Source organism: Sphingobacterium siyangense (assembly GCF_007830445.1).
Taxonomy (GTDB): Bacteria; Bacteroidota; Bacteroidia; order Sphingobacteriales; family Sphingobacteriaceae; genus Sphingobacterium; species Sphingobacterium siyangense.
Window position 1 is genome coordinate 115,344 of the sequence record NZ_VLKR01000009.1, and the last position, 57,671, is coordinate 173,014.

The window sequence follows — 57,671 nt, forward strand, 5'->3', positions numbered from 1 at the left end:
ACTTTTTTTATTACCGACTCTACAACAAAATGCTCCTGTAGAAAACAACGCGCTAACGATATACTCTTTTGCCGGGTTCCTTTTACCCCTTCAAATAGATAACCAATATCCTGGAAATAAGCGGCACAATTTACGACGAATTTATCTTCGGCCGTCAGGATATATTTTTCACTTATGGTCGTTACTGCATCTACAATATCACGAACCCTATCAATGGTGTGAAAACACAGCTGTGGATTGTGGTTATCGCGATAACTCTGCACTAAAAAAAGGTCTGCCTGCTGAAGTAAATTTGTGTAATCCATTTAAGCAAAACTAAAATTCCGTAAAAAATAGATTTAACATATTATACCAAAGGGTCTATTTTTTATACCAAAAGGCCCTTTAAACAAAAAGGCCAGGTAATCACACCTAGCCTTTATTCTTAATTTTTCCTTTTTCTATCAATTATCCTAAGCGCAAAATCGCTTTAGATGGTTAATTGCTGTTATTTATGACATTATTTGATCGTTACAGCAAAAGCATATTCATCTGGAGGAAGACATTGTGATGCGTCACAAGCTTGCCATTCCACTGTCCCTTTTACTGTTGCAGTTCCTTTGTTGAGCGAAACCTTTTGCTGAAAGATCACTTCATTTGTGAAGTATCCCACATCCATTTTGAAAACCTCTTCGTGTTTAATCTTTGGTTTTGGTTCAGCAGTCTTACCTACTAACGCATAATCTGCGGCTTTACCAAAATTGAAGGATGTTGGAATTGGTCCTCCGTCTTTTACATTTTGAGAGTAAATGTGCCAACCATCTTGAATGGTAGCCTTCACGTAAACCATAGCTTCCTTGTTGTTCAATTTTTTGCTGGCTACAGTCCATTTTACAGGTTTATGAATCTGAGCGAATGCGTCCGTAACGGCGAACATAACCACAGTCACTAACAATAAAATCTTTTTCATGTTTGTATCAATTTTTCAGTTTATTATTTCATCGGCAGCACATTTCATACAGTATTTTTTCCTTGAAAAACACCACTTAAATGCTTACAACAATATTCGCTATAAACAGAATAAAACACAACATGATCACAATAAAACAATAAATTTTATCAAAAAAAACTACTTAAACCATATTTTTTACACTTTTAAAGGCTTAGTTTTTTCAATTCCAGTAATATATTCAAAAAAGCTATCAGACTAAAACAAAGGGCATTGTCAAACATTGTCTATTGCGAGCTTCTGAACGCGTTCTGCTCTACAACTCCATCCCGAGCGATTCAATTTTACATAATAATCTGTATCTTATGCATGATTCACATTATGCCATGGCTATACCAACCACAAAAGACGAACTCCTTCAAGCTATACGTACAAATTACAGCAAGCTTGTCTGTGAACTTTCCGATATTCCAATCGGTCAAACTAATCTTCTTATACTCCAGGGTCATGCTAAAGGAACAGTAATGAGTATAAATAACCTAATTTCCTATTTAATTGGCTGGGGTGAGCTGGTTCTCAAATGGAATAAAAAAAGTGAAGATGACAAAGAGGTTGATTTTCCGGAGACTGGTTTTAAATGGAATGAGCTAGGCAAACTTGCTCAAAAATTTTACCAGGATTATGCCGACCTCGATTTTACGACTTTGTGCGCAAAACTAGATCAAACTGTTTTAACAATTATGGAACTCCTTGAGCAAAAGACAAACATGCAGCTTTATGGTGTAAATTGGTATGAAAAATGGACCTTAGGCAGAATGATTCAATTTAACACCGCTTCGCCTTATCAAAATGCCGTCGGGAGAATCCGTAAGTGGAAAAAAGAAAAAAAATAGTAAACCATCGCTGGATAAATATTGTTATTCAATAAACACATATAATCATTACTATGGGAAATCTATTATATACTATCGCTGTTATTTTGGTCCTGATATGGGCAATCAGTTTTTTTGGCGGATTTGTTGGCGGAGGGCTAATTCATATTCTTTTGGTTATCGCTATCATTGCAGTGCTTCTGCGTGTAATTAAAGGAAACGCGTAAAGACTGTAAGCGGTTTATTGATTACGATAAAAAGCTCCTCATTTTAACGCTGAGGAGCTTGTATTTGCTGTAAATTCTTCAGTTAATAAACTTAAATATTCAGATCTCCTTCTTTACCTATATCTTCCGTTTCACCTGTTAGTCTAACTTTTAGCATCTTAAACAGGTTGACAATCATATTGGAGTCTGAATCCCAATAATGAGCATCTTTAGGCGTAATACGCAACAATCGGATATTGGGATCCTCCTTACCTTTCTCAAACCATCCTTCCATCATTTTGTTCCAGTAACGATCTATCCTTTCCTGATCTCGCGAAAGACTCGCTTTACCATTTATACTTAGAAAGGTGTAGTGTTTTGGGTCCGCATAAAATAAGGAAGCTTTTGGGTTCTGTGCAATATTCTTAAAGGTATCACTCTCAGCAGAACAAATAAACCAAATATCTCCATCTTCGTCTACTTCTTGTCTACTCATTGGAACCCCATGCGGGTACTCCGATTCAGCTGGGAATGAACAGACTGTTCCCACATCGATTTGATCTACAATTGCTTTAAGCTTATCTAAAGCTTCTTTGTTATTTAAATTATTCTCTGCCATAATATGTCGTTTATTAAGGAACAGTATCCTGTAGAAAATCGTTTATTTTTTCAGCAAATTCAGGCTATCTTGGGTAGTGAAAGGGGAAAAGTACGAATAAAAAAAGGCAAATCAAGTAATTTTACGCATCCTTAACACTAATAATATTAGTAATTTTACATCAAAATAGTAGAAAATAAATCATGTTTGGTTTTGATGATAAATTGCAAATATTAGCTGATGCCGCTAAGTATGACGTAAGTTGCAGCTCAAGCGGAAGTAAACGAAAAAATAGTGGTGGTATAGGTGATTCATCGACTAGTGGCATTTGTCATACCTACACCGAAGATGGTCGCTGCGTCTCCCTGCTAAAAATTTTAATGACCAATTATTGCATCTACGACTGTTCATTTTGTGTGAGCCGACGAAGCAATGACGTACAACGGGCAGCATTTTCGGTAAAGGAAATTGTCGAATTGACCATGAACTTCTACCGTCGTAATTATATTGAGGGTCTTTTTTTAAGTTCGGGTATTTTCAAATCTGCCGACTATACCATGGAACGCTTAATGTTGGTCGTCAAGAAACTTCGGACGGAAGAACGGTTTAATGGTTATATCCATCTCAAGGCCATTCCGGGTGCGAGTGAATCGTTATTAAAAGAAGCAGGTCTATATGTTGACCGGATGAGTGTGAACCTCGAAATTCCCACTGAGGAGGGACTCAAGCTAGTTGCTCCCGAAAAGGATCATCAATCCGTTCGCGAGCCTCTAGCGATTATTAAAAATGAAATCCTCAACCTTCGGCAGGATCGAAAAAAAGAGAAGAAAACACCCTTGTTTGTACCAGCAGGCCAAAGTACACAGCTGGTTATTGGAGCAACTCCAGAGAGCGACCTACAGATTATGCAGGCCGCCAATACATTCTATAAAGATTACGATCTCAAACGGGTTTATTATTCGGGTTATATTCCCATCAACGCGACCGATTCCAACCTTCCCCAAATTGGGACATCACCACCTCTTGTACGTGAAAACAGACTTTATCAGACGGATTGGCTACTTCGGTTTTATGGTTTTTCGCTTCATGAAATACTCAACAGCACGCATCAACATCTCGATCTAGAAATAGACCCTAAGCTTGCTTGGGCGCTACGCAACCCACAATTCTTTCCCATCGACATCAACAGCGCTACGTATGAGTGGATTATCCGAATCCCCGGTATTGGCAGGCAATCCGCAAACAAAATTGTACAGTCGCGCAAATATGGAAAATTAAAGGAATATCAACTTCGAAAAATAGGAATTGCCTATAATCGCGCCAAATATTTTATGGTTTGCCAAGATACATGCATAGCAGGAGGCTTCCATTATCCCGAAAAAATCAGAAAGTCTATTCTTGAAAGTAACCCGCGTACACTGGTCACGGCTTCCAATACACAGCTAACACTTTTCTAATGGACTATATTTTTGACGGAAGTTATTCCGGATACCTCTGTTGTGTATTTGAAGCCTTTGAACGGAAAGAATTTGATAGCATTCCCACAACAGAAAAGTCTATGGAAATTAATATTTTTTCGGAGAAGCGACAGGTTCATACTGATGTAAAAAAAGCCATGCGCATTTTAGTGGGAATGGAAAAGATACTCGGAGCACAAGAAACAAAAATTTTTTATCATAACTTTTTGTCCGATAATCAATCTGAATGGCTCAATGGATTTCGGTTGATCATCGAACTTTTTCGAAGGGGAAAATTGGATATACGCAATTATGGATACCCACCTGTACTCCGTATCCATCAGACGATCAAAAAGATCAGCCGCGAACGACACCGCATGAAGGCTTTTATCCGATTTGTCAAGTCTAACGATAATCTCTACACAGCCATCGTTGAACCCGATTTCAATGTGATTCCCCTGGTTGTAGACTTCTTTAAAAACCGATTTGCCGACCAGTGCTGGTTAATTTATGATATACGGCGAAACTATGGCTTCCATTATGATCGCAAAAATATCTTGGAGGTATCCAACAACAATACACATGAGGTTCAAGATCCATATCAGCTAGAAGTGGATCTCGATCCTCAAGAAAAAGATTATCAGCATCTCTGGAAGACTTATTTTAAGAATACCTCTATTGAATCACGCAAAAACCTGAAGCTTCACTTAAGACATGTTCCCAAACGTTACTGGAAATATCTCGTCGAAAAACAATAAGTCCCTAATTAGTGAAAATCCTATTTCATATCATTATTTTGATCCGCCAAACAGCTTGCTCACCAACCAAATGACAATAGCGACTACGACAACAACCAATAAGATGCCCGACCATACACCAGCTTTAAATATACCTTCAATTGCTGCACAGCTCGACACGAGCACCAATAAACTCGACATGAGCGCAAATGGAATTATCTTTTTCATAAATACCTGTTTTAATTATTAATTGGAAGTATGACAATACTGGCCTTGAAAATGTTTTACAGCAATGACGTTCATGTACTTTTTACATCTCACTGCGGATACGTCCGATACGTTCACTGCATTAAATACTTGAGCAGTCCGTATTTTTTTTTCACAAAGTGAATGCGCTACGTTATTTACACCCTAAAAATACGGTTAACTGGCCAAGGGAAGCTTTTGGGTACAGCATTTGATTCTGTTTACCCAAATAGCAAAATAGAATTTAAACAATAATTGACTAAAGATATGGACACTATACACCAAAAAGCACAAAAAATAGGATTGGAAAAAGGTTATTATCTATTATTAATGGCTATATTGGATTTACCTGTTGATGGTAAGAAAAAATCAGAAAAGAAAAAATAAACATAAAGCCTTTTTCAACTACATGAAAAAGGCTTTTAGTGATATTTACATTAACAATTTTTCCTAAACTCCTCAGGACTCATTCCTTTATTTGCTTTAAAAAATGTACTGAAATATGGTACATTTTCAAAACCAAGTTCAAAGGCAATTTCTTTTACCGTTTTAAAAGTATGATAAAGCAATCGCTCGGCCTCCAATAGTATGCGTCCACGGATAATAGTACCGCAGCTCGTCGATCTTTTTTTTCGACAAATCCGATTAAGATAGTTGATCGATATATTCAATTGCTCTGCATAAAATGACGGATAACGCTGCTGCGCATAATGACTATCAACCAAAGATTCGAAACTTCGGATTTTATCGTCATCATCCTGCTTTACAACTACATGATCGACCACGATTTGCCGTCCCAAAATCTGGAGCAACATAATTAAATAGCGGCTCAATACACCGTGAGCACTCAATTTAACTGAATTATAAGCAGTTTCCATCAAACTTACTATATGTAGACAACTGATCATATCTTCTTTCGAGAGCACAAAAGCGTGCTTACATCTACTCCTTAAAAAATGAAAGAAGTTTCTTACGGCAGTGTTCTGCCTTTCCATGAAAAAAGATTCTGTAAATAAGACACTGTATCCTTCTACAGACGAACCTGCCTGAAAACTACACACACAATTTGAATTTATGCTGATTATATCATGGGCAGCTATAATCTGTACGCTCTGATCCGCTACCATAGACAGTTCACCACTCTTGATAAACAAAAGGGTATAAAAAGATCTTAGATGGAGCGTATTTTGATTTGCTTTAGCTTGTAAAAAAGCTGCTATAGGCATAATAACGATTCCCTTCGAAGTGGAATCAATATCTTCTAATTTTAGAAAATCTAGTTTCTCTTTTCGTATTACCATTTCTTTATGATTATTCTGTAAAAAAATATTTGTAGAATAATCAAATGATAGGCGGTCTAAAAATTTTAGGTAGTATACCTCCGAAGGTATCAGAGACAAAGTCTTTCGGATAGACAGTCTTCACAGCAGGTACTATTGGATAGCACAGCAAGATTTCCTTCACATACTGCACAAAGACCAATATTTCCACCCCCTTCATTTTGGCAAGCACATTGTTCACATCCTTTTGTTCAACCGTCTTTTCGCTGAGGAAACAGAAACCTTTGCAGCTCACTGCCGGTTCAAAACGATTGACGCAGAGATTTTGCTCGATATACGTGCGATTGCACTCAAATTCAATAAATGCCCACAATAGATTGGTTGCCTGCACACATATTGCCCAAGCCATTGTCATACAAAACCACCATCTACAGCGCTGAAACTTCATTGATCCGATCTATTTTGTTGTGCTATTACGTTCACGCAAATATTCTAAAATGGCACGTGCCTCTTCTTGCTTCAAGCCCAAACTAATCATTGGTGAACCATATTCCTTGCTAAGTACTTTTGCGTCGGCATCTTTCTCCAGCATGGTTGCCGGATCTAACATCATGTTCATAATCCACTCCGGGGTACGACGTTTGATGACAGCATCCAATGATGGCCCTACTAATGTGCGGTCAAAACTATGGCACATTGCACATTTCGACACAAATAGTTCTACACCCCTATTTGCAAGCTGCGCATCAAAGGGTTTGTGTTCAAAGGACGTAATGGTTCCTACACCTTTGGATCCCGCTGTTTTATAATCGAGCATGGCCGCAGGCTCAGCTACGGAAGGTTGCTCGGCACGATCTTCTTTCTTGACTTTTGTACCCTCATTTCCGCTACACGCCAGTATAGCTACAAAACCGAAACAGCCTAGAATTACGTTGATTTTCTTTTTCACTTTTATTGTTTAAGTATATTGGTAAAATAAATTCTGTTTGTATTAAATGACCTGCACTAGATATTTTATATCATCCTGATTTGATTTTTTGCCCGCTTTCCATAGTTCGACAATGACTTCCCAACGACCAGGCATAGAAAAATTAACAGTGCCTTCATAGTAACCATTACCTGTACTTTCAGCAGCAAAATTTTCCGAAGCCCCCGTTTCCGTAGTAGACCTATTGGTCTTTAGTTTAATGACATAATGATCTAATACCGGAAAATGATGACCATCGATTTTATTCATTAAAAATCGGATCGGGTGCTTTCCCTGCTTTACGCTATCAGGCAATAGGCAGGAAATAAATACGCGACTATCGTCTCTGGTTCCTGAGCTCATTGTTCGCATGGTTGCTGCTGCAGTAACCGGAATCTTGATGGCAAGTGTATCTTTTATGCGATTGTGACTACGTATCGTATGTAATTGCCAACCCTTTCCCATCTGCGGGATATCTGCCATAATAAAAACCATTGGGCCTCTATACCAGCCGTCGCCGAGCGCGACGGGATGCTCAAAGGGGCCACCATGCTTCATACGTCCCATACTCATTTCTGGATAAAAATCAAGGGATTTGTCATTGATCGGAATTCCCGAGGTATCTCTTAAACGCAGATAAATGGTATGATATTTATTGTTGAGTTTGGCATCCGCATATACGGTATAATTGGTAACATCCCAAACAGTATCCGCTATACGGACCAGATCGGACTCCTTAGGCAGGATAAAATCCGTAGCATTCTTACCGTTCTTTTTTGAATGATCGCCAGTACAGGATGAAGCTGAAAAAGCAACTGAAAACGCGAGTAGCAGTAAGATTACGCCCCCGACAGTCCCGACACGGGAATATAAATTCATATGTATTGATTTAAATCTTTTGAAAATAGACAGTACCGGCCGTCAGTCAACATGCCGACAGCCCGTACAAAAAGCAAAATGACTTAAACCAAAGGTGGGTGAAAAATAGTGAAAATTGGTCTATAGCTATAGTTTGCCTGATATGCTGGAAGTAAGGTCTCCGCAGCCGCTTCTTCAAAAAAAGCGATATCAAGGTTAAAACATTGCTGATTATTGATAAATACAACGTCGATTATACGAGATTCCAGGTTCTTTTGTTCCTTATCCTCATGTTCACGCATTTTCTTCATCAAGATACATTGTCCTCTACAGGAAAGTGCCTTTTCGTTGAATCGATTTATACACTCATTCTTAGCGATATAATCTCTGTTAAATTCAAAAACAGTCCATAGCCATACCGACGAGAAGCTCTGCAGGAGCATCAGCGGCAGTAGAATCCATATCAATTGTTTCGCTTTCATGTATCGCTAGTGCAGCAAATATACTAATTATTGACATACCAGCAACGAACTGCCTCTTTTCAAAACGCTCAAACGTTTTCTAAAACATCAAGAAGTTTTAGTACATTTAGCTAAAAATCACGCGCTTTGAGCAAATGAAGTTTAACCCTCTTTTAGTCATTAAATTATTACTTGGGCTGTTTATCTGCATCGGAATAGCTTTAATCATATTGATGATGGTTCATAACAGCAAAGTTGTGGGAGCTTATGTCGTTTCCGGACTTTTCATACTATTTCCAGGTATTATCCTGTACGGTATGACCGTTGGATTTCGAGTATCCGAAAAAACCATAACACGACAGATTGCCCAACAGGAAAGTGTAACATCCGATCATAAAGGCCTATACTATCAAATCCCCTTGCTAAAAACAACCCAATTTATCTCCTGGGAAATTATCGAGACCATTAGCTACAGCAACTACCACAGCGACGACCAGGCGCAGTTCAACTTTTATCTGACACAACCGGCATTTCAAATCGCGTCAGAGAAACCGGGATGGATAGCCAAAGCACTCCTACCCCTGATAAAAAAAAGTAAAAAGGTCGTTATAGATGAGAATTGCATCAATTTTCCCGAAATACCAAAAATGTTAGAAAAATACTTTTCTCCTATCCATCCAGTTGACATGTGCGAATCTCATAAAAAAGGAACTCTCCTAAGCTCAAAAACCATCGTAATGGAAAATACAATTCAGATCGAAGAATATTGGAAACCAAATCCAAATTTTGAATCTGAAAAAGTCATTTATGACCGATACAACCGGACAATTGATGAACTGAAACAATCAAAAAACAGCTAAAATTTGTTTTCCTGAGCAAAATCACCCGCGTCATCGTGCAACATTCAACAGGTATTGCTTATTATTTATTACTACGTTGGTACATTGGCTGAGTGATATTTATGTCTGCAGCTGTGGCAAGCAGAATAAAAATCCAAAATAAGCTGATGGGAGATATGACATAAATTCCAGCAATTGTTGCTGATAAAATGGATAAATTTGTCCCTACTAAAATTATTGCGATGATTGATAGGATAACAGCATACTGGAATGACCGTAGTACTTCCTGGCGCAAGGAACGGGATGAAGCCTGGTCCCGACCAGAAACTGAACGCTGGCTTGCGTTTTTCAAGTCCATCCGCAGCCAGACTGCGGGCAATAAAGTACTTGAAGTTGGTACTGCTACGGGATATTTTGCCAACATTATGACCCTTGCGGGTTTTGAGGTTACTGCCGTTGACCTCTCCCCACAGATGATTGAATATGCAAAACTCGTCAGCCAAGAACTAGAGCTTCGCGTAGACTATCGGGTCATGGATGCACAGGTCTTACAATTTGAAGCCAATACCTTTGATCTCGTTTTCACGAGATTGATGACATGGATCATCCCCGATCTTGAGCAATGTTACCGTGAAATGGAACGCGTGCTTAAGCCGGGTGGAAAACTGATCAACCTGGATGCCGATTTCGGGAAAACGGTCTTTAGTACCGACAGGCATGATGAATGCCCATCGGGCGCTATCGATCAGATCAATGACATCAAATCGGCATTGGACATCAGTGCACATCCACGTCCTGCTAAAGACGTCGAACTATTGGAAGCAGTTGGATTTGGTTCTATTGAAGTCGATATGGATGCACAAAATCGTATTCTTGAACTCCCTTTCGAGACTGAAGGACTTTTTATGCTAGAGGCTATCAAAAAGTAAAATTTGTTCAACACCCTTGATGTGTGTTTCGTTTGGAAAAGTCGCAAAATAATTGGTTTTCGGATCTTTCATACCAACCGATCTTTCATGAAAAACTAAGTTTGTCATTTAAATTTTCATCAAAAAAAGCCCGATCTATATCGGGCTTTTACAATAGATAGATTGTTATTAAGAGACAGCCTGATAAGCCTTCCGCGGAAACGAGATCCGAACAGAAACACCTGTACCATGCTGATTCTCGAACTGCATTTTTCCATCAATCCTTTTGATCAAATCCTTACAGAGGGAGATCCCCAACCCTGCACCATTTTTGCTCTCAGATTTTTTACGATCCCAGCTATTGACAAAATTTAGATTATGGAGGACTTCCGACGTAAGTTCTTCCCCTTCGTTGCTGACGATGAGTTCCCACCGATCGCTCGGATCATCTATCAGTTGCAACACAATGCTACCGCCGACTCGTCCATATTTAATGGCGTTGCTAATCACATTTCTTAGCACAAAAGCGAGAATTCCTTTATGTGTATCCGCGCAAAAATCCGGATTCACCGAATTTATGATCTGTATATTGAAACGTTGGATTTCTAGCGCATAGATCCCCAATACCGCATCAATTTGATCGCGAATATTACAGTTCTCGGTATTTTCAAGTTTATCCCGGAGTTGTGACTCTGTCCATAGTAAGACCTCTTCCAACATCGTACGCGATCTGACCACCTGTCCTTTTAGATTTAAAAAGATGAGTTTAAGCTCCTCCTTATCAACTAGAGAAATATCATCAATCGCCAACAAAATTTCGACCGATGCAAATGGTGCTCTGAGATCATGTGAGGCAATCGATAAAACTTTAGTCTTGAAACTCTCGGCAATTTTTAATTCCTCATTATAATGGTGAATACGAATTGCCTGTTCACTGAGGATACTGTTTGCGGTCGTCAATTTGAGCTGCTCGACCTTTAACAACCGATTTTTTCGGATTAAAAAGTAGATCAGTACGCCTATCAGCGTTTTACTGATGACTATTCCAACAATAAGTAGAGTAATAATAGTTTGGCTTTGCACAATTTTTAGGTAATAAATTAACAATAATGACTAATGGAATACCAAAGCTAAACAATCACATGCTAATTAAAAAATTTACCTTAAAAAAAACTACACTTACCTCGATTCTTTCTTAACTCATTCAAAAAAAAGGCTAGATCAATATTGACCTAGCCTTTACAAAAAACTATCCTCTAATAGACGTATACCTTATATACCTTTGGTTTAATGAACAATAGCTCAGTAAAATAGTTTTAAGTATTTTATTTTTGTTTATTCGCCAAATAAACTTAGCTATTTTTAAATCCATTTCGGCGATGCTGCACTCTCAGCAAAGATTTCCTAAATTTCCAAAGCCTGTCTAAAGTTTATTGAATATGCTCAAAATTATTTGCAATTGGGTATGGCTGTCATCTCATCCAGTGACATATCCATCGCTTTCTTGGCCCACTTTTTTAGATTGTCCAAATCAGCTGTTTTTAACGCCTTATTTCCAAAGATTACCGCATTAAGTGCGTAATTTTTGGCATTCGCACAATTGCAATCTGGAATTATACTGTAAGCAGAAGCTTCTTTTGCTTTGCCTACAGCATCCTTAAGCAAAACTTTGGCATCATCCAGTGATCCAGCCTGATAGGCTTTTTTAAAGCTCATAATCCTTAAAGATGACAAAAAGTGCGGGGTCATTGCTCAACGAGTCGAGATCCAACTGATAATTTGTGAGCCTATCCTGATAACGGTCCATATCGCGTTTTAAACTCCTTACCTCTATGGAAAGTGCGTTCAAGATGTTGAAGGTCACTGTAAGGTTGCGCGATGATTGCGCAGAACCCTTGTTTTCAAAGACACCATCTTTTGCAATATCATGTAAGACGATCAGCTCCTTCAGCTCCTGGTCCACGTTCAACGAATCGAAACCTTTGCGCAGAAAGGAACGCGATTGGCTCGCCAATAACTTAATATCCTCCAATACCCGATTTTGGCGGATGGCTGCACGGTCCATTACCAAATCCCGGACACTCCTTTTAGCCGATTCTTTAAAAAATCGTTCCGTCTTGTCTACAAATCCCTGCTGAACAGAATCTTGGGGATTACCAAACAGCCCCCGTGAAAACAATATGATGAAGAAACATGCTAAAAATTTCCTGCGCATTGCCATTGAAGTTTATTTTTTTCCTTTAGGTATTTAAATTGTACTATGAACACCTAAATGTACATATATTGCTTTAATATTGTTTCATCATCCTTCATTTAACAGCAAGATATTTTATAGTTACCCTCCCCTCAATTCGATCTTTCACAAAACCAAAGCCGCTTCGGTCAAAACGCGATCAGTAGCCTAAAAACACGTCCGGGATCATTCAACCATGATTCCAAGGCCAATTGTGCATCCTCCGCCCGATAAATAGCCGTTATCAGTTCTTCGATCGGGCAGGTTTTCATTTTCAAGTAATTCATTACCGCAGCAAAATCCTTTGCCGTTGCATTGCGCGACCCGCTGATATCCAGTTCCTTTTTGACAAAAAACTGTGTATCAAAAGGAATCGCTTCCTTTGCATACCCGATATACAGCACTCTGCCTGTATATGCAGCGGCAGCAATGGCCGCCAGGTATGTTTCCTTTCGGCCAACGGCTTCTATAACAACATCAGCTCCCATGGACTGAGTCAACACATCCAACCTCGCAAGCAGATCTTCCGTAGCGCTATTAATCGTATACTTTGCACCTAGTTTTTTCGCTAGTTCGAGCTTTTCAGTACTCACATCGACAGCAATGACTGTAGCTCCCCGTAATGCTGACCGAATGATCGCCCCCACTCCGATCATACCACATCCAAATACCAATACAATATCGCTGTCTGTTACCGATGCTCGGTCAACGGCGTGGAAGCCCACACTCATAGGTTCCACAAGAGCCAATTCTTTGGATGAAAGCTGTCCCCCAGCGATGATCTTTTCAACAGGTAAGACAAGATATTCGGTCATGGCGCCATCGCGCTGTACACCCATAGTCTCGTTGTAACGGCAAGCGTTGGGCCTATTATTCTTACATGCGGTACAAACACCACAGTTGGAATACGGATTTACGGTAACTTTTGTACCAACCTTAAGATCAGTTGTCACATTAGTCCCCAATTCCACGACCGTTGCCCCAATTTCATGCCCTGGTATGACCGGCAAATTGACCAATGGATTCAACCCCCGAAAGGTATTCAGATCTGAACCGCAGAATCCAACATAGTCTACCTTTACGAGGACATGTCCATCCTTAACAGTCGGTTGCGGAATATCCATGATTTCCACACGTCCCTCTTTCACTATTTTTATTGCTTTCATTTATAAATGGCATCAAGATTTAAATAACAATTGCGTTGATTATGAATTGTACCAAAGCTCATATCGGAATTGATGAGATTTCCTGTTTTGGAATCTTTACTATTATCGTATAGTCAAAAATAATTATATAGAATGGAGAAAGGAACTACATTAGCGATAAAAACTAACACGATATCGATCCATCCCCATATATATCACAAAACCTCTCTTTCAAAAGTACCAAATAAAGGAAGGTTATTAACGATCAGACAAATTGCTTGATGCTAAAAAAATATTGCTCAGATAAGTTCAGCTACTAGTAAAGCTGTTATGAAACCATAGCCTTCACAAAAAACAAAACGCTCGGAATAATCCTAAAAAAAAACATAAAACGATCTCAGAGATGCGTTGATTGCGCAAAAAAAACACATTATCGACAACTGTAGGTAAAAAGTGCTATTTTTTTTAGAGAAAACGAGTATTATTGTATCTGAGATTAATATAGTATGTAACTATTTTTCCGCTTCGCATAATGATAAATAACGAAAAGAATAAACTCGATTTTACACTATTGAATATTGGCTATGCGGAACATCTGGCAGATTGGAACTTTCAAAATATTAAGAGTCCCTTTGCAAGAATACATTATGTATGTGAAGGTGAGGCATCTATTATTTTAAAGGATGAAATCATTAAACTTCGACCCGGCCATCTCTATCTTACACCAGCCTATATCCATCATAGCTATGCCTGTTCTGCTAAACTCTCGCTCTATTACATCCATATCTATGAAAATCCCGAAATTAGGTCAAGTATTTTTGATCGTTACACTTTTCCAAAGGAGATCAAATCTGATCAGCTATTGGAGACTGTCATCCAGCATCTCTATGCCTCGAATCCAGGTCGTGAGTTAAAAATTTACGATCCAAAGGGCTACGATAATTCATCAGAATTAATGAAAAACATGGCACTTCAGACGGCTTCGCCTTTCGCCAGAGCCTCCGAAAACCAAGCGATCATTCATTTGTTGATGAGCCGATTTCTAGCAGAAGCGACCAACAAAATACCGCAAGTAGAAAAACGACTTCTGCGTGTACTCGATTACATAGACGAAAATATCAATCATACGATTTCAATCGAACAACTTGCCAATCTGATTTTTATCTCCAAAGATCATCTGATCCGACTTTTCAAAAAACACATGAATGCCACACCGGTACATTACATCAATCAAAAAAAAATAGAAAAAGCACAGTTGATGATGTTAATCGATGAAGACAATATCCAACAGCTGTGCTTTAAATTGGGCTTTGAAAATATATCTTATTTCAACAGACTCTTTAAAAAAATAACGGGCGAAACACCTACGATTTATAAACGTCGAATAAGCAGATAAAGCAACCCATTATGAATAAGATCTTGAAGACGTTGCTTTTTTTGCTAATTATGATGCCCCATCGGCAGCTTAATTTTCTTTAACTCCTCCAAATTATGTATTGGTCGCTCCAACTCGTAAGGAATCGGCTGACGCGAAAAACACTGAAAGTACTGTAGACAAGCATCTTTCCACCAAACTGCATCTCTAGCTTGGATTCTCAGTTTAGCTTGAACAGCCAAAAAACGTGGTCGATCAATATATTTTTCCATACGATCCCAAACTTTTTGAAACTCCCTCACTTTTTGGACACCGTGGTCATAACGGAAACATAATTCGGTCCAAAGCGTATTGCCGCTATTCATTCGATAATTCCAGGAAACATGATGAAACCACAATAAAAGATTTTCCGGACAGGTGGATATATTCCCATAAATCTTGTCCAATGGTGGATTATATTGTGTTACAGCACGACTTCCATTAACCGTTCGGTCAAAGCCCAATCCCACGCTATCCGCATTATGGTAATACCATGGCATCCAGTCTGGACGTCCCCCCGGAATATCTCCCCAAGGTTCTGGGCCGTAATGATGCTCAAAAGCAAAAAGGTGATGCAGGCCTAAAGGCATCATATAATCGACTGCTGCCTCCCGTGATTCAAGCATCAGCTTCTTTATAGGTTCTACAAACTCCTGGACTCCCGTAAAAGTCATTCTTATCCACTCATCCGCTATCTGAACCGACGACAGGTTATTGTTCCAAGCCAAACGACCAAAGGCATACCAGTTGGCTTGGGCAAAATGATGCCCCGTCCAATTGGTATCCAAACCAATATTGGCGACAGCAGCGATTGCAGTTTTACGTCCCAAATGCCCCCTACTGTCGGTCAATTTTGACACCGTTTGCCCTTTCCCATTGGCATAGGTATCACTATCCAATACTTCCTTAAACAAAGGAGCCAAATAGACCAAATGATTAGAAAAGCCTAGATATTCCTGTGTCAATTGAAATTCGAGCATCTTTGCTGTATTTGGCATCGCACCCAACAGTGGATTGAATGGCTCTCGGGGCTGAAAATCTATAGGCCCATTTTTTACTTGAAGAATAACATTGTCCCGAAACTGGCCATCAAGAGGAACAAACTCTTGATAAGCCTGTTTGGCACGGTCATCTTTAGTCGGATGATAGACAAAAGCCCGCCAAAACACTGTACCACCATAAGGACTTAATGCATCGGCAAGCATATTAGCCCCATCCGCATGGGTTCTTCCGTAATCTTGCGGTCCAGGTTGTCCTTCAGAATTTGCTTTAACCAAAAATCCACCGAAATCCGGAACTAATGCATAAATTTCTTTGACTTTGGATTTCCACCAGCGCTTAACTTCCTGATTTAAGGGATCTGAATTGGTTAAACCGCCTATATTTTGGGGTGAGGAAAAATTGATTGACACATATACTTTAATGCCATATTTACGAAAGACATCCGCCAATGCTTTAACCTTTTTCAGATAATCCGTCTTCAAGAGATCCGACGAAGCATTCACGTTATTCAATACCGTCGCATTAATTCCTATTGAAGCATTGGCTCGTCCATATTGTTCATATCGGGGTGAAAGTTTATTCGGCAACTCCTCCCAGTTCCATAATGAATGCCCGGCATAGCCGCGTTCTATTGTCCCGTCGAGATTATCCCAGTGGTTTAAAACCCTGATATCATAGACAGGTATTTCAACGAATCCCGAGCGGGGTATCCCTGCTCCCGTTTCCTGAAGACGTAATAAATGATAAACAGCATATAATATACCCACAGATTGGCCTGCAATCATATAAACCTGATTTTCGTGTTGGCTAATTTGATAGCCGTCTTTTAAATCCTTTCGGCTAGGATCTAATTTTAAGATGACATCCCCTCCCTTCCAGTAACATTCCAGTTCCTGTTTTGCCAGTGCCAAGGTTACATCGGTTGATTTTCCTTTGATAACCTGGATGGTGCCTACAGGTTTTACCTGTTTTGAAAACCGCAGCCACAATTGGCTACCATCCTCCGACCTTAAAGTAGCGGGGAAAATAAAAAGCAACGCCAACAATAAGAAATGGAAATACATAGTATACCTCATCCGTAAAAAAACTAATACATCTTTTAAGAAGACAATCCATCTATTGGCTTAATATGACCATTCTCATCATACGTCAACTCAATAACTTTCATGCTTCTGAGCCAGGTCTTTCCTCCAGATGGAACCGAGTCGTGATAAAATAGGTACCACTTGCCCTTGAATTCCACGATGCTGTGGTGTGTGGTCCAACCAACAACAGGCGATAAGATCACCCCTTGATAAGTAAATGGTCCATAAGGATTGTCTCCGATGGCATAACAAATCAAATGGCTGTCGCCTGTAGAATAGGAAAAATAATACTTACCTTGATATTTATGCATCCAGGAAGCTTCAAAAAATCGCTTTTCCGTATCCCCATGCTTTAATGGTTTGCCCTCTTTATCTAAAATAACTAGATCCCGCGGCTGTTCCGAAAACTCCAGCATACCAGCAGACATCTTGACAACCTTAGGCGACAATGCAGTTTCATCAGATTTTGGCAATTCATTAGGCGAAACAATCTTATTATTCCGATAAAATTGGAGCTGTCCACCCCATATACCACCAAAATATAAATAATAGGAACCATCTGTATCTTTAAAAGCACATGGATCAATACTGTAGCTTCCCTTAATTGGATTATCCTGCGGCACAAATGGTCCATAGGGTTGGTCTGCCATAGCGACACCCAGTCTAAAAATATCGTTTTTGTCTTTCATGGAGAAATACATATAGTACTTCCCATCTTTCTCGGCTACATCGGAATCCCAAAGCTGACGACCGGCCCAGGGAATGTTTTTTACATCCAATACCTTTCCATGATCAACAACCTCCGCATTGATATCTTCTAGGGAAAATACATGGTAATCCTGCATATCAAAATGGTCGCCGTTATCATTTTCGGGGATGCCGCTTTCCCTATCGTGAGAGGGATAAATATAAATTTTGTTTTCAAAAACATGTGCTGAAGGATCAGCCATGTAATCTCCGGGATATAAATACTTACTTTTGTTCATTTTTCTTATTTCTTTTTTTTTTGAGTCAACGCAATAATATCCTTTACAAAAGGTTTGGGCTGATAATTCCGGTCAAATAACAACGGATAGTCTGTCCGTCCCGGAATAGGCCAGCCATTCTTCCATGAGTCTCCATCGCCAACACCCCACAATGTCACACGTGATATTTTATCCCGATGTTTGAGATATAAATTAAAAAAAGCTACATATCTCGCTCCCAACTCATTCATTTTCGCTGCAGGAAGTCCTTTTTCGTACGGATTCATCGCTTTACTGTAGGCATGACGCTCCCCTATTTCCGCTCCCATATTGGGACGTACATGCGGTAGGACCGAAATATCCATTTCCGTCACCATTACCTTCGCACCAAGGCCTGCAAATCCGAGTATGGTTTTTTCGACTTCATCGACCGATGGATTGTCCAATGCATTATGTTCCTGCATACCAATTCCAGTGACCTGCCCACCGGCAGCCTTTACCTGTTGCACCATACGCATAATACCCTTTCTTTTTTCGGGGATAGCAGTTGAATAATCGTTATAATATAATTCTGCATTTGGATCTGCCTCATGCGCAAATTTGAAGGCCAACTCAATGAACTGCGGCCCGATGATCTGGTAGAATTTGCTTTTACGCCATTCTCCATTATCCAATATGGCCTCATTCACCACATCCCAACCAAATACCCTTCCTTTATAACGGGAAACAACGGTTTGTATATGCTTCCGCATGCGTTCGATAAGTACCTCTCGGGTGACTTCTTTCCCATTTTTATCGACAAAAAACCAAGCTGGTGTCTGCGAATGCCAAATCAGCGTGTGACCGATAATTTGCATTTTATTTTTTTCTCCAAATGCGACAAAGCGGTCCGCATCTTTAAAATCGAACTCACCTTCCCTTGGTTGCAAAAACATACTTTTCATACAATTCTCGGCAACTATGGAGTTGAACTGCGTTTTGACCACCGCGACCGCTGCCTGATCGCGCTCCCATATCTGATCAAGGTTTAATGCTGTTCCTATAAAAAATTTACCCTCAAATGCATCTTTCAAGGTCAATGAATCAGGAGCCCGCTTCAGGTTCTGCAAAGTGGCTGAAGCAGCAGGACCAAATAGTAAGGCTGCTACCGCCACAACAATAGTTTTTAACATCTTCATGGTTTATTTTTGATTAATAAGTATGTCTTGATTCTATATCTTGGTTGATTTTGTCGATCGTTATATCATCCAGCTCGTATTTGGAGATAACATACATCGCGAGAACCAAAAGAACGGCAGGAATAACAGCCACCAACCATAGAATTCCCTTTTCAGCCAATGCAGATTGTCTTACGGCATTATCTTTATCAAATTCAACATAGGCTAGTACCAAACCCGGCACTACACCTCCTAGTGCCATTCCAGCCTTATAAAAAATACCTGTCAATGCATTGACAATACCCGAAATACGCTTACCGGTTTTATATTCACCATAAGATATGACCTCAGGCACAAGAGCCCACATATACCCCGTAGCGACGATTACACCCGTTGACTTAATAAACTGAGCAGCCAATACCAGTCCAATATTATTCTTGAGTGTCTCGTTGGATGAAATTATGTACAACATGAGCATTCCAAGGATAGCGATACTCAGAAAAACATAAAACATTTGCTTCTTTCCTATTGCACGTTTGATAGCCGGCACCAATGGCATAAAAATAAAAGCAGGCAGGGAGCCCAGAGCCATAAAATAAGGCAGCATATCCGGAGCATGTACATTATAGATCATGTAGTAGGATCCTGCCGAATTACCGATGGCCATCATCGCAAATGCTGTAATGAAAAAAAAGGCCAAAATACGCAAAGGCCGATTGTGCTTAAATTCTCGCCATAGATCAGATACGCGTACATTATCCGTATCCTTTTCATCCATAATAACCCGTTCTTTTGTTTGTGAGAAACAAAAAATCAGAAGGGCCAATCCGACTAAAGCATAGATCAGCATCGTTGTAAACCAGGCTTCGGCCGAATCTTTTGAGTTTATCTTTCCATCCGGAGCGAGATATTGTACGACCAGCGGTACACCATACCCAACAGCCAGCCCGCCCACGTTCGCCATAAACATGCGCGTCGATGTTAGTTTTGTCACCTCGTCCGTATCCCTCGTCAAGGAGGCATTTAAAGCACCATAGGGAACATTCACTAAAGTATAAAGCATTGAAAGGCCAACATATGTAATATAAGCGTAGGCCAAAGAACCCGAAAAGCCATTCCAAAAACACAGAATTGCAAACCCTGTCAATGGAATTCCTCCCAGCACCAAATAGGATCTGTACTTTCCCATCCGGGGATTTCTCTTATCGACAAATGCACCTACAATGGGATCCCACAGCACATCCACAATTCGAACAATGAGAAACATGACTCCTGCCGAAGCAGCAGAAATTCCATAAACATTGGTATAAAAAATCAGGAGGTACATCGAAACAGTCTGGTAAATAAGATTCTGTGCAAGATCACCAGCGCCAAACCCCACCCGTTGTTTCATTGAAAGTTTGTAAAAACCTTTAATAGGCTTTACCTCTGTTATACTTTGATCCATATAATTGGTTATTCGATTAGTTGATTACAAGGGTAAAACTACAAGTAGCTTTCTACCGGGAACCAATACAAATGTTTTATATTCCAATAAAAATGTTTAAAAAAGGCTGTCCATTTCCATTGGACAGCCTTTTTCCACATGTTTGTAAAACCGCTTACCGGCTAACGGTTCAATTCTTTACATACTTTACAAGATAGCTTTTGGTTTGTCCTTTGTAAACACAATCGACCTGTGCGTAACCAGTCACCGAGCTGCCTTGTTTAACTTTGATTTCAACTTCAGGGTTATTTGCCATAGCCTTCACCACAGGAATCTTCTTGTCGTTGGTTTCCATTGGAAAAGTAACTTCATAATGGTTGTAACCAACGATGCCGTTCTCATCGGTAGATCGCACAGGAATCGAAGGCAACATTAGTTTTTTTCCATTCACTGTAATCGTAACCGAAGGCGGTACCGGACGTTCAATTTTTTTGTCTTTCGAACTAAATCCCAATCCTATAAAATCAAAAAGTGGCTTGCCCTCTTCACCCTCAGCGACCAGAAACAAGGCATGTTTGCCATCCAAGTGATCGACATAATTAGAAACATCGACCGTAAATTGCTTTACTGTTGTCGCGGTATTTGCAGGAACTGTTATTTGAGCAATACGCTTTCCTTTCCAGGTTTCGTTATCCCAAGGGCCATCCAGCCACACGTTAACTTTAAATGAAGCTTGTGTTTTTGGTGTAATAAACAGATTGAAGGTCGTACGATTTCCTTTTTTTGTTCCCTCAAACGCCTTTAATCCAAATTTATCCTGTTTTAGGCCTCCAAAACCAAAATATTTAAAACCTGCGATAGTTCCATTTTTCATATTTGTCACAGGCATATGGTTATCCCATACGTCCCATGAATCCTGTTGTAAACTGATATCTGAAAGATAACAGGCATATCCAGCCGAGTAATACCGATAGGGGTCTAATCCATAGAAATGGAATCCTTCCGATGTCACCTCTGCGCCTTTATATTCTTTTCCCTGCTTATCTTTGATGGTTAAATTTTCTTGAAATGGGTCAAAAGCACGGATAGAAACCATCCCACCATCTTTTACGCTTTTTTCATCCCACGAAACTTTGATAGGTTCCACTACCGCCTGCCGTGCAAAGCCAAATCCGCGTGGCGGTCTATGGTAAAATACGTACCATTGTCCATTGATCAGTTCGATACTGCCATGGGTATTATGCCCCGCATTGCTGGTTTCGATAGCCGATCCGTCTTTATTTAATACTGGAGCACGCGAATCGACCAAAACACCACCACTCTTCCAGGGCCCCAATGGTGAATCCGCCACCGCATACCGCAAGGTTGAATTTGAGCTTCCTACCCCATATTCAGGACCCGAATAGCCGCTGTATACCGAAACATACTTGTTGCCGACTTTACGAATTGATGAAGCTTCAAAAAAATTAAAAGTTCCTAAATCCTCCCCCTCAAAAATATTAGGATACGCGGTACCTTTTGGATCACGCAATTCACCATATCGTGCACTTGCTGGCAATAGATAATTAATAATTTCGGTACCTGGTCGTAGCGAATACATCGTTTTCTGATCTAACTGTGCCGCCATCGAGCGTTGAAACCCCCAAAAACCGTATGCCCGGAATCCAATTTCATAATCAGGATCTTTGGGATCCGTCACATATTCAATGTAAACAGCCGGGTCAAACCCTAAGATACTTCCGGGCAAAGTACGTTTGCCGTCTTCCGTGAGGTTTATAGGTTTAAAGGGGCCATTCGGTCGATCGCCTTTGACTACCATTGCTTCACGTTTATCTCCTCTGCTGTGCGGAAACAAGTAGTATTCTTTTTTTCCATCTTTACGTTTGACCTCTACAAGATCTGGGGCATACATCACATCCCATTTTCCATCAATCGGATAGCTAAAAATAGCACCCTCGTCTCGCCAGCTCGTTAAGTTTTCAATCGGCGCTGACCACATCCGAATGTCAGGTCCACAATAACTCGTAAAACGTAAATCATGGGAACCAATGATATATGCGCGATATTTCCCTGGCTGGTCAGGATCTTCAAAAACACGGGGTTCACCATCAGGGAGATGCTCCCAAAGTGGTAGGTATGGATTACCTATAGACTGGTGCACAAACCCCTTACTGAGATCCTTCACCATATTTTGCTGCTGCCCCAACGCCCGTGTTGTTGATAAAATTCCCGTAACGGATAATAACAATACCATTGTCCGTTTTTTTAAGACAATATTTAGTCCCTTCATAAATTGATTATATTAATTACTTAAATTGCTGAATTATATTTTATACTTTTCAATTGATTTTTTTGCTTCGAACTACTCATGCTACCAATTATCGGTACGAAATGGCACAGCTAGCATTCCTTCCTTATTGACTAGATTTGCATCTTCGGGATTATTGCTCCATGCATAGCGGACTGCCTGTGGATTGCTGATCTTTGGATGACTCAATACAACCTCATTCCCACGTATAATTGCATTCGCCCATACAAATTTTCGGTCTGAACCTGCAATCGCAAAATGTTGCAATTTTTTACCATGACGGATAGCCAGTCCCTTTCCAATTTCGTTGAATGAAACGACAACTTGATTTCCATCGGTCCGCATATGTTTAAACCGTGGGCCGGAGGCGACTACCTGTTCACCATACAACATCTTACGCGCGCATAGAAATAATCGCTTTGCCATATCCTTCTTATTTAGCGGATGTATATCATTCCACTCACCAAGATCATAAGTCACGGCGAGCGCTGTTAAAGGAACCTCTTTGCTAACCTCAAATTGAGCCTCCCTGATCCTTGCCCAGTTAGACTCCGCCGGTACCGTATCTTTGGCCATAAAATTGGGCAGCTGCACCATCAAAAAAGGAAGCTGAGGCTGACCAAATTGCGCGCGCCAATTACTGATCAAACCAGTAAGATAGCTTTGATAATAGGATGGATCAACCGCATTTGCTTCCCCTTGATACCAGAGAACACCTTTTATTCCATAGCCGCGCAATGGATAGATCATTCCGTTATACAGGCCCGAACCAACCTGCCCCAAATGCCGCAGGCGGCTTTTATACTTTTCAACTTCTTCCTGGTCGATCGCAATTTGCCAACGCCATTCGCCTGCAAGATCAATACATACATCGTCCAATCTAATCTTATAGGATTTATCGGGTGTAAATCCGCCATCCCCTCCATCCGATCGCAGGCGCACGGTTAAATTATTTCTTCCTGCATGAAGTATCCCTGCAGGAATATCGTAAATCCGTGGCGGGTAACGGTAGGCAGTAGAACCTACAAAATGACCATTGACATACACCGAATCGCTATCGATCAAAGTCCCCAAATACAACTTAGCATGCCGCCCTTCTTTAGCTTCCGGAACAGTGAAATTCTTACGGTAATAACGTACCCCTTTAGTAGTTCGCTGCGCTTTTTCCCAGTATCCAGGCACCAGCACCGTTGGCCAATCCGAATCGTTATATTCTTCTTCCGTCCAATAATCCGCTCCCAGATCTCTTTCGGCCAACCGAAGGCTATCGACAGCATGTTGGTCTAGCAACAATTCAGGAAACTTTTTCAGATATTTCTGATCAATCCAGCGCTCTATTCCTGATCCGCCGAGACTAGATACGATCATTCCGACAGGAATACCATTATGCCGATAGGACTCCATAGCATAAAAATAGGCCAATGCCGTCCAATTCATAACATCAGAGGCGATTCCCGAATGCCATCGTTCACCAGAAGGTATATCTTCCTGCCTATCCACTAGACTATTTTGTGTCGGCACCTTGAAATAACGGATCATATGATTATTCGACTCATTTATTTCAGGAAAACGTTCCACAAGCCGCTTAATCGGTGTCTCCATATTCGACTGCCCCGAACAGAGCCAGACATCGCCAATTAACACATCGCGAATAACAATGTCATTGATCTCCATGAGATAAGGACCACCGTAATGCTGTGGCGGGATATGCACAGACCACTTACCATCCCGCCCTGCTTCTGTATAATAGTATGCACCTCTAAAACGAAGAGTAATCTTTTCGCCTTTCGCTGCCCATCCCCAAATATTGAGATCGATATCCCGCTGTAGAACCATCTGGTCCCCCAGGACTGCTGGCAAGCGTACACTGGCAGCACATGGTAGTAGTCCGAGAAGCCAAACAGTAACCAGCGTTAGACGACTAAAAAAAGATGAAAACCAAAAGACATTTTCTATTCTAAAAAACATATTCTACCACATTACCTTCCAAATTTCCAACAATCGAAAAACAGAATATTCGACGGAGCCTTGCCGTTAAAAACAAAGTATAAATCGTGTATTCCTTTCACTTTATCGGCTAGTACGGTCTCCACTGTAGTCCACCGGTCATCGCCCCCTGTCATAGGAACTTGTATGGTAGCTAATAAAGCCCCGTCGATCGCTCCCGAACGAACCTCCATGCTGACTCCACCGTTATGTGTTGTTCCCACCCGTGCAAAAAAAGTGCGGGCACCTTTCTCACCAAAGTCAACATTTTTCACACAGGTATAAGCTCCATCTTTCCTTGCCTTTATAAAAACACCTACTTTTTCACGCTGATAGGATTTAACATGCTCGGACCAAGCCATCATTTCGGCCTGATGAAGTTCGTAAGGGTTTACGTTTGCTAGCCCCTGAGTAATTCCTGCAGTCATTTTCATCGGCGGGATACTGCCGTCTGGATTAAAGTTTAATTCCTGCACAGCAACAGAGCGCGTGAAACCTCCCCCACCGGGTAAAGCTCCATTGTGATAAAAGAAATAAGTCTTCCCTTTAAAATCGACAACACCAGGATGGTTTGTAAATGCTTTTCCTTCGGCTGACATAACTACACCACCATACTTCCAGGGTCCTTCGGCTTTTTTGCTGGTCGAATACCCAATAAATTCAGGTAAAGGGCCTCCCGGCCAAAAAAGATAATACAAGCTGTTTCTTTTGTACAACCAGGGACCTTCCTCGTAGGTTGTAGGTCGTTTCGGATCTCCCGCTCTTTTTCCAAATGATGCTGCTGTCATCGGAACCTCAACGATATCACCCGCATAAGAGATCATATCTTCATTCAGCCTAACATATTTCAGCTGAGGATTCCCCCAGTACATATGTGCCTCACCATCGTCATCAATAAACACAGTCGGATCGATATCGCCCCATTCACTCTGTAGTAATGGTTTTCCCAAGGGATCATGAAAAGGTCCCAACGGACTATCAGCAACTGCAACACCGATCGCACCACGATTGTTGAGTTTAGAAATAACAGGCACATATAGATAAAATTTACCATTCTTTTCAACACATTGCGCCGCCCAAGCATCCCCTTTTGCCCATTCAAAATCTGTATAAGAGAGAATCGCACCATGGTCGGTCCAGTTCACCATGTCATTGGTTGAATACACCCGCCAATTGTTCATATTAAACCAGGTGGATTCTTCTTCATCCTGCGTGGTATAAAGATAAAGACGGTTATTATACACTAATGGTGCCGGATCCGCCGTATAGGATGTCTGTACGATCGGATTTTGTGCTTTTAACGTATTTATTGAAGGCAAAAACAGGAATTGGAATCCAAACAGAAATAACGTAAAAAATTGTTTCCTCATATCATCTTAATTTATGGTTAAATGGAAGTAATCAAAATCTACGTAACCACCAGCCTCTTTACTCGCATAGTTAAAAAGTCCGAACCGATACCCCATAAAATGAGGGATGGTGTAACTCATTTTTAGCACGTTACCTATCATCTTCCAATGGTGTCCATCGGTACTATAAAAAAATTGGGCCGTATCTTTTTTGTTTGAAAAATCGCAGTTTGCTTTAAGAAATATACGCTGCTGTTTGAGATTGATCTTCGCCAGTTCTTGTGGCGCCCCCGTCATCGCATTAATCATTACCAACGATTTTGTATTTCCTTCCATCCGGACTCCTACTAAACCATAGTCTTTCTGCAATAGCGATAATCCTGCAAAATCACCATCTTTCATGTTAGAAACCTCTACAGCAATAGCGGCGCTGCAGCTCGGGCCGATGGTCCGTTGCGTCAATGTATTTTTAGCTGAAAGAAAGTCATCAGTAAGGTCGCCGGTTCGCAGTCTTAAAAAGCCACTGCGTTCGGTCACTGACCAAAGATCAACAACTGGGTTATGGTTCCATTGCCATGCCAGGGGAAGGGCGGCTTGTCCGGCTTTCCGGTCAAAATCATCCGAGTCAACAATTCCGGGGCTTAAGCTTTTATTTGCGGGAAGATCCAATGTGGCCGGGACTTTTCCGTCAATACCAAGCACTGGCCATCCATCTTCCCATTTGACAGGAACCAAAAACGGAATTCGGCCTACAGCACCATAATCCTGAAAAAGATAAGCATACCATTTTCCGTTGGGCATATCAATCAGACCTCCCTGTGCCACACCCTGATCCTGCAAAACCACTTTCCCCTCATACGGACCTTCCAATTGGCTCGCCCGATGTACAATCACCGTGCGCATTCCTCCCGCTGGCCATGAAATATTAAAAAGATAATACATACCATTGATCTTAAACATTTGGGATCCTTCAGCAGGTAAACCGGCTTTGCCTTCTTTAGGCTTGGAAGGTAAAGAGGCATCGTCTATCAATACGCGTTGTGTTCCGGCTTTAACACCTGAAAAATCAGGCAATAATTCAGCAATATAGATACGTCCCCCACCCCAGATCATATATATTTTCCCTCCGTCAAAGAATAAGCTATGATCGTGCATCATCGGCTGAAATTCTTTCGAAACCCAGGGGCCATGTTCAATATCTGCTGTGTGGTAGACATGCGTTTTTCCTGTATTGGCCGAAAATGTACTGACATAGTACCGCCCCTCATGAAAGCGCAAACTGCTTGCCCAGGAGCCGTGCCCATACGCATTTTTATGGTTTGACAGATTGAGTTCATCCTGATTGCCAAGACGATCGTACGCATAATTAATCAACGTCCAATTGACCAGGTCTTTGGACTTCATAATCGGGACACCGGGGTTCATGTGCATGGTCGTACTGCTCATATAATAGGTATCACCGACGCGTATCATGGACATATCGGGCACGTCAGCAAAGATGATTGGATTATGGGCTTGCTGCGCCAATGCTCCCAAAAACGGGATCATTAAGGAGAAGACAAAAGCGCCGATTTTCATTCTTAACATATTGACAGGATTTATTAGTCGCATTAATTTAGTAAGCCTTAAAAGTATAATGTTTTCCAGGCAAGGTTTGTACATCGTATTCATAATAGCTTGGTAATTCAATTCCTTTCAGCTGTGAATCTGCAGATTGAATACTTACTGGTGTTATTACAGGAGCTAAAAGGGTATTAGTCTGATCGCCTTTTGCGATTTGAAGTTCAGATCCTTTCAATGGCGAAGCTGTCCGTAGCCGCAAATTACCGCCTAAAGGTGAAAAGACCATTACCTCCTTTATCTTCCCTTTTTTCCATTGCATTTCAATTTCAAATCCACCGCGCGCCTTGATACCCTTTACCCAACCCTCTTTCCATTGATCGGGAATCGCTGGCAGCAGATGCACAGCGCCATCGTGGCTTTGGACCAGCATCTCCGCAATACCCGCTGTTAAGCCAAAATTACCGTCAATCTGAAATGGAGGATGTGCCGTAAAAAGATTTGGATAGGTACGTCCATCGGGATGGTTTTCATCGGAAATGCTCAGCATTTTCTTTATAATTTCGTAGGCATGGTTTCCATCCAATAAACGGGCCCATAAATTTATTTTCCATCCAATTGACCATCCCGTCGCAAAATCACCTCGATATATCAATGAATTACGCGCAGCCTCAAACAATTTAGGCGTACGGAACGGTGAAATTTGACTACCTGGAAACAATCCGTATAAATGGGATACATGCCGGTGTTGATTTTGAGGATCATCCACATCTTCCAGCCATTCTTGTAACTGATTAAATCGACCGATATGCATTGGTGGAATCCGCCGTGCCGTTGCCAGCAATGTATCCCTATACATTGTATCAATATCGAGCGCTTCCGCCGCCAAAGCGGTACGGGTAAGCATGTCGTAGCATAGCTGATTATCCATGGTCACGCCTGCCGCAAGTGGCCCTTGCTCGGGCGAAATTGAGGGACTCAGGACGAGCCATTTTTCAGCTGGATAACCACGATGCACGACAAGCGCAGACAAAAGAAAGTCGCAAGCTCCCTTCATAACCGGGTAAAGTTGCCTCAAAAACTCTTTATCTCCCGTAAAAAGATAATGCTCCCAAAGATGTTGGGACAACCACAGCCCCCCACTTGGCCACATTCCGGCAGCCGCAAAATCAATCGGACTCGTCACGCGCCAGATATCGGTATTGTGATGGGCCACCCAGCCACGGGCATGGTACAATGTCTTCGCGGTTTCTTCACCACGTTCACTGAGTTCTTTGATCATGGAAAATAACGGCTGAAGCGTACTGGAAAGGTTGGTGACCTCTGCAGGCCAATAGTTCATTTCGGTATTTATATTGATTGTATATTTACTGTCCCATGCTGGTTGCATGGATCGGTTCCAGATTCCTTGTAGATTAGCAGGCTGGCCACCCGCTTGTGATGAGCAGATGAGCAAATAGCGCCCAAATTGAGCCAACAAGGTCACTAAGGCCGGATCCTGTGTACGGGCAAAGTCTGCAATACGCGCGGACAGCGGCAACTGTTGTTCGCTATTGGCATCCCCCAAATGCAGCTGGAATCGATTAAACTGTCTGCTGTAAGCAAGGGTATGCTGGTGTGAAGCCTGCTGATAGTCTTTGTCCATTGCCTTTTGCAATCTTTCTGCAGCCAGCTTATAGGGATCAGCTCCCAGTTGTTTATAATTTTGAAAATTACTCGCAATTGAAATATAAAGACAAACGGAACTTGCATCTTTTATATCAATCGATTCCTCTTTCACAACAAGCTGTCCATCGGTATGCTTTACTCCCGTATGAATCTGATAAACAACCTGCCCTTTAATACCCTCGTGATCGGATCCTCGTCCTTCTAAAATAAGCTTATCACCGTTTTTGTAAATAGTATGCTTCGACTCATTCTCATAAGTTAATGTGAAATTGAGTTTCCCCTTCTTGCTCGACTTTATTTTCATAACAATGGCATCATCAGCAAACGAAGTGAAAACTTCTCTAGTAAATGTTACCCCATCTACTGTATAACGCGACAACGCAACTGCCCGTTCAATATCCAGTTCGCGATAATAGTGCCGGTACCGTTCATGCCCAGGGAATCGCAGCAGAATATTTCCTGCCGTTTGATAGGGCATGCCATGTGTCTTAGTGAAGAAGGTTTCATTTGCAAGCTTATCGGCTTCAGCTGGTTTCCCATCGAATATATAATTCTGAATAGTTTTTAATGCCGCGCCGCCTTTCTTATTATCGTTGCGATAAGGACCTCCCGCCCAAATTGTTTCCTCATTAAGCTGCATACGCTCACAAGATGGAATTCCATAAACCATCGCGCCCAACCGACCATTTCCAAGCGGTAAAGCTTGTTCCCATACCTTTTCGTCTGCAGGCCGATCATACCATAGGGTCAATGCCGATCGGTTTTGGGCAAACAACAATGTAGTATGCAGTGACAAGATCGCAATGAATAGGCTTATGTACTTCCAAATAAATTTTTCAATCATTTTTCTTGATAGTATTTTTTGCAGTTTCGGAATTAATCATCAGGACTAACAAACTCATTTTAAGAACGGCCAAGGCAAACCGTCGAATTGTTTATTGCTATTATCAAATTAGTAAGGCCCTTATTTCTTATCCTTAAATAGCAATTGCGAAACATTATAGAGATCATTCCTCCATACATTGAAATCATGCCCGCCCGACTCCAGATAGTAAATATGAGGCACCCCATGTTCCGAAAGGTACTCATGTGTGCGCTTACTTATATTGAGCAAACCATCCTGGTCACCACAGGAGATCCACAGCAGTTTTAATTTATCTTTAGCTTCTTTCGGAACAGGCAGTAATTCCTGTGGCATCTTGGTATTGGGCGCGGAGGAAAAGCCCCCCACCCAGGCAAAAGTATCGATATGGCCAAGTCCAAAATTCAGGGCCTGTCCACCGCCCATAGACAATCCAAAAATCGCGCGGTGCTCGCGATCCTTGATAACGGGAAACTGCTTTTCAACAAATGGAATCAGGTCATCGAGCAGATCTTTTTCAAAAGTTGAAAACGCAGCTACCCGATCCGGTGCCATCACATTTCCACCAGCACGGTCATCTTCCATGGCGCGGCCATTGGGCATAATCACCAACATAGGTTCCATTTTTCCTTCTGCATACAGGTTATCGAAAATAACCTGAGGACTTCCATGTCTGAACCATTCCCGTTCATCACCGCCAATTCCGTGCAAGAGATATAATACGGGGTATTTTTTTGCTGCACTGTATCCCGGCGGGGTATATATCAGCGCTTTCCTCTTAACTCCTACAGTTTTTGAAGGATAAACAAGGGAATCTATTTTCCCAGTTGATGTCAATTTTCGTTCAACATCAAATCCCTGTGGGGCAGTCTGCTGCGCCTGGGCCACTAGGCTGGCGGAAAAAACGCACAACATGGTGCAGATCATCTTTTTCATATTATAATTGGTTTAATAGCAAATAGATAGCGAGGCTATCACCCATGACGGGACAACAGCCCAATTTCAACTAAATCACCACTTTCCTTTTGAGTACTCTTAATACCGCAGCTACAATAGCATCGGCGTTTAAGCCATATTTATCCATCAGCGCACTTGGCGGTCCCGATTCACCGAAGCTGTCGTTTACAGCCACATATTCCTGCGGAGTAGGCAATTGTTTTGCCAACAGTTGCGCTACACTATCTCCGAGTCCACCGATACGGTTATGTTCTTCGGCTGTAACAACGCAGCCCGTCTTAGCGACAGAAGTCAGTACCGCTTTCTCGTCTAGGGGCTTGATGGTATGGATATTAATGATTTCGGCATCAATACCTAATGTTTCCAATTCTTCCCCCGCACGTATAGCTTCCCAAACGAGATGCCCTGTTGCCAAAATGGTCACTGCATTACCCGGGTTGAGCATCACGGCTTCACCGATCACAAATTCCTGATCTTCCGGCGTGAAAACCGGTACTACAGGTCGTCCAAACCGCAGATAGACCGGCCCTTTGTGTTTGGCGGCAGCTAGGGTTGCAGCCTTCGTCTGATTATAATCGCAAGGGTTAATAACTGTCATGCCCGGAAGCATTTTCATCAATCCAATATCTTCCAATATCTGATGGGTCGCTCCATCTTCACCCAATGTAAGGCCGGCATGCGAAGCTGCGATTTTCACATTTTTATCTGAATAGGCGATAGACTGTCGGATCTGATCATATACCCGACCCGTTGAAAAATTGGCAAATGTACCTGTAAACGGTATTTTTCCACCAATGGTAAGTCCAGCCGCAATACCCATCATATTTGCTTCGGCAATGCCGATCTGAAAGAAACGCTCCGGAAAGGCCTTGATGAAATCGTTCATTTTGAGGGAACCGATCAGGTCTGCACAGAGTGCAACCACATTTTCGTCTTCCTTTCCCGCTTCCAGCAAACCGGCTCCAAATCCAGAACGTGTGTCTTTCGATTCTGTGTATGTATATTTTTTCATGTTAATCTATTTCAAAATCACCCTACGATTAGGCAATATAATCTCCCAATGTTTCTGCATTCTGGTTTAAGGCCAAACTTAGTTGCTCATCGCTGGGCGCTATGCCATGCCATTTATGCGAGCCCATCATAAAATCGACGCCATTACCCATTTCCGTATGGAGCAACACCATTAAAGGCATTTTAGTTCCGGTCGAAGCTTGCGCCTTTCGAAGTCCTGAAATCACAGAACCAATATCATTACCACGCATAATCTCAATAACCTTCCAGCCAAATGCCATCCATTTGCGGGGTAGGTCACCCAGCGAAAGGACATCATTGGTAGCCCCATCAATCTGCGCACCATTGTAATCTACAATAGCAATCAAATTGTCCATTTCGTTGTGGGCTGCATACATGGCCGCTTCCCATACCTGCCCTTCCTGCAATTCGCCATCGCCCATAAGCACATAAACCATGCGGTTATCTTGATTTAATTTTTTGGCTTGAGCAGCACCAATAGCGACAGAAAGACCTTGCCCCAAGGATCCCGAAGCGACACGGATACCTGGCAGTCCTTCATGCGTAGTCGGATGTCCCTGCAGTCTTGAATTGAGTTTTCTGAAGGTGGCAAGTTCATCGATTGGAAAATAACCTGCTCGCGCCAACACACTATAAAATACCGGAGAGATATGACCATTGGAAAGGAAAAACAGATCTTCCCCCATACCATTCAAGTCAAAATGATCGTTTCGCTGCATCAACTCGAAGTACAAAGAGACCAACAATTCAGTACAACCCAACGATCCTCCCGGATGCCCCGACTGGCAACCATGTACCATGCGGAGTATATCCCTTCGGACTTGCTTAACAATCGCTTCTAAATTATGTATACTATGTTTTGTCATGACCATCTCAATTGTTACTTTGTGCAGCAACGCGTTTATAATCAGCTAAAAATTGAGCGAGCCCACTGTCCGTCAGCGGATGTTTTAAGAGGGAGAAGATCGCCTGCAAAGGTCCCGTCATAACATCCGCACCAATCTTGGCACAACCTAGTATATGCGCACTATGACGTACCGAAGCCGCAAGAATTTGGGTTTCAAAAGCATAATTATCGTAGATCGTCCGAATTTCGCGAATCAGGGCCAGTCCATCGACGGATATATCATCGAGCCTACCGACAAAAGGAGATACATAGGTTGCTCCGGCTTTGGCGGCCAAGAGGGCCTGCCCGGCAGAAAAGACCAGGGTGCAATTGGTTTTAATTTGTTTTGTACTAAAATATTTAATTGCTTTAATGCCGTCTTCAGTCATTGGAACCTTAACAACAATCTTATTGTCTAAGGCCGCTAAGAGCAAACCTTCCTCAATCATCGCGTTAAAATCAGTTGAAATCACTTCAGCACTTACATCACCGTCTACAATATCACAGATAGCTTTGTAGTGCGCATGTACAGGAGCTGTTCCTGTAATACCCTCTTTGGCCATCAGCGAAGGATTGGTCGTTACACCATCTAGGACACCTAAATTTTGAGCCATACGAATCTCACTGAGACTTGCCGTATCGATAAAAAATTTCATTTTTTTAGTTGATTAGTTTTGAATTCGCTAGATCTCCAGCGATTGGTTATAAGACAAAACTATAGCTTTCAACCAGATAGGATTGCAACAAATAAAAAAAAGAAGGGTAAAAATGTTTAAAACAGATTACCCTCCTAAAAAACTGACCTAAAACGACCTTTTAAATAACAATATTATGCTTAGTGCACGGATGTACTTTTATGCGATTGGATATATTCACTTGGCGTCATTTGATATTTTGCTTTAAAGACTTTTGTAAAATAGTTTGGATTGGCAAATCCCGTCTCATAAGCAATTTCAGAAATAGACTTATCGCTTTTTTCCAGCAAACCTGCCGCCTTTTCTAGTTTCACAGAGCGTATAAAATCTACGGGAGACATGCCCGTCAGTTCCAGCAGCTTATTGTAAAGGGAGGCTCGGCTCATTGAGGTGTGGGCACTTAGCGCTTCGACCGATAACTGCGGATTATCGATATTATCGTGTACATAATTGAGTACTTTTTGTAAAAATTTATCTTTTTCGGACCTGATCGTCATTTCGGGCGCTAAAATAGACACCTGTTTACTATAGACTTCCTTGAACGCCTGATTCAGCTGAAGCAAACTGTTAACCTTCGCTACCAGTACATCCATATCAAAAGGTTTGGTCAGATATCCAACCGCACCCGATTCAAGCCCGCAAACAAGACCATTGTCGACCTGTGAGGCCGTCAGCAGTACAACAGGAATATGTTTTGTCCGTTTATCCTGCGCCAGCTTCTGTGAAAATTCCATACCATTCATATATGGCATCTGAACATCGCTCACCACAAGGTCAGGGTGATGAAAAAGTGCTTTTTGCCAGCCATCCTTTCCGTTAGTAGCCTCGATAATCTGATAATACTCCTTTAAAGACTCGCTGAGGTAATATCTAAAATCTTCATCATCTTCAATAATCAACACAAGCGGGCACTGTCTAAGCTCCACAGGTTGTATCTCCGTAACTACTTCTGGTTCAACCCCTCCCTCATATACCGACTCAGCTTGATCCAGCCATAGATCAAATTTAAAGGTACTTCCGCTGTCGGGTTGACTGCTAACCGAAATCTCGCCATGGTACATCTGAACAAATGACTGGGCAATTGACAGTCCAATACCTGAACCCTGACTTGCCACCTTGCCCTCAGTATCATGCTGAAAAAAACTCTCAAATATCGATTGTTGCAATTGCTCGGGAATTCCGATACCAGTATCGCGCACTTCAAGGGAAACATGCAGTTTCTTGTCGACAAGGCTTATAGAGGATATACTTACAGCGATATCCCCACCCTTTTTGGTAAATTTAAAAGCGTTATAGATTAAATTAAATAGAATGCGCTCAACCTTATTTCGGTCAAAACGGCAATACAATTTTTCCTGGCATGGAAAAAAAGAATAATCGATACCTTTTTGCAGCGCCATATCCTGAAATGAACGGTATACTTCCTGTACAAAAGATACCAATTCACCATCTTCATCCTGCACTTTCAATTCATGGTATTCCATTTTACGAAAATCTAGTAATTGGTTGACCAAATTTAAAAGCCGCCGCGCGTTACGGCTTACCAAATTTAGTTGATCGCCCAGTTTGCTATCTTTATTTTTGGCAATCAAAGCATCCACGGGCCCTGTGATTAAAGAGATTGGGGTTCGGAATTCATGACTTAAATTTGTTAAGAATCGGATTTTCATTGCATCTATTTGATGCTTTGTCTCGGCATCTCTCTTTTGCTGTTCAATGAGCTGCTTCGCCTGGATACGCTCTTGTTCAATCGCAAATTTTTGTTTTAACTTTTGAATCCCGCGATGTCTGATCCACAGCAGGCCGCCCAATACTGCTAGCACATAAAATAGATAAGCATAAATGGTGCGCCAAAACGGTGGAGCAACGTGTATCGCAATCGATTTGATTTCCTTGTTCCAAATACCGTCGTTGTTGCTTGCGCGAACCTCAAAAACATAATCTCCCGGATCCAAATTTGTATAATAGGCACTATTTTCCTTTCCATTTCGAATCCAATTTTTGTCAAAGCCGACAAGTCGGTACTCGTATTGGTTATCCTCAGGTACAGTTAGATTTAGCGCAGCGAAAGAAATTGAAAAATTTTGTTTATATTTCAGGTTGATGCGATCGGCAGTCAACAGCGACTGCTGTATTGGCCCCTTCTCCGTGGGCTGAACGATCACATTGTCAATTTTTAAATCCGTCAGTGCGACCTTCGCAGGATTGCCATTTGTTTTTAAATGAGCCGGATAAAAATGGTTAAACCCTTTCTGCCCACCAAAATAAATTTCTCCATCGTCCGTTTTTAATGACGCACCGAGCATAAAAGCACCTTCTTGCAATCCCACAGCATTAGAATAGTTTTTGAACTTATTTTGCACCGGAGAATAACAACTCAATCCTTTGTTTGTTGAAAACCAGATCCTCCCTTTATCGTCCTCGATAATACTCTGAATAGCACCATTCACTAATCCATCTTTCTCAGAAAGTGTCTCAAATAGTGTTTTCCCTTTTCGCAGCAAACCTACTCCATTGCCATTTGTTCCAACCCATAAATTTCCATTTTTATCCGTATGCACGGCTAATATATAATTGCTTGGGAGCTTATTTTTTACTTTATCATACAGTGTAGTCTGTTGTTTTAAAGGATCATACATCACCAGGCCCGAGCCGTAAGTTCCTATCCACATATTATGTTCCTGATCCTCCGCTAGCGCACGTATAAAATTTCCAGGTAGCTCTATTCCATCGTTTGAGTGCTCTTCCCGCTTGTATTTTTTGACGATAGCGCTTCCTTTTTGAATGATGTTCACGCCGCCGCCATTCGTCCCAACCCAGGTATTCCCCCGAAAATCTACTTTTAAACAAAAAATATCGTTATTATTCAAATTATCTTCCCTGTTACCAACAGTATATCTTTTTAGATTTCCATTAAGCAGATCATAGCAGATAACCCCTTGCTGATAGGTACCGATCCAAAGCTGATCGAATTTTCTTTCCAAAGTCAACACCGTAAGATCTTTAGGTAAGTTGGCCGAAAGTTCAACAGACGACAGTCTATCTGTGGTTCGATCATATTTCCAAATACCACCACCATCAACGCCCAAAAAAATCTTATTCTGATAAGCCGCGAAAGAAGTTACTATAGCTGGGTCACCGGTCATACCCTCCAAAAAATCTAAACTTTTTAATCTAAATTGGCTTAAATTGGTATCGAATTTATTTAGCCCTCCCTGAAAGGTACCTATCCAGTAAATTCCGCTATTATCGACAAAAATAGATCGTATCGATTTATGAGAAAGACTATGAACATTACTTGGATCCGGCTTAAAGGTCCGAATTGTTAAATCCTTGGTATTAAGCACATCAAGACCCTTGTCCGTTCCGATCCATAAGTCTTGCTTTTGATTGTAACATAAGGTGTAAATGCGGGGGCTGCTTAAAGCTCCTTTCCCTTCTCCTGCGCTGAATTTATTGAACTGCGAATCGCCCGGATTCAAATATTTAAGGCCGAGCATAGATCCGACCCAGATACGGCCCTGATCATCTTCAACAATGGAACTAATTTCAATTCCATTTCCATATCCTTCCTTTTCCGAAAGAACTTCAAAACGTTTTATGGTCTTTAGGTCTGCTGATATGCGGAATATGCCATTCTCTGATGACACCCACATGTTGTTCTTACGGTCACGAAAAACACTGCCCGTTACTTTACCGGCAAAAGCTTCTACAATACGTCGATAAGTTGGATCCATTCTCTTTTGTAGATCATTGACGTCCAAAATATACAAAGCACCATAGGAAGCGATCCAGATATTTCCACTTGCATCCTTATCGATCGCATTAATAGCGGTACTGAGCCATTTACCATCAGGGGTAAGATTGTACGACCTGATCCGGTCAGCTTCCCGATCATAATAACTTAATCCCCCTCCATTTGTACCGATCCATATTCTTCCCTTCATGTCTTCACATAAAGCCGAAATATGGTTTGCCATTAAACTATTCTCTTTGTTGGCATCATAGCGGTAGACATTGTAATGACGTCCGTCGAAGCGATTAAGCCCATCTTCTGTTCCTAGCCAAAGAAAACCATAACTATCGCGGTAGATACTATAGATTGTATTGGAAGAAAGTCCATCCTTTGAAGAATAGCGTTGAAAAGTTACAGGCTGGCTTTGTCCATAAGAAAAAAACGTCAGCATCATCCAGGTGAATACCACTAAAGTTCGTATCATATATTTAGGTATGTAATCTTCAATACAAAAAAATCTGTATTGAACTGTCAACTAAATTATCAAATTAATCCCTACTAAACTAGTCTCTACAATCATTTGACCCATGTAAGCGGTATTTTTTGACATTCTTATCCTTCATTTAAACATTCTTGCTATCCACCAAATTTTCCAATGGCTAGCTTTGGTATACAATTATAAACTGCTTTGAAAGGCATTTCCAATATAGGGAAAACTATATGCAAACAATGCAACCGGTTGCTATATAGTTATAAAAAATTTAACCAATTATTATACAGCATATGACAGTACCTGATGATCCATGACTGTCCCTTAGATTTTTTATCAAAATGAACTAAGGGAACACCGATACAAACGTATCTAGCCAATTAGAGAAAATTTAACCAAGAATTCTTAAACCTATTTATCAATCCACAAATGCGATGATGATTACATGTACAATCACACGAGTAAGGCATTGGAAAAAGCTATGGGGTATAGCTAAGCCATTCACTTTACTGCTGTTCCTGCTTTATGTTGGACAGACAACACTCTATGCTCAGGCCAAAAGGCAGATAAGGGGCATTGTCGTCGATAGTAACCATAAAAAAGTGAGCGGTGCGTCCATCAGGGTAAAAGGCACCTCGCTAGCCACGGCTACCGATGACAATGGAGCTTTCACGATCCAAGTCCCTGCAGATAATAATTTGTTGACTATCTCCAAGCTAGGATATAGCCAAATCGAAGTGGATATCCACAATAAGAACACGGTAGAAGTACAACTAAGCGATAAGTCTATCGAAATCGAGGAAACCATTGTCGTCGGTTATGGTCGTCAGAAAAAAGAAACTGTCGTTGGCGCCATTGCGCAAACTTCGGGTAAAATCCTTGAGCGCGCAGGTGGTGTTTCTAGTGTAGGCGCCGCATTGACCGGTAACGTCCCCGGAGTGATTACTACTGCAAGTACAGGTATGCCCGGCGAGGAAGATCCCCGTATTGTGATTCGGGGGCGTAGCACCTGGAACAATACCGATCCTTTAGTCATGGTGGACGGCGTAGAGAGGCCACTATCTGCCGTTGATATCAGTTCCATCGAAACTGTTTCCGTCCTCAAAGATGCCTCGGCAACTGCTGTCTATGGTGTTAGAGGGGCCAATGGCGTTATTTTAATCACCACCAAGCGGGGTAAAGAAGGGCAAATGCTGATACGCGGTACCGTCAACAACATTGTAAAAACGGTTTCCCAACTTCCGGGAAAAATGGATTCGTACGATGCTTTGATGCTACGCAACAAGGTTATCGAATATGAGTTAGGGATTTCTCCTTCCAGTTGGGCCAACTATCTTCCACAAGACGTCATCAATAAATACCGTTTTCCCGCTGACCAGACGGAACGCGAACGTTACGTGAATACCGACTGGGCAAAGGAATTATTTAAAAGCCACGCTTTTTCACAAAATAGCAGCGTCAATATTGCTGGTGGCACACCCTTTGTCAAATATTTTGCCAATGCGGACTTTCTTTACGAAGGCGATATGTTCCGCCAGTTCGAAAATGCTCGCGGTTATAAAGCTGGCTACGGTTTTAACCGTCTAAATGTACGGTCCAATTTAGACTTCCAGCTTACTCCCACAACTAAATTTTCAACCAACCTGGCAGGGTCTCGCGGTGTCAAAAAAAGTCCATGGGGCGGCGGCAACGATTATTCCTATTGGATCGCTGCCTATACGGTAGCTCCAGATGTTATTTATCCACGCTATTCAGACGGTACCTGGGGTTACTATGCCTTAAACACACAAGCCGGGATAAACTCTGCCCGTGTGCTGGCACTCAGCGGAACCGAATACATCACCACCAGTCGTATTACAACAGATTTTACGCTCGAACAAGATCTTAAGTTTTTAACGAAGGGGCTTAACGTTCGTGGGACAATCTCACTGGACAACACGTTTGTCGAGGGCGGCCGCGGTATCAATGATGCCAACAACAGTACACAAAGTAAATGGATCGATCCCAATACGGGATTGCCAACCTATCAGATCGCTTTCGATGGTACAAATAGATTTGACTTCGTCGAGGGCATAAACTGGACAACCGGTGCCGGACAGGTTAGAGACTGGTCTACCTATCGAAGATTATTTTATCAATTGCAGTTAAACTACGCAACGACCATCGCTAAGAATCACAACATCACTGCCATGGGGTTATTCAACCGCAATCAGACCGGAACAGGGAGTATGATTCCCTCCTATCGCGAAGACTGGGTATTCCGCACCACCTACAACTACAAAAATAAATATATGCTCGAGTACAATGGAGCCTATACGGGATCAGAAAAATTCGGTCCTGACAATAGATTTGCCTTTTTCAATTCCGGTGGGATAGGCTGGCTAGTTACTGAAGAAGAGTTTATGAGGCCTATCTCGTTTCTCAATATGCTCAAGTTACGTGCGTCCTATGGTGACATCGGCGACGATAGTGGCGGCCGTCAATTTCTGTACCTAACCCAATGGGCATATGGGGGCACCGCTGGCATGGGGGTTGAAGGCCGCTACTCCTACTCCGACGGCAATACCAGTCCTTATATCTGGTATAAGGAAAGTGCGCTTGGCAATCCAAATATCCGCTGGGAAAAAGTTAACAAATTCAATATCGGCCTCGACTTCGGTCTGTTCAATAGCCAGATAACCGGTAAAGTCGACTTTTTTAGAGACCGGCGGACAGATGTTCTGATTAGCGGCGCCAACCGAGCCATTCCTTCCTACTTTGGGATGGAGGCACCTACAGCCAACCTAGGTAAGGTACAGAATAAAGGGTTTGAAGTAGAACTGAAATTTAACAGACAGCTCAATACCGACTGGAGAATATGGGCTGATATCAATTTTACCCATGCCAAGGATAAAGTCATCAATGCCGATGCCCCCGAGTTGCTGCCCGAATATCAGAAACCGGATAACAAACAAGTTAGTCAAACCTATTCTTATGTTAGCTCCGGATATTACAATACTTGGGACGAACTTTATTCGAGTACCGCGCACGAAAGCAATGACCTAGCGAAACTACCCGGCAATTATCATATACTGGATTATAACGGGGATGGTATTATCGATGCTAAGGATAATATTCCCTACGCCTTTCCTTCGGTACCACAGAACACTTATAATTACACCATTGGATTTGATTGGAAGAATTTCAGTGTCATGACCCAGTGGTATGCCGTAAATAATGTCACCCGGCAAGTTGTTTTCAACAGCTTCTCGGGCCAACTTAACCTCGCTTATGACGAAGGTTCCTATTGGTCAAAGGACAATGTCAATGCAGACGTACCACTACCACGCTGGTTATCACAGTCGAGTACTTATACACCCGGTAGCCGGTATATGTTTGATGGTTCCTACATTCGATTGAAAACAGCCGAAATTGCCTACAATTTTAATCGGGAATCCAGCGTAATCAAACGACTTGGGCTTCAAAACCTTCGCATTTTTCTAAATGGCAACAACTTAGTTTTCTGGTCCAAAATGCCAGACGACCGTGAATCCAATTATGCCGGTACGGGCTGGGCATCACAGGGCGCCTACCCTACGGTAAAGCGGTTTAATCTAGGTGCAAACATTACATTTTAATCCTACCACTATGAAAAAGTATTTCAAGGTAATCTTTATATCTACTGTGATCTGGTCTTCAACATCCCTACTCTCGTGTAAAAAATACCTGGATAAAGAAGAACAGTCCAATGTGTCCTCCAAAGAAGCATTTAAAAACTTTATTAACTTTCAAGGTTATACAGAAGAGTTATACAGCTGTGTTGTCAACTTCAGCAACAACTACTGGACCAACTCGTGGAACTGGGGTGAAGATGAAATGACCTCAACGGCTGGCAATTATCATTTTGTTCACAAAATCGACAATGGTAATTTTTGGGGTTGGCAAAGAGAATCCGACGGCTGGGGCTCCGGCTGGATGGATCAGGGTGATTTTACCACCATCAATGGGGATGTATTTGCCAACCGTGCCTTCCGCGATTTATGGAGCGCGGCCTGGTTTGGCCTGCGAAAAGTCAGTCTCGGACTAGAGAATATCGACAAATTAACCGAAGCCACCTCCGAAGAAAAGAACCTGATCAAGGGGCAATTGTTATTTTTCCGAGGTTGGTTTCACCACCGATTGATGGAATATTTTGGCGGGATGCCGTACATCAATTATGTACTTCCAAGTGACGAAAAGCTGCGGTTGCCAAGATTGAGCTACCATGCCTGTGCGGATCTTGCTGCGGCCGATTTTAGAGAAGCGGCCAATCTATTGCCGATCGACTGGGACAATACCACTGCCGGAAAACGTACCCTGGGTAAAAATCAATTGCGCATCAACAAAATCATGGCCCTTGCTTATCTTGGCAAAAATTATCTTTGGGCGGGAAGCCCTTTGATGAATTTTCAGTCTACCGGGAATAAAACCTATCATACTGACTATTGTAAAAAAGCAGCTCAGGCCTTTGGTGAACTACTTTCACTTGTCGAAAGCGGACAGACAAATTACGCCCTTGTTCCTATGGCCAATATTCACTTGAATTTTTACACAACAGGCCAAAATTGGGCCATGCCCGGCAGTACAGAAGCTATATTTAGAGGGCCCTACATTGACGCATGGGTATCGAATTATGGTACCAGTAAACAGTACATTCCGCTGGTCGTCTCCGACGGAGATGCATTGAAGTTTATTCCAACAGCCAATTATGTCGACTACTATGGCATGAAAAACGGTTTACCGATCAAAGACATTACCCAGTCTGACGCAGAATCAGGTTACAATGCCGAATACCCTTGGAAAGATCGCGACCCACGCTTTTATAAGGACATCATTTTCGATGGAACAAAAGTCGTCCAGGGAAATACACAGGACGAAAAAAATCGATACGCTAACCTTTACAGTAATGGAAGCTATCGAGATATCCAGTCTGGCAGCCAGACAGGCTACGTGTTACGTAAATTTGTCCCTATAACAGCCAACAAATATGATCAAGCCTATAATTATGGATCCAATCTTCATATTTACGTGCCCTATATGCGTTTATCTGATGTCTATCTGATGTACGCCGAATCCGCCATGATGGCTTCCAACTCAGCTACAGGCAAAGCCGACAATTACGGTAAAACAGCAGTTGATGCGATCAATATCGTTCGAGATCGGGCTGGCGTGGGTCATGTAGATGCCAAATTTCTAGGTTCGGCGAACGCATTGTTGCCTGAATTACGGCGGGAACGAGCTGTGGAGCTCGCTTTTGAAGGTCATCGTTTTAATGATCTGCGACGCTGGTTGCTGTTGACCGAATCACCTTACACCTTAAAAAAATCGGTTGTTTTTGATCGGGCAGGAACCTTCAACACCGTAGATCCATCCCAAAACCGCGTCGTAAACATGAAAGAAAATGTGCTTTTGGAACGGAAGTTTACAAGCAAGCATTACTGGTTGCCCCTAAAGGTCAGAGATGTCAACATGTATCCCGAGTTCTATCAGAACCCAGGCTGGTAACAAGTTTTTCATTTAATCATTCAAAAAATGAAGTACAAAAAATTAAGAATAGCACTATGTCTTGGATTAAGTTGGATAGCTACCGCTGAAGGAATGGCGAAAGAATCACTTAATCCAACCATTAGACAACATAAAAATATTTTTCCGGAGCGCTCGACATTTGTTGGTCCGGACAGTATTGGCACCGATAGTACGACACTTGTACAGGTCGCTTTCCGAAAAGTTCAGAAGAAGGACCTCATGGGCAATGTACAATCCATCAATGTTCCACAATTGCTCGACAAGAGTTACAACACCTACAGTCTGGAAAATCTAGATGCCTTTATTCCGGGATACAACGGTAATATTTGGGGTATGGGTGGTTATTTGGTATTAGTGGACGGATTTCCGCGTGATGCCAATAACGTTATGCCAACAGAAATCGATCAGGTCAGTGTATTGAAAGGCGCCAATGCCATCGCTCTTTATGGTAGCCGAGCAGCCAAAGGCGTTATTAGCATCACGACAAAACGCGGAAAATCCGGAGGTCAACAGATAAAAATTAGAGCCAATAGCGGTATCAATGCGGCTATGAGCTATCCACAATATCTTGGCTCCGCAGAATATATGACATTGTATAACGAAGCTCGACAAAATGATGGATTATCACCACTCTATAGTACCGAAACAATCTACCAACATGCAGCCGGAACAAATCCTTATCGTTATCCCAACGTGGATTACTATTCATCGGACTATATCAAAGATCACTATAATCGCTACGATGCCACCGCCGAAATCTCAGGCGGAAATCAACGTGCACAATATTATACCAACTTTGGATTTTGGTCTGAAGGGTCCCTCCTCAATTTTGGACAGGCGAAAAAAAATGGTGGCGCCAATAGATTCAATATGCGCGGTAACATCGATGTGAAAGTCAATGATCTGATCTCCCTGAACGTCGATGCGGCAGCCAGTTTTTATATTTCCAAAGGGGTAAATGCGGACTACTGGGGTGCAGCGGCAACCGTGCGGCCACATCGCTTCTCTCCACTCATTCCTATTGATATGATCGAAGAAGGTGACGTCAACTCGATGGTGTATGTCAACAACAGCAATTTTCTCATCGATGGCAAATATCTCCTTGGGGGAAGTCAGCTGGATCAAACCAATGCCTTTGCAAACGTTTATGCCGGCGGCACAAACCGCTATCTAAATCGGCAGTTTCAATTTAATACGGGTTTGAATTTTGACTTGAAAAATATCCTGGAAGGATTGGTTTTCAAAACCAACCTGGCTGTGGATTATCAGTCAAATTATAACCAATCCTATAACAACAATTATGCTGTTTATCAGGCATCGTGGAACAACTATGATGGAAAAGACCTTATCAGTAGCCTCACAAAATATGGTGACGACCGTATTTCAGGCATCCAAAATATCAGTGGCAGTACCTATCGGCAGACCATCGGTCTCAATGGGTCCCTAAACTTTAACCGTACCTACGGTAATGACCACCATGTATCGGCAATCCTATTGGCCAATGCGTTCCAGATCGCTGCCTCTGGCAGCTACCACAAAACCAGCAATGCCAACCTAGGGCTGCAGTTGGGCTACAATTATTCAAGCAAATATTATGTTGACTTTAGCAGTGCTTACAGTCATTCCGCCAAATTACCACAAGGGAATAGAAGAGCCCTATCTCCTACTTTAGCGCTCGCCTGGCGTCTATCTAAAGAAAATTTTTTGGTCGACAGCAAAGTCGTCAATGAGTTAAGATTATCCGCGTCGGCCGGTATATTAAACACGGATCTGGATATTAGCGACTATTACCTCTATCAGGGCTATTATACCTATAACGACGCAGCATGGTATAGCTGGCGCGACGGTGACCTCGTCCATACCTTTGACAGACGCAGGGGTGACAACCCCAACATGAAATTCCCGAAACGCAAGGAATTTAATATCAACCTCGAAGGTGGGCTCTACAACAACCTGATCACCTTTAATACGTCCTACTTTGTTAATCGGATGAGCGGCGGGTTGGTACAGGCGGCAACACAGTACCCAATGTATTTTATGACTTACTGGCCGGTTTATTCAGACCTTCCCTATGTCAATTTTAACGACGACGAACGCCGGGGTGTCGACTTTGGCATCAACCTGAACAAACAGATCAACAAAACCTTCGTATCACTGGGTTTCAACGGGATGTACTATACGACCAAGGCGGTAAAAAGGGACGAACTCTATGAATTTGCTTACCAAAACAGAGCCGGAAAACCACTAGACGCCATCTGGGGCTTACAGCATGATGGTTTTTATAACAGTCAAAGTGAAATTGACCAAGCTGCCTTTTCAACATTTGGAGAAGTCAAGCCTGGGGATATCAAGTATAAAGATCAGAATGGTGATGGTACCATCGATACCCGCGACGAAGTATACTTAGGCAAAGGCGGATGGGCCGGTGCCCCACTGACATTAGGTTGCAACCTGACAGTCAAATGGAATAATTTCACATTATTTGCCGCGGCAACGGGACAGTTCGGAGCCAAAGCGATGAAAAACAGTTCTTACTTTTGGGTAGATGCGGAAGATAAATATTCAGTGGTCGTACGTGACCGCTGGACAGAGTCGACCAAGGAGACCGCAACTTATCCGCGCCTTACCACCTTTAACAGTGACAACAACTTTCGAAGCTCAGACTTTTGGCTTTACAAGACCGATCGCATCAACCTATCCAAAGTGCAGCTGTCTTACGATTTCCCAAAGCGTCTATTCAATGCTAAGTTTATACACGAACTGGGGATTTATGCCACGGGATCCAACCTACTGACCATTGCCAAAGAAAAGGAAACGATGCAATTGAATATTGGACAAGCACCACAAATGCGTTTTTTCAACATCGGACTGAAGGCACTATTTTAATCTTTACTATCTAAGACGAGAATGATGAAAAGAATACTAACCATAGCCATCCTAAGCAGCTTACTATTTTCTTCCTGTGAAGATATGTTTGAGCCGGCTCTTGAAAATAATCTTGAAATTGAAACAGCCAATAGTCGCCCCCTTTACGCACAAGGGCTACTTTTAAATGGATACAACCGGGTTCCGGCTAATAGCTATAGCTTTGATGATGTCGCCACAGACAATGCTGTGAGCAACGATAAAAGCAATACTTACCTTAAAACAGCAACCGGACAATGGACAAGCATCAACAATCCTTTCGACCAATGGCGCAATAGCTATGCAGCCATACAGTACCTCAACAATTTTTTATCCCTAAGTGATAAAGTAGAATGGGCCTTGGATCCCAAGGTCAGTACGATGTTTAACGATCGCATGAAAGGTGAAGCTTATGGTCTCCGGGCACTATTTATGTTTCACCTGTTGCAATCCCATGCCGGAAAGTCGAGTACCGGTGAGATACTTGGTGTGCCTATCCTGCTGACTCCCGAAGATGTCAATTCGGATTTTAACCACAGTCGTGCACCGTTCGAAGCCTGCATGCAGCAACTTTACGATGACATCAAAAATGCAGAAGACCTGTTGCCTATGGATTATGAAGACATCAGTGCAGACAGTCAAGTTCCGGTCAAATACGCAGGCACAATCAATAAAGACGACTACAACCGTGTATTTGGAGCCTATTTCAAACTCCGCATGACCAAGCGCATCGCGCAGGCAATTCGTGCCCGAGCAGCGTTAATGGCGGCAAGTCCGGCATACAGCGAGGGCAGCAAAACAACCTGGGAGCAAGCCGCCACCTATGCGGGGCAGGTCATCCAGGCCAAAGGCGGACCAAGTGGTATCGATCCGAAAGGATTCACCTGGTACAATAAAGATGTGGTCGATGGCTTAACCTCCGGATCCAATCCGGCCGAAATACTTTGGCGCACCGACAAAGGAAATAGCAACAGCATGGAACAGGACCATTTTCCGCCAACATTGTTTGGCAGAGGACGTCTCAATCCTACACAGAATCTGGTCGATGCCTTTCCCATGGAAAATGGCTATCCCATTGACGATGCCAATTCGGCTTACAATAAAACCAATCCGTACGACAAGCGGGATCCCCGATTGAAGACTTACATTATTGTCAATGGTGCCACGGCAGGCGTAAGCAACACGGCTATCAATACCGCTGCCAATAGTCCAACAAACGATGGGTTAAATAAGGTCGAGACATCTACTCGGACGGGCTATTACCTGAAAAAGCTGCTGCGCCAAGATGTAAACCTCAACCCTTCATCTTCTACACAACAAATGCATTTCAATACACGTATACGGATGACAGAAATGTATCTGGCCTATGCCGAAGCCGCAAATGAGGCCTGGGGGCCTACTGGCATGGGTACTTTTACCTTCTCGGCCTACGACATCATCAAGGCTATTCGCAGACGGGCGGGTGTAGGAGCCAACAATGGCGATCCTTACCTAGAACAGGTAAAAAACAACAAAGAGCAAATGCGGCAGCTGATCCGCAATGAGCGGAGACTAGAACTTTGTTTTGAAGGGTTTCGGTTTTGGGACCTGCGTCGCTGGAAGTTGGATATCAACGTTGCTGCAAAAGGAATCAGTATAAGCAACAACAGCTATACCGAGATTCCGGTAGAGAATAGACTTTATGAAAACTTTATGTACTACGGTCCGATCCCGTACAGTGAAGTACTCAAATACAGCAATCTTGTACAGAATACGGGATGGAATTAACATTAATACACGCATAATGAAAAAGATCAATCTTCTTTACGCCATGGCTTTGGTAAGCCTGGCGTCTTGCAAAAATAACGACTGGGAGTTCCCAGATTTCGAATTTCAATCGGTATACTTCGCCTATCAGACACCAGTCAGAACGGTAACCCTAGGCGAAGACATTTTTGACAACAGTCTCGACAACCAGCATAAGGTGAAAGTCATGGCAACCACTGGAGGAGTATACAACAATGGAAAAGACATCCGTATCGATTTTGTTGTCGACAACAGCCTTACGAATGGCCTTAGCTATCCAAACGGGCAGACAGTTACCGCATTACCCAACAATTACTATCAGCTTGCTAGCAATCAGATCAATATCCCAAGTGGTAGTCTCACAGGTGGTGTTGAAGTACAGCTGACTGACGCATTTTTTGCCGACCCAAAATCCTTGGAAACCTATTACGTACTTCCTCTAAGGATGACAAAAGTGGTTAACGCCGATTCCATCCTCTCCGGTAAAACTTCGCTACAGGCTGCCAATAGGGCTATTGTATCCGATTGGGATGTCGCACCAAAAGATTTTACCTTTTATGCACTCAAATATATCAATCCCTGGCACGGCAATTACCTGCGTCGGGGTACCGACCAAATTGTCGGCAAAGGTGCCAATAACAGCTTGACAAAAAATATCGTCAGACATCAGGCTTATGTAGAAAAAGACGAAGTCAAAAGCGTCACGACAGCAGCGCTAAAGAAATCGATCTTGCCTCTTTCTTTTAAAGGAGCTGATGATGTCAATATCAATGTCAATCTGAACTTAACTTTTGACGACGACAACAATTGTAGCATTAGCTCGGCAAGTGCTGGCATCTCCGCTACAGGAACCGGTAAGTTTGTCAAACGGGGCGAAAAAAACAGCTGGGGCAATGCAGACAGAGATGCACTTTATCTTTCCTACACGATCGATATGACACAAATGAGTGTCACCAGCAAGGATACCCTCGTGATGCGGGACAGATCTGTAAAAATGGAAACATTTACACCCATCAAAAAGTAGTATCAATTCTATAACGAACAACGATGAAAAAAATCAATAAAACTATCGTCATCCTACTTTCGCTCGGCACCGCCTGGAGTTCCTGTTCCAAATATCAGCCACTGGATTACGCCGTCGATAAACCGGAGAAAGTACTGACGCAGGAAGATATCAATGCTTACAATCCATTAAAAAGTTATCTGGATAAGCAAGGCAACCCCGGACTTAAGCTGGGTGTTGCGCTCAATATGAACGATTATTTTAACAAAGGAGTACTCTACCGCTTGGCTAACCGCAATTTCGAAGAAATGGTGATGGGCTATGAAATGAAGCATGGTTCCATTGTGCAAGCCGACGGAAGCCTGAATCTATCTCGTGTAGAACAGCTGATCACAGCTGCGCAGGAAAACAACATGGCACTGTATGGCCACACGCTGTGCTGGCATTCGGGACAGAATGCCGCCTACCTGAATAAGTTAATCGCTCCTGTGGTAATACCAGGTTCTGGAGGACCAGCTCTAGCGGGACATGCATTAAAAATGAGCAATCCCACTGTTGTCAATGCCTGGGAAGCACAGACAGCCACAGACATTAACCCCACGGAAATAGGGAAAGAATATGTATTGAAGATTGTAGCCCGGGGCAGCAAAGCGGGCAACATTGGTATCGATCTGCAGAGCACCTCCAATTATACGGGCGACAATATGGGTTCATTGGCATTAACAACAAGCTACAAAGAATACGAACTCAAAGTGACCGCAACTGCCGCGCGTAACCGTTTTATCATCAATTTTGGTCAATACGATGGTACCATCTTCATCGACAAGGTTGTGCTGACAAAAACAGGCAGTTCGGCAAGCCTCATTGCCAACAGTGATTTTGAAAGCAATATTGATGGCTGGTTTGGCTGGGGAAACAATTCCTCCCGAGCGCAGTCCGCCAATGGCGAAGGTTATGGGAGCCCTGGGGGCAGCACGATCGAGAAAACCCCTGCCGAGAAAGAAGCCATTCTCGCGAAAGCACTGGAGACATTTATTGCCGGCATGCTTGAGAAAACCAAAGGCTACATCAAGGCTTGGGACGTAGTCAACGAACCGATGTCCGACTGGCCCGACCAATATGCCCTAAAGACGGGAGTGGGCAAAACCGATCTGGCGGATGATGAATTCTACTGGCAGGATTACTTGGGTAAAGATTATGCCGTAAAAGCCTTCCAGTTTGCCCGCAAATATGGTAATGCCAATGATCTCCTATTCATCAATGACTATGGCTTGGAAGGCAGTGACAACAAATGTAAAGGGCTGATCGCCTATGTCAGCTACGTCGAAAGCAAAGGGGCCAAAGTGGATGGAATCGGTACCCAGATGCACATCGACATCAACACAAGCAAAGACAATATCGTCAGTATGTTTAACCTATTGGCCGCCACCGGCAAGCTGATCAAAGTGTCTGAGCTCGATATTGGTTTGGGAAATGGCATAAAGACTAGCAATGCAACGACTGAAATGTATCAGCAGCAGGCCGACATGTACAAATTTGTCGTTCAAAAATATCTTGAGATCATTCCCAAGGATAAGCAATATGGTATTACCATATGGAGCCCACTGGACAGTCCGGACCAAGAGAATTCATTCTGGAGACGTGGGGAACCCATCGGTTTATGGACCGAAGGATTCGTTCGAAAGCCAGCCTATCAGGCGGTTGCTGAGGCATTGTTAGCTAAAAAATAAGATCATTAATCACCCTTTTATATTTAAATTATGAGAACAAACAAAATGTGGTTACTTCTGGTCATTTTCTTAGTTTTTCTTTCCAGCTGCTCGCGGCTGGAAGAAAAAACCTTGACCAGCGAATCCGAAAGAAGTCTTAAATCCAATGTTTCCGCCCAAGCCGTTACAGGTTGGCCACGAACGACACCAACCTTACATGTAGGCGGGAAGTACCTCAAAGATCCCTGTGACAACAATATTGTCCTGCATGGAGTGGCCATTACACCCAGCCCTTGGTTCAATGGCTGCCAGTATGGTGCCAACTCCGGTTACTGCACCTGGGATAATTACAATGTTCAGGGTGCGCTCAATTACAATAAAGCAGTCATTGACAAACTCAGCAGCGCGGCCGACGGTTGGTATCTCAATTATATCCGTCTGCACATCGATCCGTATTGGACCAATGATCCGGGCGCTCCTATTCCTGAAGACGACATCTCAAGATTTAACTATAATCGCTTGGTTACCTATACTGATCAGGTCATTATTCCTTTAATCAACCATGCCCGTAACCGGGGCATGTATGTGATCTTGCGTCCTCCTGGCGTATGTCCACACCGTATCGCAGTCAATGATGCCTATCATACTTATCTTAAGACCGTATGGACTTTCCTATCGCAGCACCCATCACTAAAGAATGCTGACAATGTGATGTTTGAATTGGCTAACGAACCCGTTGAGATTCTGGGAACAAATGGCAACTGGGGGACGACCGGCAACGAGCATTTTGCTGCGTTGAAAAATTTCTTTCAGCCCTTGGTCAATATCATCCGTAATAACGGTGCCAACAATGTATGCTGGATACCAGGAACTGGCTGGCAGTCCCATTATCAAGGCTATGTCAATAATCCTATTACGGGTGGCAACATTGGCTATGCAGTACATATCTACCCTGGGTATTGGGGTGGTGTCAATACCTATCAAGCTTTTCAAAATGCCTGGAATACCAATGTTAAACCTATTGCAGACATTGCACCCATTGCCATTACAGAGACAGACTGGGCTCCACAGGGATATGGCACATTTGGTACGGGATCAACCGGTACCGCTGGCGGAAACGGTTTTGGTGCAAATTTAAAATATATTGTGGATCAGTCCGGCAATGTAAGCTGGAACCTTCTCGCCCCCGACGATCTGCTCCACAAAGGGGATCCCAACGCCGGGACAGCTTTTAACAATGATTGGGAAGCCTGTGCTGCTCCCGCTAAACAGTGGTTTCAGCAGTATGCTGCCTCCAATTACCCCATGTCTAACTGTACAGTTACTAGTCTGGTCAATAATGGCATTTACGAAATCGAATTCCAGACCGATGCCAACAAGGTACTTGATTTAAAATCAGGTGAAGATGCCAACGGTGCAGTGCTCAGACCGTGGACCAGAAATGGCGCAAATGCACAGCGCTGGGTCGCTATAGATGCCGGTAACGGATACTGGCGCTTTGTTTCAAAAGCAAGTGCAAGCAATCGCTGCATTGATCTGACGAGTAATAGCAATGCGCTTGGAACTGCCATCCGGCTTTGGCAGAACTATAGCAATGATGCTCAGGCCTGGAAGGTAACTGCTGTAGCCAATGGCTATTACAAAATTACCTCAAAGGTAGATGCTACACGCGGTTGGGATGTACCCAACTGTACCATGGACGGCAATTCCAATCTTCAGCTTTGGGATTACTATGGTACCTCCTGTCAATTATTTAAGTTCAAATTTATTGCCATGAACTAAACACTATCTATTCGCGGTAAGCCATACTTACCGCGAAATAGGTTAATTTTAAAAACATAAAAAGCTTCACGATGCGACAAACACAATTTAAAATGCTGCTACTGATCTTCTTGGTATGTTGTTTTACCGGAACAACAGCTTTTGCCCAAGACAAGAACTTCCATATCTACCTTTGTTTAGGACAATCCAATATGGAGGGACATGGACAATTCGAACCTCAGGACACCATCACCAACAGCCGGTTTCATGTGCTAGCGGCAGTAGATTGCCCCGAATTGGGACGGCAGTACGGTAAGTGGTATCCTGCCCGGGCACCACTCACGCGTTGCCACACAGGCCTTACACCTGCAGATTATTTTGGCAGAACGCTTGTAGAAAAGCTTCCCAAAAATATCGAGATCGGAGTCATCAACGTTTCGGTAGGTGGTTGCCATATTCAATTATTTGATCAAGATAGCACGGCAAGCTATGTCGCAAAGGCACCCGAATGGATGAAATCCATGCTTGCAGCTTATGACAATAATCCTTATGAAAGGCTCGTCGTCCTGGCCAAGATGGCACAGCAGAAAGGTATTATCAAAGGTATTTTACTTCATCAGGGGGAATCCAATACCGGCGATCGCGAATGGCCCAATAAAGTAAAAAAAGTCTATGAAAGCCTCTTGCACGATTTGCACCTGAACGCCGAAGATGTACCCCTACTTGCTGGTGAACTCCTATCGGCCGAAGCAGGGGGTAAATGCGCAAGTATGAACAGTATCATCCAAACATTGCCCGCTACTATCCCAACTGCCCATATCATTTCTTCTGCGGGTTGCCAGGGTATCGGCGATGGACTACACTTCAGTCCTGCCGGATACCGGCAGCTGGGTAAAAATTATGCGGCAAGCATGCTTAAAATTCTTCAAAAAAAATAAACTTCCATTGCTTTAAAATTGCCATTTGCAGGTGACTTAAATCCATAGTTTTTCCAACAATGACACTACGGCGAAGGAACGAGTCTAAGCGATTTCCAAAACCGTAGCAATGTTATTCTGGATAAAATCATCCGGTAAAGTCACCTGCAGCGCGGCATCAAGCTGCGTATAAACGATGTTATCGGCATATCCAAGTATCCGGACTGACTTGACCTTTCTCGAATTGGGTGATAAACTACCCAATGACTTTAATTGGAGCTGCTTTTTGGTCAACGTTCCCATTATAAAAGCGTACATGACATTTCCTTTTGTCGTGAAGCGCACATCATCGCCGGTAAAAGCTTTTCCCTTCCCTTCATTAAAGCCCTGCACATGCAGTGAAGGAGCTTCCTCCTGTGCAGGCCCCTCACCAAAAATGCGCCAAGGACGCGTTCCAACAATGGCTTCTTTGTGTATGGCCATCCAGCTTCCTATGCCTTGTACCACTTCCTTCGCCCTATCGTCGATAGAACCATCACCGCGCAATGGTACACTTAACAATAAGTTACCGTTTTTACTGACGACATCAATCAGCATATGAATTACGGTTTTAGCCGATTTATAGTGATTATTCTCATAAATCCGGCGATCATAATGCCAAGACCCGATACAGGTACAGGTCTGCCAGGGCTGCGGTTCAATGGTATTGCTCTGTCCACGTTCAATATCCCATACCAGGCATTTTCGTTGTTGTTCATTCAGTATTTTCCCATTGATTACCACATTAACCTTGCCTTTATTTGCCTGCACGCTTTTATTATAAAAATCGGCTACGATCTCCAAGCCAACATTGCTTATTGGATAAAGTGGCAGCACCGTATCGTCAAAATAAACGATATCGGGTTTGTAATTGTTGATCAATTCCAGGGTCCGGGCCTTAAAGTTTTCGCAATAGGCCTTTGTTGGCACACTTACCCCTGAATTCACATCCCAATGCCATTGCCGATGAACGGTGTTATCATCCTTACTATCCAAACTAAGCGCATGATCCTGTGCATAAAGCTCCTGCGGATCGTATGCTGCCCACCATTTTCCTGCGCCATCTTTTTTCGTTAGTTTCCCATCATAGGGTATACCGGCAAACTTGCCTTCTTTATCACTCCGCTGTGCCGTTTCATACCAGGTCCAGGCATGTGCCGCGTGTACGCTGACACCAAATTTCAGCCCTCTTTTTTTTGCAGCGCTTTCCCAACCCTTTATAATATCTTTCCTGGGGCCAACATTTACACTATTCCATTGATGGTGGCTGCTGCGATAAAGGTCTAGATTATCATGATGATTGGCCAAAGCCATAAAATACTGGGCTCCGGCATTTTGATACAGTTCCATTAACTCTTCCGGATTCCAATTTTCGGCTTTCCACTGATGGATAACATCTTTAAAACCAAACACCGAAGGATGTCCATATTTTTCAACGTGATAATTATACTGATCGGATCCCTCCTGATACATGCCCCGCGCATACCAATCGCCGCGCTCGGGCTGACACTGCGGGCCCCAGTGCGCCCAGATACCAAATTTGGCATCCCTGAACCACTCAGGCACCTGATAATTTTCTAATGAACGCCAGTCGGGATTAAAAGGAGCTTTCCCCAGATGAGCTTGGGAAAGGCTAAATTTACTCAGGAAAAGCGTCGGAATAGTTGCACCGAGAAACTTAATTGCTGTTCTTCTGTCCATTATACAATGATCTTCGATCAGAATGCCTCGACACAAATTGCACGACAAAGGCATCCGGTTTATAATTTTTTATCTACTTGAATACCAAAAATACCTGTATTGGATCAGGAAAGAAACTACATAATCGATCAATACTAGTACAATATCGACACAGGATTCTTTTTGATCAGTTGAACCAAAAAAAGGTGCCCTAAAAAGGACACCTCCACCTAACACTAACTATGAATAAATAAAAACATCTATTTTCCCAGATCAATTGTTCATATCATTGCCTTTCAAATTTTTATTGTTGTCCAATTCCGACTGTGGAAAAGGATAGAACATTGCTTTGGTAGACCAGCCGCCTTTTTTTAAAGGTTCCAGCCAGCTTGGATTGGCCATCCCCCACCGTAACAGGTCAAAATAACGTTGATATTCACCCAAAAATTCAACAAATCGCTCATGCACGATAATATTTTTGATCGTATTTAAAGGAACGCCGTTTTTTACTAATCCCTGAGCGATCAATCCATCTACATCAGGAATTGTTCCATTGGATTTTTGATACCATAGGTGTGGCTGCTCATCCGGAACGATATTATTGGCGCGCTTACGCACCAGGTTGATGTATTGTTTCGCTCCGGCGATATCGCCACGTTCATTGAGACATTCCGCATAAAGCAGCAGCACATCGCTATAGCGAAAAATACGATCATTGTTACCATTATCAAAGTCAGCGATCTGAACATCCGGACAATATTTCCGGGTACCAAAGAAATCTTTATTGGTCGCCAGGTTTTTCATCCAGTCCGTATAGGTCGTGACCTTACCGTCCAGCTGCGTAAACTTTGCACCATTCTCGCACCAAAGCGTCATATATTTCCGGGGATCTCCTTCTTCAAATTCATCATGTGCCATTTTATTGGGCGCCAGATTCCACCAGGCACCACCCGTTCCGTCAAACATTCCGATTTCCTGCCACCGCCATGAACTCGATATATCGTCCCCCAGCCAGCCCGGTCCATTGTAGAGTTGCACCTCAAAAACAGACTCCTGATTATTCTCTTTTGTTTCCAGAAAATTATCCCTGTAAGAGGACATCAACTGATACTCCTTGCTATCAATCACGCTTTTCAACTGGATCTCAGCATTGGCAAAATCCGCTGCCTGTCCTTTTGCGAGGATGGGTTTATACAAATAAGTTTTGGCCAGGTAAGCCTGTGCTGCACCTTTGGTTGCCCGACCGATCATTTTACTGTCGGCATAGAGTGCTGCCCGCGTTGGCAACAATTCCGATGCTTTCTTAAAATCATCCACGATCAGCGCATACACGGCACCCGCCGCTGCGTTGCCCGGATAATAATCTTCGTTGGTCTCGACAGGTTTATTGATCAGCGGAATGGTTTCGCCAAACAACATGCTCAGGTGCAAATAGTTCAGTGCTCTCAAAAAATACGCTTCCCCCAAGAGTCTATTCTTTCTATTTTGATCTATTTCGCCTTCAAACTTCTGAATCCGATCGATGGCTAAATTAGCCGCAAACACCCCGTTCCAAAAATCTCTCCAGGTCTGGGCGGCCATCCCATCGCTCGCAGGGGTATTGTAGGTATCCTGATACATGGGTTCCCATTTGAAGGTATGATTGTAATCATCCCCAGGAGCCAAAAGCTCGAAATACAAACTGCGCGCATATCCACCCTGTGTGCGGCCGATTAACGCTTGGTAGGCCGGTATGACCGAATTTTCCAATTGATCTGCTGTTTTATAATAGGTGTCCGTCGACAATTCCTGCGGGTTGGAGAGATCCAGATTCGGTTTGCAGCTTGAAAACTGTATCAGCAATGCAGCAGCTGCGAGTTTTATATATTTTCTATTCATGATGTCAATAAGGGATTAGAATGTAAATTGAATACCCATAAAATACTCTCTTGAATTTGGAAAGCTCAACCCCCAAGGCGTTTGCCCATCGATACCACGGCTTAGATTGGAGCGTGTATCGCCCGACCCCACTTCAGG

The 57,671-nt window shown here is 42.6% G+C and carries 45 protein-coding genes (2 of these 45 cut by a window edge); 15 read left to right on the forward strand and 30 right to left on the reverse strand.

Annotated elements, in window-relative coordinates:
* Both IQ31_RS10135 and IQ31_RS10140 read right to left on the reverse strand, forming a co-directional pair.
* Positions 1–305 carry the 5' portion of a hypothetical protein gene (locus IQ31_RS10135; RefSeq protein WP_120332458.1) on the reverse strand. It extends 313 nt beyond the left edge of the window, so only the first 305 of its 618 coding nucleotides appear in the window; the start codon lies at positions 303–305; the stop codon falls past the left edge of the window.
* Positions 306–499: 194 nt separating this feature from the next.
* Complete coding sequence (locus IQ31_RS10140; protein WP_145327898.1) at positions 500–949, reverse strand: protein-disulfide reductase DsbD N-terminal domain-containing protein; 450 nt, start codon at positions 947–949, stop codon at positions 500–502.
* 344 nt (positions 950–1,293) lie between these two features.
* Here IQ31_RS10140 and IQ31_RS10145 point away from each other — a divergent pair, with 344 nt between their 5' ends.
* Entirely contained in the window at positions 1,294–1,821 is a 528-nt protein-coding gene (locus tag IQ31_RS10145; protein WP_280176853.1) for a ClbS/DfsB family four-helix bundle protein, read from the forward strand.
* Positions 1,822–1,874: 53 nt separating this feature from the next.
* On the forward strand, positions 1,875–2,027 hold the full coding sequence (locus IQ31_RS10150; RefSeq protein ID WP_112376008.1) for a lmo0937 family membrane protein: 153 nt from the start codon (positions 1,875–1,877) through the stop codon (positions 2,025–2,027).
* 91 nt (positions 2,028–2,118) lie between these two features.
* Here IQ31_RS10150 and IQ31_RS10155 read toward each other — a convergent pair whose 3' ends face one another.
* Positions 2,119–2,625: a pyridoxamine 5'-phosphate oxidase family protein gene (locus IQ31_RS10155; protein ID WP_145327899.1), complete on the reverse strand. Its 507-nt coding sequence runs from the start codon at positions 2,623–2,625 to the stop codon at positions 2,119–2,121.
* A gap of 182 nt (positions 2,626–2,807) precedes the next feature.
* Between IQ31_RS10155 and IQ31_RS10160 the strand changes: the two genes are divergently transcribed.
* Entirely contained in the window at positions 2,808–4,061 is a 1,254-nt protein-coding gene (locus tag IQ31_RS10160; RefSeq protein WP_075993537.1) for a putative DNA modification/repair radical SAM protein, read from the forward strand.
* Positions 4,061–4,819 carry a TIGR03915 family putative DNA repair protein gene (locus IQ31_RS10165; protein ID WP_145327900.1) on the forward strand — a complete coding sequence of 253 codons (759 nt, stop codon included), beginning with the start codon at positions 4,061–4,063 and terminating at the stop codon, positions 4,817–4,819. The genes IQ31_RS10160 and IQ31_RS10165 overlap by 1 nt, the downstream gene beginning before the upstream one ends.
* A 33-nt stretch (positions 4,820–4,852) precedes the next feature.
* Here the strand turns inward: IQ31_RS10165 and IQ31_RS27500 are convergent, their stop codons facing one another.
* The 6 genes from IQ31_RS27500 to IQ31_RS10190 form a co-directional block, all read right to left on the reverse strand.
* The gene (locus IQ31_RS27500) at positions 4,853–5,026 is read right to left on the reverse strand and encodes a hypothetical protein (RefSeq protein WP_167512259.1); all 174 of its coding nucleotides are present in this window, start codon (positions 5,024–5,026) and stop codon (positions 4,853–4,855) included.
* 455 nt (positions 5,027–5,481) lie between these two features.
* A complete protein-coding gene (locus IQ31_RS10170) occupies positions 5,482–6,345 on the reverse strand; it encodes a helix-turn-helix domain-containing protein (protein ID WP_145327901.1) in 864 nt (287 codons plus the stop codon).
* A gap of 40 nt (positions 6,346–6,385) precedes the next feature.
* The gene (locus IQ31_RS10175) at positions 6,386–6,733 is read right to left on the reverse strand and encodes a hypothetical protein (RefSeq protein WP_145327902.1); all 348 of its coding nucleotides are present in this window, start codon (positions 6,731–6,733) and stop codon (positions 6,386–6,388) included.
* A 48-nt stretch (positions 6,734–6,781) separates the two neighbouring features.
* Positions 6,782–7,273, reverse strand: coding sequence for a c-type cytochrome (locus IQ31_RS10180; RefSeq protein ID WP_120332448.1), 492 nt, complete (start codon positions 7,271–7,273; stop codon positions 6,782–6,784).
* Positions 7,274–7,315: 42 nt separating this feature from the next.
* Positions 7,316–8,170, reverse strand: coding sequence for a FixH family protein (locus IQ31_RS10185; protein ID WP_145327903.1), 855 nt, complete (start codon positions 8,168–8,170; stop codon positions 7,316–7,318).
* Positions 8,171–8,253: 83 nt separating this feature from the next.
* Positions 8,254–8,631: a hypothetical protein gene (locus IQ31_RS10190; protein ID WP_145327904.1), complete on the reverse strand. Its 378-nt coding sequence runs from the start codon at positions 8,629–8,631 to the stop codon at positions 8,254–8,256.
* 212 nt (positions 8,632–8,843) lie between these two features.
* Between IQ31_RS10190 and IQ31_RS10195 the strand changes: the two genes are divergently transcribed.
* Positions 8,844–9,470: a hypothetical protein gene (locus IQ31_RS10195; protein ID WP_145327905.1), complete on the forward strand. Its 627-nt coding sequence runs from the start codon at positions 8,844–8,846 to the stop codon at positions 9,468–9,470.
* Between the two features lie 221 nt (positions 9,471–9,691).
* Positions 9,692–10,378, forward strand: a complete 687-nt coding sequence (locus IQ31_RS10200) for a class I SAM-dependent methyltransferase (protein ID WP_158638854.1) — start codon at positions 9,692–9,694, stop codon at positions 10,376–10,378.
* A 168-nt stretch (positions 10,379–10,546) separates the two neighbouring features.
* On the opposite strand, the gene IQ31_RS10205 is transcribed toward IQ31_RS10200, so the two are convergent.
* The 4 genes from IQ31_RS10205 to IQ31_RS10220 form a co-directional block, all read right to left on the reverse strand.
* The gene (locus IQ31_RS10205) at positions 10,547–11,440 is read right to left on the reverse strand and encodes a sensor histidine kinase (protein WP_145327907.1); all 894 of its coding nucleotides are present in this window, start codon (positions 11,438–11,440) and stop codon (positions 10,547–10,549) included.
* Between the two features lie 366 nt (positions 11,441–11,806).
* On the reverse strand, positions 11,807–12,073 hold the full coding sequence (locus IQ31_RS10210) for a hypothetical protein (RefSeq protein WP_244294452.1): 267 nt from the start codon (positions 12,071–12,073) through the stop codon (positions 11,807–11,809).
* On the reverse strand, positions 12,063–12,572 hold the full coding sequence (locus tag IQ31_RS10215; protein WP_145327908.1) for a hypothetical protein: 510 nt from the start codon (positions 12,570–12,572) through the stop codon (positions 12,063–12,065). The genes IQ31_RS10210 and IQ31_RS10215 overlap by 11 nt, the downstream gene beginning before the upstream one ends.
* Before the next feature lie 167 nt (positions 12,573–12,739).
* Entirely contained in the window at positions 12,740–13,756 is a 1,017-nt protein-coding gene (locus IQ31_RS10220) for a zinc-binding alcohol dehydrogenase family protein (RefSeq protein ID WP_075993549.1), read from the reverse strand.
* A gap of 511 nt (positions 13,757–14,267) precedes the next feature.
* Here IQ31_RS10220 and IQ31_RS10225 point away from each other — a divergent pair.
* Positions 14,268–15,131, forward strand: a complete 864-nt coding sequence (locus IQ31_RS10225) for a helix-turn-helix domain-containing protein (RefSeq protein WP_088162333.1) — start codon at positions 14,268–14,270, stop codon at positions 15,129–15,131.
* A 44-nt stretch (positions 15,132–15,175) separates the two neighbouring features.
* Here IQ31_RS10225 and IQ31_RS10230 read toward each other — a convergent pair whose 3' ends face one another.
* The 14 genes from IQ31_RS10230 to IQ31_RS10295 all read right to left on the reverse strand — a co-directional run bounded on the left by IQ31_RS10230 (position 15,176) and on the right by IQ31_RS10295 (position 38,307).
* Positions 15,176–17,227, reverse strand: coding sequence for an alpha-glucuronidase (locus IQ31_RS10230; RefSeq protein WP_208734207.1), 2,052 nt, complete (start codon positions 17,225–17,227; stop codon positions 15,176–15,178).
* A gap of 23 nt (positions 17,228–17,250) precedes the next feature.
* On the reverse strand, positions 17,251–18,222 hold the full coding sequence (locus tag IQ31_RS10235; RefSeq protein ID WP_075993552.1) for a glycoside hydrolase family 43 protein: 972 nt from the start codon (positions 18,220–18,222) through the stop codon (positions 17,251–17,253).
* Between the two features lie 5 nt (positions 18,223–18,227).
* Positions 18,228–19,373 carry an endo-1,4-beta-xylanase gene (locus IQ31_RS10240; RefSeq protein ID WP_083663694.1) on the reverse strand — a complete coding sequence of 382 codons (1,146 nt, stop codon included), beginning with the start codon at positions 19,371–19,373 and terminating at the stop codon, positions 18,228–18,230.
* Between the two features lie 19 nt (positions 19,374–19,392).
* Positions 19,393–20,805 (reverse strand): MFS transporter, encoded by a 1,413-nt coding sequence (locus IQ31_RS10245; protein WP_075993554.1) that lies wholly within the window; start codon positions 20,803–20,805, stop codon positions 19,393–19,395.
* 169 nt (positions 20,806–20,974) lie between these two features.
* Positions 20,975–23,074: a hypothetical protein gene (locus IQ31_RS10250; protein WP_208734209.1), complete on the reverse strand. Its 2,100-nt coding sequence runs from the start codon at positions 23,072–23,074 to the stop codon at positions 20,975–20,977.
* Between the two features lie 81 nt (positions 23,075–23,155).
* Entirely contained in the window at positions 23,156–25,060 is a 1,905-nt protein-coding gene (locus tag IQ31_RS10255) for a sialate O-acetylesterase (RefSeq protein ID WP_208734211.1), read from the reverse strand.
* Positions 25,061–25,071: 11 nt separating this feature from the next.
* On the reverse strand, positions 25,072–26,448 hold the full coding sequence (locus IQ31_RS10260; protein ID WP_145327909.1) for a glycoside hydrolase family 43 protein: 1,377 nt from the start codon (positions 26,446–26,448) through the stop codon (positions 25,072–25,074).
* Positions 26,449–26,454: 6 nt separating this feature from the next.
* Entirely contained in the window at positions 26,455–28,014 is a 1,560-nt protein-coding gene (locus IQ31_RS10265; protein ID WP_244294453.1) for a glycoside hydrolase family 43 protein, read from the reverse strand.
* A 28-nt stretch (positions 28,015–28,042) separates the two neighbouring features.
* Positions 28,043–30,499: a glycoside hydrolase family 95 protein gene (locus IQ31_RS10270; RefSeq protein WP_208734213.1), complete on the reverse strand. Its 2,457-nt coding sequence runs from the start codon at positions 30,497–30,499 to the stop codon at positions 28,043–28,045.
* 120 nt (positions 30,500–30,619) lie between these two features.
* On the reverse strand, positions 30,620–31,453 hold the full coding sequence (locus tag IQ31_RS10275) for an alpha/beta hydrolase (RefSeq protein ID WP_145327910.1): 834 nt from the start codon (positions 31,451–31,453) through the stop codon (positions 30,620–30,622).
* Between the two features lie 70 nt (positions 31,454–31,523).
* On the reverse strand, positions 31,524–32,486 hold the full coding sequence (locus IQ31_RS10280; RefSeq protein WP_145327911.1) for a transketolase family protein: 963 nt from the start codon (positions 32,484–32,486) through the stop codon (positions 31,524–31,526).
* 28 nt (positions 32,487–32,514) lie between these two features.
* The gene (locus tag IQ31_RS10285) at positions 32,515–33,372 is read right to left on the reverse strand and encodes a transketolase (protein WP_244294454.1); all 858 of its coding nucleotides are present in this window, start codon (positions 33,370–33,372) and stop codon (positions 32,515–32,517) included.
* Between the two features lie 7 nt (positions 33,373–33,379).
* Positions 33,380–34,048: a fructose-6-phosphate aldolase gene (fsa, locus tag IQ31_RS10290; protein WP_145327912.1), complete on the reverse strand. Its 669-nt coding sequence runs from the start codon at positions 34,046–34,048 to the stop codon at positions 33,380–33,382.
* Between the two features lie 179 nt (positions 34,049–34,227).
* Positions 34,228–38,307 (reverse strand): hybrid sensor histidine kinase/response regulator transcription factor, encoded by a 4,080-nt coding sequence (locus IQ31_RS10295; protein ID WP_145327913.1) that lies wholly within the window; start codon positions 38,305–38,307, stop codon positions 34,228–34,230.
* Between the two features lie 440 nt (positions 38,308–38,747).
* On the opposite strand from IQ31_RS10295, the gene IQ31_RS10300 reads away from it, so the two are divergent.
* From IQ31_RS10300 to IQ31_RS10335, 8 genes are all read left to right on the forward strand, one after another.
* Positions 38,748–41,930 (forward strand): SusC/RagA family TonB-linked outer membrane protein, encoded by a 3,183-nt coding sequence (locus IQ31_RS10300; RefSeq protein ID WP_232475573.1) that lies wholly within the window; start codon positions 38,748–38,750, stop codon positions 41,928–41,930.
* A gap of 10 nt (positions 41,931–41,940) precedes the next feature.
* Positions 41,941–43,836: a RagB/SusD family nutrient uptake outer membrane protein gene (locus IQ31_RS10305; protein ID WP_075993563.1), complete on the forward strand. Its 1,896-nt coding sequence runs from the start codon at positions 41,941–41,943 to the stop codon at positions 43,834–43,836.
* Positions 43,837–43,863: 27 nt separating this feature from the next.
* Positions 43,864–46,743: a SusC/RagA family TonB-linked outer membrane protein gene (locus IQ31_RS10310; RefSeq protein WP_075993564.1), complete on the forward strand. Its 2,880-nt coding sequence runs from the start codon at positions 43,864–43,866 to the stop codon at positions 46,741–46,743.
* Between the two features lie 21 nt (positions 46,744–46,764).
* Positions 46,765–48,528: a RagB/SusD family nutrient uptake outer membrane protein gene (locus tag IQ31_RS10315; protein WP_232475574.1), complete on the forward strand. Its 1,764-nt coding sequence runs from the start codon at positions 46,765–46,767 to the stop codon at positions 48,526–48,528.
* A gap of 16 nt (positions 48,529–48,544) precedes the next feature.
* Positions 48,545–49,570 carry a DUF5627 domain-containing protein gene (locus IQ31_RS10320; RefSeq protein WP_145327914.1) on the forward strand — a complete coding sequence of 342 codons (1,026 nt, stop codon included), beginning with the start codon at positions 48,545–48,547 and terminating at the stop codon, positions 49,568–49,570.
* Positions 49,571–49,593: 23 nt separating this feature from the next.
* Entirely contained in the window at positions 49,594–51,279 is a 1,686-nt protein-coding gene (locus IQ31_RS10325; protein WP_075993566.1) for an endo-1,4-beta-xylanase, read from the forward strand.
* A 30-nt stretch (positions 51,280–51,309) separates the two neighbouring features.
* The gene (locus IQ31_RS10330; RefSeq protein ID WP_075993567.1) at positions 51,310–53,040 is read left to right on the forward strand and encodes an RICIN domain-containing protein; all 1,731 of its coding nucleotides are present in this window, start codon (positions 51,310–51,312) and stop codon (positions 53,038–53,040) included.
* Positions 53,041–53,111: 71 nt separating this feature from the next.
* Complete coding sequence (locus tag IQ31_RS10335) at positions 53,112–53,957, forward strand: sialate O-acetylesterase (protein WP_075993568.1); 846 nt, start codon at positions 53,112–53,114, stop codon at positions 53,955–53,957.
* A gap of 84 nt (positions 53,958–54,041) precedes the next feature.
* On the opposite strand, the gene IQ31_RS10340 is transcribed toward IQ31_RS10335, so the two are convergent.
* From IQ31_RS10340 to IQ31_RS10350, 3 genes are all read right to left on the reverse strand, one after another.
* Entirely contained in the window at positions 54,042–55,676 is a 1,635-nt protein-coding gene (locus IQ31_RS10340) for an alpha-L-fucosidase (RefSeq protein WP_075993569.1), read from the reverse strand.
* Positions 55,677–55,928: 252 nt separating this feature from the next.
* Positions 55,929–57,533, reverse strand: coding sequence for a RagB/SusD family nutrient uptake outer membrane protein (locus IQ31_RS10345; RefSeq protein ID WP_075993570.1), 1,605 nt, complete (start codon positions 57,531–57,533; stop codon positions 55,929–55,931).
* A 15-nt stretch (positions 57,534–57,548) separates the two neighbouring features.
* On the reverse strand, positions 57,549–57,671 hold the 3' end of the coding sequence (locus IQ31_RS10350; RefSeq protein ID WP_075993571.1) for a SusC/RagA family TonB-linked outer membrane protein. It continues 2,985 nt past the right edge of the window; 123 of the gene's 3,108 nt are visible here — the last part of the coding sequence; its start codon lies off the right edge, out of view — the gene reads right to left on this strand; its stop codon occupies positions 57,549–57,551.

Coding starts and splice junctions, on each gene's coding strand:
- IQ31_RS10140 (WP_145327898.1), bottom strand. CDS start 949: ATGAAAAAGATTTTATTGTTAGTGACTGTGGTTATGTTCGCCGTTACG.
- IQ31_RS10145 (WP_280176853.1), top strand. CDS start 1,294: ATGCATGATTCACATTATGCCATGGCTATACCAACCACAAAAGACGAA.
- IQ31_RS10150 (WP_112376008.1), top strand. CDS start 1,875: ATGGGAAATCTATTATATACTATCGCTGTTATTTTGGTCCTGATATGG.
- IQ31_RS10155 (WP_145327899.1), bottom strand. CDS start 2,625: ATGGCAGAGAATAATTTAAATAACAAAGAAGCTTTAGATAAGCTTAAA.
- IQ31_RS10160 (WP_075993537.1), top strand. CDS start 2,808: ATGTTTGGTTTTGATGATAAATTGCAAATATTAGCTGATGCCGCTAAG.
- IQ31_RS10165 (WP_145327900.1), top strand. CDS start 4,061: ATGGACTATATTTTTGACGGAAGTTATTCCGGATACCTCTGTTGTGTA.
- IQ31_RS27500 (WP_167512259.1), bottom strand. CDS start 5,026: ATGAAAAAGATAATTCCATTTGCGCTCATGTCGAGTTTATTGGTGCTC.
- IQ31_RS10170 (WP_145327901.1), bottom strand. CDS start 6,345: ATGGTAATACGAAAAGAGAAACTAGATTTTCTAAAATTAGAAGATATT.
- IQ31_RS10175 (WP_145327902.1), bottom strand. CDS start 6,733: ATGGCTTGGGCAATATGTGTGCAGGCAACCAATCTATTGTGGGCATTT.
- IQ31_RS10185 (WP_145327903.1), bottom strand. CDS start 8,170: ATGAATTTATATTCCCGTGTCGGGACTGTCGGGGGCGTAATCTTACTG.
- IQ31_RS10190 (WP_145327904.1), bottom strand. CDS start 8,631: ATGAAAGCGAAACAATTGATATGGATTCTACTGCCGCTGATGCTCCTG.
- IQ31_RS10195 (WP_145327905.1), top strand. CDS start 8,844: ATGATGGTTCATAACAGCAAAGTTGTGGGAGCTTATGTCGTTTCCGGA.
- IQ31_RS10200 (WP_158638854.1), top strand. CDS start 9,692: ATGATTGATAGGATAACAGCATACTGGAATGACCGTAGTACTTCCTGG.
- IQ31_RS10210 (WP_244294452.1), bottom strand. CDS start 12,073: ATGAGCTTTAAAAAAGCCTATCAGGCTGGATCACTGGATGATGCCAAA.
- IQ31_RS10215 (WP_145327908.1), bottom strand. CDS start 12,572: ATGCGCAGGAAATTTTTAGCATGTTTCTTCATCATATTGTTTTCACGG.
- IQ31_RS10220 (WP_075993549.1), bottom strand. CDS start 13,756: ATGAAAGCAATAAAAATAGTGAAAGAGGGACGTGTGGAAATCATGGAT.
- IQ31_RS10225 (WP_088162333.1), top strand. CDS start 14,268: ATGATAAATAACGAAAAGAATAAACTCGATTTTACACTATTGAATATT.
- IQ31_RS10230 (WP_208734207.1), bottom strand. CDS start 17,227: ATGAGGTATACTATGTATTTCCATTTCTTATTGTTGGCGTTGCTTTTT.
- IQ31_RS10235 (WP_075993552.1), bottom strand. CDS start 18,222: ATGAACAAAAGTAAGTATTTATATCCCGGAGATTACATGGCTGATCCT.
- IQ31_RS10240 (WP_083663694.1), bottom strand. CDS start 19,373: ATGTTAAAAACTATTGTTGTGGCGGTAGCAGCCTTACTATTTGGTCCT.
- IQ31_RS10245 (WP_075993554.1), bottom strand. CDS start 20,805: ATGGATCAAAGTATAACAGAGGTAAAGCCTATTAAAGGTTTTTACAAA.
- IQ31_RS10250 (WP_208734209.1), bottom strand. CDS start 23,074: ATGAAGGGACTAAATATTGTCTTAAAAAAACGGACAATGGTATTGTTA.
- IQ31_RS10255 (WP_208734211.1), bottom strand. CDS start 25,060: ATGTTTTTTAGAATAGAAAATGTCTTTTGGTTTTCATCTTTTTTTAGT.
- IQ31_RS10260 (WP_145327909.1), bottom strand. CDS start 26,448: ATGAGGAAACAATTTTTTACGTTATTTCTGTTTGGATTCCAATTCCTG.
- IQ31_RS10265 (WP_244294453.1), bottom strand. CDS start 28,014: ATGTTAAGAATGAAAATCGGCGCTTTTGTCTTCTCCTTAATGATCCCG.
- IQ31_RS10270 (WP_208734213.1), bottom strand. CDS start 30,499: ATGATTGAAAAATTTATTTGGAAGTACATAAGCCTATTCATTGCGATC.
- IQ31_RS10275 (WP_145327910.1), bottom strand. CDS start 31,453: ATGAAAAAGATGATCTGCACCATGTTGTGCGTTTTTTCCGCCAGCCTA.
- IQ31_RS10280 (WP_145327911.1), bottom strand. CDS start 32,486: ATGAAAAAATATACATACACAGAATCGAAAGACACACGTTCTGGATTT.
- IQ31_RS10285 (WP_244294454.1), bottom strand. CDS start 33,372: ATGACAAAACATAGTATACATAATTTAGAAGCGATTGTTAAGCAAGTC.
- fsa (WP_145327912.1), bottom strand. CDS start 34,048: ATGAAATTTTTTATCGATACGGCAAGTCTCAGTGAGATTCGTATGGCT.
- IQ31_RS10295 (WP_145327913.1), bottom strand. CDS start 38,307: ATGATACGAACTTTAGTGGTATTCACCTGGATGATGCTGACGTTTTTT.
- IQ31_RS10300 (WP_232475573.1), top strand. CDS start 38,748: ATGATGATTACATGTACAATCACACGAGTAAGGCATTGGAAAAAGCTA.
- IQ31_RS10305 (WP_075993563.1), top strand. CDS start 41,941: ATGAAAAAGTATTTCAAGGTAATCTTTATATCTACTGTGATCTGGTCT.
- IQ31_RS10310 (WP_075993564.1), top strand. CDS start 43,864: ATGAAGTACAAAAAATTAAGAATAGCACTATGTCTTGGATTAAGTTGG.
- IQ31_RS10315 (WP_232475574.1), top strand. CDS start 46,765: ATGATGAAAAGAATACTAACCATAGCCATCCTAAGCAGCTTACTATTT.
- IQ31_RS10320 (WP_145327914.1), top strand. CDS start 48,545: ATGAAAAAGATCAATCTTCTTTACGCCATGGCTTTGGTAAGCCTGGCG.
- IQ31_RS10325 (WP_075993566.1), top strand. CDS start 49,594: ATGAAAAAAATCAATAAAACTATCGTCATCCTACTTTCGCTCGGCACC.
- IQ31_RS10330 (WP_075993567.1), top strand. CDS start 51,310: ATGAGAACAAACAAAATGTGGTTACTTCTGGTCATTTTCTTAGTTTTT.
- IQ31_RS10335 (WP_075993568.1), top strand. CDS start 53,112: ATGCGACAAACACAATTTAAAATGCTGCTACTGATCTTCTTGGTATGT.
- IQ31_RS10340 (WP_075993569.1), bottom strand. CDS start 55,676: ATGGACAGAAGAACAGCAATTAAGTTTCTCGGTGCAACTATTCCGACG.
- IQ31_RS10345 (WP_075993570.1), bottom strand. CDS start 57,533: ATGAATAGAAAATATATAAAACTCGCAGCTGCTGCATTGCTGATACAG.